Source organism: Mesorhizobium loti CJ3sym, assembly GCF_000472785.1.
Lineage (GTDB): Bacteria > Pseudomonadota > Alphaproteobacteria > Rhizobiales > Rhizobiaceae > Mesorhizobium > Mesorhizobium loti_E.
In genome coordinates this window covers 391,743-448,299 of the sequence record NZ_AXAL01000002.1, presented here as the reverse complement: position 1 = coordinate 448,299, position 56,557 = coordinate 391,743, and the positions used below count along the sequence as shown (strand labels likewise).

At 63.7% G+C, this 56,557-nt stretch carries 54 protein-coding genes, 1 tRNA gene, 1 pseudogene and 1 riboswitch (2 of these 57 only partly in view); of the genes and pseudogenes, 24 read left to right on the top strand and 32 right to left on the bottom strand.

The genetic code is table 11. The annotated features are described in order from the left end of the window. The 16 genes from nuoN to A3A9_RS0106690 all read right to left on the bottom strand — a co-directional run. On the bottom strand, positions 1–340 hold the 5' portion of the coding sequence (nuoN, locus tag A3A9_RS0106765) for an NADH-quinone oxidoreductase subunit NuoN (protein WP_027058099.1). 1,097 nt of this gene lie to the left of the window's left edge; only the first 340 of its 1,437 coding nucleotides appear in the window; it begins with the start codon at positions 338–340; its stop codon lies beyond the left edge, outside the window. A gap of 18 nt (positions 341–358) precedes the next feature. Beyond that, complete coding sequence (locus A3A9_RS0106760) at positions 359–1,864, bottom strand: NADH-quinone oxidoreductase subunit M (protein WP_027058098.1); 1,506 nt, start codon at positions 1,862–1,864, stop codon at positions 359–361. Then, positions 1,864–3,837, bottom strand: coding sequence for an NADH-quinone oxidoreductase subunit L (nuoL, locus tag A3A9_RS0106755; protein WP_027058097.1), 1,974 nt, complete (start codon positions 3,835–3,837; stop codon positions 1,864–1,866). Before nuoL ends, A3A9_RS0106760 begins: the two co-directional genes overlap by 1 nt. Positions 3,838–3,847: 10 nt before the next feature. Next, the gene (nuoK, locus tag A3A9_RS0106750) at positions 3,848–4,156 is read right to left on the bottom strand and encodes an NADH-quinone oxidoreductase subunit NuoK (protein ID WP_019858930.1); all 309 of its coding nucleotides are present in this window, start codon (positions 4,154–4,156) and stop codon (positions 3,848–3,850) included. A gap of 1 nt (position 4,157) precedes the next feature. Beyond that, complete coding sequence (locus tag A3A9_RS0106745; protein ID WP_027058096.1) at positions 4,158–4,778, bottom strand: NADH-quinone oxidoreductase subunit J; 621 nt, start codon at positions 4,776–4,778, stop codon at positions 4,158–4,160. 130 nt (positions 4,779–4,908) lie between these two features. After that, complete coding sequence (gene nuoI, locus A3A9_RS0106740; RefSeq protein ID WP_027058095.1) at positions 4,909–5,400, bottom strand: NADH-quinone oxidoreductase subunit NuoI; 492 nt, start codon at positions 5,398–5,400, stop codon at positions 4,909–4,911. Beyond that, a complete protein-coding gene (gene nuoH / locus A3A9_RS0106735) occupies positions 5,400–6,443 on the bottom strand; it encodes an NADH-quinone oxidoreductase subunit NuoH (protein ID WP_027058094.1) in 1,044 nt (347 codons plus the stop codon). Before nuoH ends, nuoI begins: the two co-directional genes overlap by 1 nt. A gap of 2 nt (positions 6,444–6,445) precedes the next feature. After that, positions 6,446–8,527 carry an NADH-quinone oxidoreductase subunit NuoG gene (gene nuoG / locus A3A9_RS0106730; protein WP_027058093.1) on the bottom strand — a complete coding sequence of 694 codons (2,082 nt, stop codon included), beginning with the start codon at positions 8,525–8,527 and terminating at the stop codon, positions 6,446–6,448. A gap of 73 nt (positions 8,528–8,600) precedes the next feature. Then, complete coding sequence (locus tag A3A9_RS0106725) at positions 8,601–9,296, bottom strand: NADH-ubiquinone dehydrogenase (protein ID WP_027058092.1); 696 nt, start codon at positions 9,294–9,296, stop codon at positions 8,601–8,603. 78 nt (positions 9,297–9,374) lie between these two features. After that, positions 9,375–10,679 carry an NADH-quinone oxidoreductase subunit NuoF gene (gene nuoF / locus A3A9_RS0106720; protein WP_027058091.1) on the bottom strand — a complete coding sequence of 435 codons (1,305 nt, stop codon included), beginning with the start codon at positions 10,677–10,679 and terminating at the stop codon, positions 9,375–9,377. A 10-nt stretch (positions 10,680–10,689) separates the two neighbouring features. Further along, positions 10,690–12,012, bottom strand: coding sequence for an NADH-quinone oxidoreductase subunit E (locus tag A3A9_RS0106715; protein ID WP_027058090.1), 1,323 nt, complete (start codon positions 12,010–12,012; stop codon positions 10,690–10,692). A 10-nt stretch (positions 12,013–12,022) separates the two neighbouring features. After that, on the bottom strand, positions 12,023–12,259 hold the full coding sequence (locus A3A9_RS0106710; protein WP_027058089.1) for a hypothetical protein: 237 nt from the start codon (positions 12,257–12,259) through the stop codon (positions 12,023–12,025). Beyond that, on the bottom strand, positions 12,256–13,446 hold the full coding sequence (locus A3A9_RS0106705; RefSeq protein ID WP_027029569.1) for an NADH-quinone oxidoreductase subunit D: 1,191 nt from the start codon (positions 13,444–13,446) through the stop codon (positions 12,256–12,258). Before A3A9_RS0106705 ends, A3A9_RS0106710 begins: the two co-directional genes overlap by 4 nt. A 9-nt stretch (positions 13,447–13,455) precedes the next feature. Then, positions 13,456–14,061: an NADH-quinone oxidoreductase subunit C gene (locus A3A9_RS0106700; protein WP_027058088.1), complete on the bottom strand. Its 606-nt coding sequence runs from the start codon at positions 14,059–14,061 to the stop codon at positions 13,456–13,458. A 4-nt stretch (positions 14,062–14,065) separates the two neighbouring features. Further along, positions 14,066–14,647 (bottom strand): NuoB/complex I 20 kDa subunit family protein, encoded by a 582-nt coding sequence (locus tag A3A9_RS0106695; RefSeq protein ID WP_027029571.1) that lies wholly within the window; start codon positions 14,645–14,647, stop codon positions 14,066–14,068. After that, positions 14,638–15,003, bottom strand: a complete 366-nt coding sequence (locus A3A9_RS0106690; RefSeq protein WP_010910112.1) for an NADH-quinone oxidoreductase subunit A — start codon at positions 15,001–15,003, stop codon at positions 14,638–14,640. The genes A3A9_RS0106695 and A3A9_RS0106690 overlap by 10 nt, the downstream gene beginning before the upstream one ends. Positions 15,004–15,323: 320 nt before the next feature. Between A3A9_RS0106690 and A3A9_RS0106685 the strand changes: the two genes are divergently transcribed. From A3A9_RS0106685 to A3A9_RS0106650, 8 genes are all read left to right on the top strand, one after another. Further along, positions 15,324–16,523, top strand: coding sequence for a winged helix-turn-helix domain-containing protein (locus tag A3A9_RS0106685; RefSeq protein WP_027058087.1), 1,200 nt, complete (start codon positions 15,324–15,326; stop codon positions 16,521–16,523). 29 nt (positions 16,524–16,552) lie between these two features. After that, positions 16,553–16,758: riboswitch (cobalamin riboswitch) on the top strand. A gap of 40 nt (positions 16,759–16,798) precedes the next feature. Continuing rightward, entirely contained in the window at positions 16,799–17,233 is a 435-nt protein-coding gene (locus A3A9_RS0106680; protein ID WP_027058086.1) for a DUF1636 family protein, read from the top strand. Further along, positions 17,230–18,282, top strand: coding sequence for a cobalamin biosynthesis protein CobW (cobW, locus tag A3A9_RS0106675; protein WP_027058085.1), 1,053 nt, complete (start codon positions 17,230–17,232; stop codon positions 18,280–18,282). The genes A3A9_RS0106680 and cobW overlap by 4 nt, the downstream gene beginning before the upstream one ends. An 18-nt stretch (positions 18,283–18,300) precedes the next feature. Next, positions 18,301–21,834 carry a cobaltochelatase subunit CobN gene (locus A3A9_RS0106670; protein ID WP_027058084.1) on the top strand — a complete coding sequence of 1,178 codons (3,534 nt, stop codon included), beginning with the start codon at positions 18,301–18,303 and terminating at the stop codon, positions 21,832–21,834. Then, a complete protein-coding gene (gene cobG / locus A3A9_RS0106665) occupies positions 21,831–23,324 on the top strand; it encodes a precorrin-3B synthase (protein ID WP_027058083.1) in 1,494 nt (497 codons plus the stop codon). Before A3A9_RS0106670 ends, cobG begins: the two co-directional genes overlap by 4 nt. A 2-nt stretch (positions 23,325–23,326) precedes the next feature. Beyond that, positions 23,327–23,959: a precorrin-8X methylmutase gene (locus tag A3A9_RS0106660; protein ID WP_027058082.1), complete on the top strand. Its 633-nt coding sequence runs from the start codon at positions 23,327–23,329 to the stop codon at positions 23,957–23,959. Next, on the top strand, positions 23,956–24,714 hold the full coding sequence (locus A3A9_RS0106655) for a precorrin-2 C(20)-methyltransferase (protein ID WP_027058081.1): 759 nt from the start codon (positions 23,956–23,958) through the stop codon (positions 24,712–24,714). Before A3A9_RS0106660 ends, A3A9_RS0106655 begins: the two co-directional genes overlap by 4 nt. Then, complete coding sequence (locus A3A9_RS0106650; RefSeq protein WP_027058080.1) at positions 24,711–25,475, top strand: precorrin-3B C(17)-methyltransferase; 765 nt, start codon at positions 24,711–24,713, stop codon at positions 25,473–25,475. The genes A3A9_RS0106655 and A3A9_RS0106650 overlap by 4 nt, the downstream gene beginning before the upstream one ends. Here the strand turns inward: A3A9_RS0106650 and A3A9_RS0106645 are convergent. Beyond that, complete coding sequence (locus A3A9_RS0106645; protein WP_027058079.1) at positions 25,439–26,206, bottom strand: cobalt-precorrin-6A reductase; 768 nt, start codon at positions 26,204–26,206, stop codon at positions 25,439–25,441. The two genes, A3A9_RS0106650 and A3A9_RS0106645, sit on opposite strands and share 37 nt — an antisense overlap. 1 nt (position 26,207) lies before the next feature. Between A3A9_RS0106645 and A3A9_RS0106640 the strand changes: the two genes are divergently transcribed. From A3A9_RS0106640 to A3A9_RS43875, 8 genes are all read left to right on the top strand, one after another. Beyond that, entirely contained in the window at positions 26,208–27,443 is a 1,236-nt protein-coding gene (locus A3A9_RS0106640) for a bifunctional cobalt-precorrin-7 (C(5))-methyltransferase/cobalt-precorrin-6B (C(15))-methyltransferase (RefSeq protein ID WP_027058078.1), read from the top strand. After that, positions 27,440–27,826 (top strand): cobalamin biosynthesis protein, encoded by a 387-nt coding sequence (locus A3A9_RS0106635; RefSeq protein ID WP_027058077.1) that lies wholly within the window; start codon positions 27,440–27,442, stop codon positions 27,824–27,826. The genes A3A9_RS0106640 and A3A9_RS0106635 overlap by 4 nt, the downstream gene beginning before the upstream one ends. After that, the gene (gene cobM / locus A3A9_RS0106630; protein ID WP_027058076.1) at positions 27,823–28,587 is read left to right on the top strand and encodes a precorrin-4 C(11)-methyltransferase; all 765 of its coding nucleotides are present in this window, start codon (positions 27,823–27,825) and stop codon (positions 28,585–28,587) included. Before A3A9_RS0106635 ends, cobM begins: the two co-directional genes overlap by 4 nt. Next, on the top strand, positions 28,584–29,402 hold the full coding sequence (cobA, locus tag A3A9_RS0106625; protein ID WP_027058075.1) for a uroporphyrinogen-III C-methyltransferase: 819 nt from the start codon (positions 28,584–28,586) through the stop codon (positions 29,400–29,402). Before cobM ends, cobA begins: the two co-directional genes overlap by 4 nt. Further along, positions 29,399–30,712, top strand: coding sequence for a cobyrinate a,c-diamide synthase (locus tag A3A9_RS0106620; RefSeq protein WP_027058074.1), 1,314 nt, complete (start codon positions 29,399–29,401; stop codon positions 30,710–30,712). Before cobA ends, A3A9_RS0106620 begins: the two co-directional genes overlap by 4 nt. A 39-nt stretch (positions 30,713–30,751) precedes the next feature. Further along, complete coding sequence (gene cobS, locus A3A9_RS0106615; RefSeq protein ID WP_027058073.1) at positions 30,752–31,531, top strand: adenosylcobinamide-GDP ribazoletransferase; 780 nt, start codon at positions 30,752–30,754, stop codon at positions 31,529–31,531. Between the two features lie 49 nt (positions 31,532–31,580). Next, positions 31,581–32,591 (top strand): nicotinate-nucleotide--dimethylbenzimidazole phosphoribosyltransferase, encoded by a 1,011-nt coding sequence (gene cobT, locus A3A9_RS0106610; RefSeq protein ID WP_027058072.1) that lies wholly within the window; start codon positions 31,581–31,583, stop codon positions 32,589–32,591. Positions 32,592–32,853: 262 nt separating this feature from the next. Continuing rightward, positions 32,854–33,048, top strand: coding sequence for a hypothetical protein (locus A3A9_RS43875; RefSeq protein WP_152536074.1), 195 nt, complete (start codon positions 32,854–32,856; stop codon positions 33,046–33,048). Here the strand turns inward: A3A9_RS43875 and A3A9_RS0106600 are convergent. Then, a tRNA-Lys gene (locus A3A9_RS0106600) sits at positions 33,027–33,102 on the bottom strand. The genes A3A9_RS43875 and A3A9_RS0106600 overlap by 22 nt on opposite strands. A gap of 106 nt (positions 33,103–33,208) precedes the next feature. Then, the gene (locus tag A3A9_RS0106595) at positions 33,209–34,117 is read right to left on the bottom strand and encodes a PhzF family phenazine biosynthesis protein (protein ID WP_027058070.1); all 909 of its coding nucleotides are present in this window, start codon (positions 34,115–34,117) and stop codon (positions 33,209–33,211) included. A 101-nt stretch (positions 34,118–34,218) separates the two neighbouring features. Here A3A9_RS0106595 and A3A9_RS0106590 point away from each other — a divergent pair, with 101 nt between their 5' ends. Genes A3A9_RS0106590 through A3A9_RS0106580 form a run of 3 tightly spaced genes read left to right on the top strand, consistent with a single transcriptional unit; the run spans position 34,219 to position 37,428 of the window. Then, the gene (locus A3A9_RS0106590) at positions 34,219–35,502 is read left to right on the top strand and encodes an efflux RND transporter periplasmic adaptor subunit (protein ID WP_027058069.1); all 1,284 of its coding nucleotides are present in this window, start codon (positions 34,219–34,221) and stop codon (positions 35,500–35,502) included. Between the two features lie 4 nt (positions 35,503–35,506). After that, a complete protein-coding gene (locus A3A9_RS0106585) occupies positions 35,507–36,214 on the top strand; it encodes an ABC transporter ATP-binding protein (RefSeq protein WP_027058068.1) in 708 nt (235 codons plus the stop codon). After that, positions 36,211–37,428 (top strand): ABC transporter permease, encoded by a 1,218-nt coding sequence (locus tag A3A9_RS0106580; protein WP_027058067.1) that lies wholly within the window; start codon positions 36,211–36,213, stop codon positions 37,426–37,428. The genes A3A9_RS0106585 and A3A9_RS0106580 overlap by 4 nt, the downstream gene beginning before the upstream one ends. A 52-nt stretch (positions 37,429–37,480) precedes the next feature. Here the strand turns inward: A3A9_RS0106580 and A3A9_RS0106575 are convergent, their stop codons facing one another. Both A3A9_RS0106575 and A3A9_RS38385 read right to left on the bottom strand, forming a co-directional pair. After that, entirely contained in the window at positions 37,481–38,761 is a 1,281-nt protein-coding gene (locus tag A3A9_RS0106575; RefSeq protein ID WP_027058066.1) for a hypothetical protein, read from the bottom strand. 148 nt (positions 38,762–38,909) lie between these two features. Further along, positions 38,910–39,434 carry a hypothetical protein gene (locus A3A9_RS38385; RefSeq protein WP_027058065.1) on the bottom strand — a complete coding sequence of 175 codons (525 nt, stop codon included), beginning with the start codon at positions 39,432–39,434 and terminating at the stop codon, positions 38,910–38,912. Between the two features lie 164 nt (positions 39,435–39,598). Between A3A9_RS38385 and A3A9_RS0106565 the strand changes: the two genes are divergently transcribed. Further along, positions 39,599–39,841: a hypothetical protein gene (locus tag A3A9_RS0106565; protein ID WP_027058064.1), complete on the top strand. Its 243-nt coding sequence runs from the start codon at positions 39,599–39,601 to the stop codon at positions 39,839–39,841. On the opposite strand, the gene A3A9_RS0106560 is transcribed toward A3A9_RS0106565, so the two are convergent. Both A3A9_RS0106560 and A3A9_RS41095 read right to left on the bottom strand, forming a co-directional pair. Continuing rightward, complete coding sequence (locus A3A9_RS0106560; protein ID WP_027058063.1) at positions 39,838–40,554, bottom strand: hypothetical protein; 717 nt, start codon at positions 40,552–40,554, stop codon at positions 39,838–39,840. The genes A3A9_RS0106565 and A3A9_RS0106560 overlap by 4 nt on opposite strands. A gap of 5 nt (positions 40,555–40,559) precedes the next feature. Beyond that, positions 40,560–41,682 (bottom strand): annotated as a pseudogene (locus A3A9_RS41095) (endonuclease/exonuclease/phosphatase family protein). A gap of 188 nt (positions 41,683–41,870) precedes the next feature. Between A3A9_RS41095 and A3A9_RS0106550 the strand changes: the two are divergent. Next, positions 41,871–42,425 carry a BA14K family protein gene (locus A3A9_RS0106550; protein WP_027058062.1) on the top strand — a complete coding sequence of 185 codons (555 nt, stop codon included), beginning with the start codon at positions 41,871–41,873 and terminating at the stop codon, positions 42,423–42,425. A 79-nt stretch (positions 42,426–42,504) separates the two neighbouring features. Here the strand turns inward: A3A9_RS0106550 and ilvC are convergent, their stop codons facing one another. From ilvC to A3A9_RS0106535, 3 genes are all read right to left on the bottom strand, one after another. After that, positions 42,505–43,524 (bottom strand): ketol-acid reductoisomerase, encoded by a 1,020-nt coding sequence (gene ilvC, locus A3A9_RS0106545; RefSeq protein ID WP_013531065.1) that lies wholly within the window; start codon positions 43,522–43,524, stop codon positions 42,505–42,507. An 18-nt stretch (positions 43,525–43,542) separates the two neighbouring features. Beyond that, on the bottom strand, positions 43,543–44,199 hold the full coding sequence (locus A3A9_RS0106540; RefSeq protein ID WP_430515877.1) for a TetR/AcrR family transcriptional regulator: 657 nt from the start codon (positions 44,197–44,199) through the stop codon (positions 43,543–43,545). A 166-nt stretch (positions 44,200–44,365) separates the two neighbouring features. Further along, a complete protein-coding gene (locus tag A3A9_RS0106535; RefSeq protein WP_027058060.1) occupies positions 44,366–44,824 on the bottom strand; it encodes a MarR family winged helix-turn-helix transcriptional regulator in 459 nt (152 codons plus the stop codon). A gap of 99 nt (positions 44,825–44,923) precedes the next feature. On the opposite strand from A3A9_RS0106535, the gene A3A9_RS0106530 reads away from it, so the two are divergent. Next, positions 44,924–45,229 (top strand): Rieske (2Fe-2S) protein, encoded by a 306-nt coding sequence (locus A3A9_RS0106530; RefSeq protein WP_027058059.1) that lies wholly within the window; start codon positions 44,924–44,926, stop codon positions 45,227–45,229. Between the two features lies 1 nt (position 45,230). Beyond that, the gene (locus A3A9_RS0106525) at positions 45,231–45,962 is read left to right on the top strand and encodes a glutathione S-transferase family protein (protein WP_033838364.1); all 732 of its coding nucleotides are present in this window, start codon (positions 45,231–45,233) and stop codon (positions 45,960–45,962) included. A gap of 37 nt (positions 45,963–45,999) precedes the next feature. Here the strand turns inward: A3A9_RS0106525 and A3A9_RS0106520 are convergent, their stop codons facing one another. From A3A9_RS0106520 to A3A9_RS0106510, 3 genes are all read right to left on the bottom strand, one after another. After that, positions 46,000–48,777, bottom strand: coding sequence for a CHAT domain-containing protein (locus tag A3A9_RS0106520; RefSeq protein WP_161634482.1), 2,778 nt, complete (start codon positions 48,775–48,777; stop codon positions 46,000–46,002). 64 nt (positions 48,778–48,841) lie between these two features. Beyond that, positions 48,842–50,101, bottom strand: a complete 1,260-nt coding sequence (locus A3A9_RS38375) for an FAD-dependent oxidoreductase (protein ID WP_033838363.1) — start codon at positions 50,099–50,101, stop codon at positions 48,842–48,844. Between the two features lie 77 nt (positions 50,102–50,178). Then, positions 50,179–50,589, bottom strand: a complete 411-nt coding sequence (locus A3A9_RS0106510; RefSeq protein WP_027058056.1) for a winged helix-turn-helix transcriptional regulator — start codon at positions 50,587–50,589, stop codon at positions 50,179–50,181. Positions 50,590–50,722: 133 nt separating this feature from the next. Here A3A9_RS0106510 and A3A9_RS0106505 point away from each other — a divergent pair, with 133 nt between their 5' ends. Beyond that, complete coding sequence (locus A3A9_RS0106505) at positions 50,723–51,613, top strand: SDR family oxidoreductase (protein WP_027058055.1); 891 nt, start codon at positions 50,723–50,725, stop codon at positions 51,611–51,613. A gap of 34 nt (positions 51,614–51,647) precedes the next feature. Here the strand turns inward: A3A9_RS0106505 and A3A9_RS0106500 are convergent, their stop codons facing one another. From A3A9_RS0106500 to A3A9_RS0106490, 3 genes are all read right to left on the bottom strand, one after another. Then, entirely contained in the window at positions 51,648–52,676 is a 1,029-nt protein-coding gene (locus A3A9_RS0106500) for an SDR family oxidoreductase (protein ID WP_027058054.1), read from the bottom strand. A gap of 35 nt (positions 52,677–52,711) precedes the next feature. Next, positions 52,712–54,631: a potassium transporter Kup gene (locus tag A3A9_RS0106495; protein ID WP_027058053.1), complete on the bottom strand. Its 1,920-nt coding sequence runs from the start codon at positions 54,629–54,631 to the stop codon at positions 52,712–52,714. A gap of 186 nt (positions 54,632–54,817) precedes the next feature. Then, positions 54,818–56,557 carry the 3' portion of a potassium transporter Kup gene (locus A3A9_RS0106490; protein WP_027058052.1) on the bottom strand. The gene runs 174 nt beyond the window's last position, so the window shows 1,740 of its 1,914 coding nt (coding positions 175–1,914); its start codon lies off the right edge, out of view; it ends in the stop codon at positions 54,818–54,820.

Sequence of the window (56,557 nt, the reverse complement as noted above, 5' to 3'; positions counted from 1 at the left end):
AAAGCAGGATCAGCACCGGATATTCGAACTTGTCGAAATGCTCCGCCTTGGCGAAGCGCCCCGACATGATCAGCGTCACCGCCGAGCCGACCAGTGCCAGCACCTTCATGAAGCGGGAAAACGAATCCTGGACGAAGGCGTGCCCATAGGCGTTGCCGTCCCCGGTCCGGAAGATCAGCCAGGCACCAGCGATGACCAGCACGGCCACGGCAAGGCCGGTCACCAGTGTGCTGGTGTTGGCGCGCGAATAGGCGCCGACCATGAGCAGCGCCAGCGCGCCGATGGCAAGGATCAGCTCGGGCGTCGAGAGCGACAGGCTGGAGAGTAGGTCCGGCGTCATGGTTCGCAAAACCTCTGGTCAGTTCGCCGCCGCGGTCTGCGCGGCGCCGATGGATGCGGTGACATTGGTGACGAGTGACTTGACCGATTGGGCCGTCGCGTCGAAGACGGGAGCGGGATAGACGCCGAAGAAGATGACCAGCACCACCAGCGGGTAGATGATGACCTTCTCGCGCGCCGAAAGATCGAGCAGCCCCTTCAGGCTGTCCTTGGTCAGCGCGCCGAAGATCACCCGGCGATAGAGCCAGAGCGCGTAGGCAGCTGACAGGATGACGCCGGTGGCGGCGAAGAATGCCACCCAGGTGTTGACCCGGAACACGCCGAGCATGGTCAGGAATTCGCCGATGAAACCTGATGTACCCGGAAGGCCGACATTGGCCATGGTGAAGATCAGGAACACGGTGGCGTATTTCGGCATGTTGTTGACCAGGCCACCATAGGCGTCGATCTCACGCGTGTGCATGCGGTCGTAGATGACGCCGACACACAGGAACAGCGCGCCCGAGACCAGACCGTGGCTGAGCATCTGGAAGATCGCGCCCTGTACGCCTTCCTGGTTCATGGCGAAGATGCCCATGGTGACGAAGCCCATATGGGCGACCGACGAATAGGCGATCAGCTTCTTCATGTCCTGCTGCATCAGCGCCACCAGCGAGGTGTAGATGATGGCGACGACCGAGAGCGTGAACACCAGCGGCGCGAACATTTCGGATGCCAGCGGGAACATCGGCAAGGAGAAGCGCAGGAAGCCGTACCCGCCCATCTTCAGGAGAATGCCGGCCAGGATGACCGAGCCGGCCGTTGGCGCTTCGACGTGAGCATCGGGGAGCCAGGTGTGCACCGGCCACATCGGCATCTTCACCGCGAAAGAGGCGAAGAAGGCGAGGAATAGCCAAGTCTGCATGTTGGCCGGGAAGCTGTGGGTCAACAGCGTCGGGATGTCGGTCGTGCCGGACTGATAGAACATCGCCATGATGGCAAGAAGCATCAGCACCGAGCCGGCGAGCGTATAGAGGAAGAACTTGAACGAGGCGTAGACGCGCCGCTTGCCGCCCCAGACGCCGATGATGATGAACATCGGGATCAGGCCGGCCTCGAAGAAGACGTAGAAGAGCACGATGTCCAGCGCGCAGAACACGCCGATCATCAGTGTCTCGAGCAGCAGGAAGGCGATCATGTAGGCCTTGACGCGCTTCTCGATCGATTCCCACGAAGCCAGGATGCAGAGCGGCATCAGGAAGGTCGTCAGGATGACGAACAGCATGGAAATGCCGTCGACGCCCATGTGGTAGGAGATGCCGGAGTCGAGCCAGGCGACCTTTTCGACGAACTGGAAGCCGGCCTGCGAATTGTCGAAGCCGGTCCAGATGAACAGCGAGATGATGAAGGTGAACGTCGTCGTTAGCAGCGCGATGGCGCGGATGTTACGGCGTGCGTTTTCGCTGTCATCGTTGATGAACAGGATCAGCAGCACACCAACCAGCGGCAGGAAGGTGACCAGCGAGAGGATTGGCCAGGCGGTCATCAGAGCATCATCCAGGTGACGAGTGCGGCAACGCCGATCAGCATGGCGAAGGCATAATGGTAGAGGTAGCCGGTCTGCAGCTTGACGACGCGGTTGGTGACGTCGACGACGCGCGCCGAAATGCCATCCGGTCCGAGCCCGTCGATGATGGTGCCATCACCGGTCTTCCACAGGAAGTAGCCGAGGCGCTTGGCCGGCCGCACGAACAGGAAGTCGTAGAGCTCGTCGAAATACCACTTGTTGAGCAGGAAGGCGTAGAGCCCGCGATTCTGCTTGGCCAGGTTCACCGGCATTTCCGGCGAGCGGATGTAGAATTTCCAGGCCAACGCAAATCCGATCAGCATGGCGATGAAGGGCGACAGCTCGACCCACAGCGGCAGTTCTTCGATCTGGTGCAGAATGTGGTTGTCCGGCAGCGTGAACAGCGATGCCTTCCAGAACTCGGCATAGCCTTCGCCGATGAAGGAGCTGTGGAAGATGATGCCGGCAAACAGCGCGCCGGCGGCCAGGATGAACAGCGGCACCAGCATAACCGGTGGCGATTCATGGACGTGGTGCATCACCTCATGGCTCGCCCGCGGCTTGCCGTGGAAGGTCATGAAGATCAGGCGCCACGAGTAGAAGGAGGTGAAGCAGGCGGCGATGACCAAAAGCACGAAGGCTAGGCCAGCGACCGAATTGTGCCCGGCAAAGGCGCTCTCGATGATGGCATCCTTGGAGAAGAAGCCGGCGGTGCCGATGACGGTCACGGGAATGCCGACGCCGGTCAGCGCCAGCGTGCCGATCACCATCATCCAGTAGGTGGTCGGGATCAGCTTCCGCAGGCCGCCCATCTTGCGCATATCCTGCTCGTCGGAAACGGCATGGATGACCGAGCCAGAACCGAGGAACAGCAGCGCCTTGAAGAAGGCGTGCGTGAACAGATGGAAGATCGCCGCGCCATAGGCGCCGACGCCGAGCGCGACGAACATGTAGCCGAGCTGCGAGCAGGTAGAATAGGCGATGACGCGCTTGATGTCGTTCTGCACGAGACCGACGGTCGCCGCGAAGAAGGCGGTGAAGGCGCCGATGAAGGTGACCACCGTCAGCGCCGAATGCGACAGTTCGAACAGCGGCGAAAGCCGTGCCAGCATGAACACGCCGGCCGTCACCATGGTGGCGGCATGGATGAGTGCCGAGACAGGCGTCGGGCCTTCCATGGCATCCGGCAGCCAGGTGTGCAGCGGCACCTGCGCCGACTTGCCCATGGCGCCCATGAAGAGCAGCAGGCAGACGATGGTCATCGCCGACTGCTTGTCCAGCGCATGACCGAGGAAGGTCAGCACGGCCGCACCTTGCGGCGCGCCTTCAGCCGGAATGAACGTTGCTGCGTTGGTGAAGATGGTGCCGAGATTGACCGAGCCGAACAGCACGAACAAGCCGAAGATGCCGAGTGCGAAGCCGAAATCGCCGACGCGGTTGACGACGAAGGCCTTGATGGCCGCGGCATTGGCCGACGGCTTCTTGTACCAGAAGCCGATCAGCAGGTAGGACGCGAGGCCCACCCCTTCCCAGCCAAAGAACATCTGCACCAGATTGTCGGCCGTCACCAGCATCAGCATGGCGAAGGTGAACAGCGACAGATAGGCGAAGAAACGCGGCCGGTTCGGATCGTGGTGCATGTAGCCGATCGAATAGATGTGAACCAGCGCCGACACGGTGTTGACCACCACCAGCATCACCACCGTCAGCGTATCGATGCGCAGCGCCCAGGAGACGTCGAGGCCACCCGACTGGATCCAGTGCAGCACCGGCACGACGAACACCTCGCCATGGCCGAAGCCGACGCTGAAGAAGGCAACCCACGACAGAACAGCCGAAATCACCAGGAAACCTGAGGTGATGTATTCGGATGCCTTGGCTCCAAGCGAATTGCCGAACAGGCCGACGATCAGGAAGCCGAGCAGTGGAAGGAAGACGATGGCCTGATACATGGTGGTTCCGTCAACCCTTCATCATGTTCACGTCTTCGACCGCGATCGAGCCGCGGTTGCGGAAGAAGACGACGAGAATGGCAAGTCCGATGGCAGCCTCGGCCGCCGCGACCGTCAGCACGAACAGCGCGAACACCTGGCCGACCAGATCGCCAAGTGCGGCCGAAAAGGCGACGAAATTGATGTTGACCGCCAGCAGGATCAGCTCGACCGACATCAGGATGACGATGACGTTCTTGCGATTCAGGAAGATGCCGAACACGCCGAGCGTGAACAGGATTGCCGATACGGTCAGATAATGTGCGATGCCGACGACCATCTCAGACTCCTTCGCCCGACTTGACCTTGCGTATTTCCATGCCTGTCGCCGGCGTGCGGCCGACCTGGGCTGCGATCGACTGCCGCTTGACCCCTTCCTTGTGGCGCAGCGTCAAAACGATGGCGCCGATCATGGCAACCAGCAGGATGAGGCCCGAAATCTGGAAGTAGTAGAGGTAGTCGGTATAGAGGATGTCGCCGAGGGCGGCCGTGTTGGAGCGCGTCGCGAGATCGGGAATAGGCTTCGAGACCGTCGCGGCCAGTTTCGGCGCGAAAGTATAGCCGCCCAGCACGACGATCAGCTCCGCCGCCAGGATCAGCCCGACCAGCGCGCCGATCGGCGCATATTGCAGGGCGCCACTCTTCAGTTCGGCGAAATCGACGTCGAGCATCATGACGACGAACAGGAACAGCACCATGACCGCGCCGACATAGACGACGAGCAGGATCATCGCCAGGAACTCGGCGCCGGTCAGCATGAACAGGCCGGCGGCGTTGAAGAAGGTCAGGATCAGGAACAGCACCGAATGCACGGGGTTGCGCGACGAAATGACCATGAACGCCGACGCCACCGCGACAAAGGCGAAGAGGTAGAAAAAGGCCGCCTCTAGTCCACTCAACATTGGGGATCCCCCGGGTTCCTGTCCGGACACGACGCCTGCGTCTTGCCCGATCTTGCTTGCCACCGCCTCCGGTCGGCAAGTTTCGTTGTGTCCTTAGACGAGGCCCCTCGCCCCGTCCATGCGTCAAATATCAGCGGTAGGGCGAGTCCAGCGAGATGTTGCGCGCCAGTTCGCGCTCCCACCGGTCGCCATTCGCCAACAGCCTGTCCTTGTCGTAGTAGAGTTCCTCGCGCGTCTCCGTCGCGAACTCGAAATTCGGCCCCTCGACGATGGCATCGACCGGGCAGGCTTCCTGGCAGAAGCCGCAATAGATGCACTTCACCATGTCGATGTCATAACGCACCGTGCGGCGCGTGCCGTCATTGCGGCGCGGGCCGGCCTCGATGGTGATCGCCTGCGCCGGGCAGATCGCCTCGCACAGTTTGCAGGCGATGCAGCGTTCCTCGCCATTGGGATAGCGGCGCAGCGCGTGCTCGCCACGGAAGCGCGGGCTGGTCGGCCCCTTCTCGTGCGGATAGTTGATCGTCTCCTTCGGCGCGAAGAACTGGCGCATCGACAGGAGGAAGGCACTGACGAAATCCTGCAGCAGCAGCGATTTTGCGGCTTGGCCAAGAGCGGACATCACGCAAACCCCGTGATCTTGAGGAAGGCCGCGGTGGCGACGACCATGAAAAGCGAGATCGGCAGGAACACTTTCCAGCCAAGCCGCATCAGCTGGTCGTAGCGATAGCGCGGCACGAAGGCCTTCACCATGGAGATGCCGAAGAACACTAAGCAGACCTTCAGCACGAACCAGATGACGCCCGGCACCCAGGTGAAGGGGGCGAAGTCGAAGGGTGGCAGCCAGCCGCCGAGGAACAGGATAGTGGCCAGCGCGCACATCAGCACGATGGCGACATACTCGCCGAGGAAGAACAAAAGGAACGGCGTCGACGAATATTCGACCATGTGGCCGGCGACCAGTTCCGATTCGGCCTCGACCAGGTCGAAGGGTGGACGGTTAGTCTCGGCCAGCGCCGAGATGAAGAAGATGATGAACATCGGGAACAGGCACAGCCAGTTCCAGTCGAGGAAGGTGTTGGGCAGGCCAAGCCGCGTGCCAATCCCGTCATGCTGCGACAGCACGATGTCGGTCAGGTTGAGCGACCCAGCGGTGAGCAGCACCGTGACGATGACGAAACCGATCGAGACTTCGTAGGACACCATCTGCGCCGCCGAACGCAATGCGCCGAGGAACGGATATTTCGAGTTGGACGCCCAGCCGCCCATGATCACGCCATAGACCTCGAGCGAGGAGATGGCGAAGACATAGAGGATGCCGACATTGACGTTGGCGACGGCCCAGCCCTCATTGACCGGAATGACCGCCCAGGCCGAGATCGCCAGCACGGCCGACACCAGCGGCGCCAAAAGGAACACGCCCTTGTTGGCGCCTGACGGGATCACCGGCTCCTTGAAGACGAACTTCAATAGATCGGCGAAGGCCTGCAGCGTGCCCCACGGGCCGACCACGTTCGGGCCACGGCGCAACTGCACCGCCGCCCAGATCTTGCGGTCGGCATAGAGGATATAGGCCACGAAAATCAGCAGGATAACGATCAGCACGACCGATTTCAGCAGAATGATCAGCGCCGGCAGCACGTAGAAGGAGAAGAAGGTTTCCATGCTTATTCCGCCGCCTGCTTGAAGCCGCTCTTGGCCAGTGCCGAGCATTCCGCCATCACGGCGGACGCCCGCGCGATCGGGTTGGTCAGGTAGAAATCGTGAACCGGCGAGGTGAAGGTGCCTTTGTTGAGCTGCCCGCCGAGCTTCGCCACATTGGCGATATCCTCGGCATTGCCCGGCTCGACGTGGTCGATGCGGGCCAGATGCGGGTATTCGCCATAGAGTTTGGCACGCAGTTGCGGCAGCGAGTCGAACGGCAGCTTCTTGCCCAGCACGTCGGACAGCGCCCGCAGGATCGCCCAGTCTTCGCGGGCATCGCCCGGCGCGAAGCCGGCGCGGTTGGTCTGCTGCACGCGGCCTTCGGTGTTGACATAGGTGGCCGACTTTTCGGTGTAGGCGGCCGCCGGCAGGATGACATTGGCGCGGTGCGCGCCCTGGTCGCCATGGGTGCCGATATAGACGACGAAGGCGCCGCCGGTCTTGCCCATGTCGATCTCGTCGGCGCCGAGCAGGAACAGCACGTCCGTCTCACCAAGCATGCCGGCAACATCCTTGCCGCCCTCGCCCGGCACGAAGCCGACATCGAGGCCACCGACGCGGCCGGCTGCAGTGTGCAACACCGCAAAACCGTTCCAGTCCGCACGGGAAGCATTGACGGCAGCCGCAAGCTTCGCCGCCTGGCCAAGCACGGCCGCGCCATCGGCCCGCGCCAGCGCGCCCTGGCCAACGATGATCAGCGGGTGCGTCGCGTTCTTGAGCACCTGGAAGAACTTGCCCTTGCCGTCGGCCAGATCCTTCAGTGAGTCCGGGCCGGCGCCCAGTTGTTCGTAGTCATAGCGCGTGTCGCCGACATCGCCGATGACACCGACCGGCAGATTGCCGACCCGCCAGCGCTTGCGGATGCGGGCGTTGAGCACCGAGGCCTCGTAGCGAGGATTGGCGCCGATGATCAGCACCGCGTCGGCCTGCTCGATACCTTCGATGGTCGGGTTGAAGATGTAGCTGGCGCGGCCGAGCGCCGGATCGAGAGCGGCACCGTCCTGGCGGCAGTCGGTGTTCTTCGAACCGAGTGACGCCATCAGCTGCTTCAGCGCGTAGATTTCCTCGACAGCGGCGAGATCGCCCGCAATGGCGCCGATCTTCTCGGGCGCCGCCTTCGACACCGCGTCCTTGATCGCGGCGAATGCTTCGGCCCAGCTTGCTGGAACCAGCTTGCCGTCCTTGCGCACATAGGGGCGATCGAGGCGCTGCGTGCGCAGGCCGTCCCAGATGAAGCGGGTCTTGTCGGAGATCCACTCCTCGTTCACCTGCTCGTTGACGCGCGGCAGGATGCGCATCACCTCGCGGCCACGGCTATCGACGCGGATCGCCGAGCCGACGGCGTCCATCACGTCGATCGATTCGGTCTTGGTCAGCTCCCACGGCCGTGCCTGGAAGGCGAAGGGCTTGGAGGTCAGCGCGCCGACCGGGCACAGGTCGATGACATTGCCCTGCAGCTCCGAGGTCATGGCGCTTTCGAGATAGGTGGTGATCTCGGCATCCTCGCCACGGCCGATCAGGCCGAGTTCGGAAATGCCGGCGACTTCCGTGGTGAAGCGGACGCAACGCGTGCAGTGGATGCAGCGGTTCATCACCGTCTTGACCAGCGGGCCGATATACTTGTCTTCGACGGCGCGCTTGTTCTCGTGATAGCGCGAGGAATCGACACCGAAGGCCATCGCCTGGTCCTGCAGGTCGCATTCACCGCCCTGGTCGCAGATCGGGCAGTCCAACGGATGGTTGATGAGCAGGAATTCCATCACGCCTTCCCGCGCCTTCTTGACCATCGGCGTGTTGGTGAAGATTTCCGGCGCCTCGCCATTGGGGCCCGGGCGAAGATCACGCACATTCATGGCGCAGGAGGCCTGCGGCTTGGGCGGTCCTCCCTTCACCTCGATCAGGCACATGCGGCAATTGCCGGCGATCGACAGCCGCTCATGGAAGCAGAAGCGCGGCACTTCCGCGCCCGCGTCTTCCGCCGCCTGCAGCAGCGTGTAGTGGTCGGGTACAGTGATCTCTTTCCCGTCGACCTTGAGCTTTGCCATTCGCCTCAAACCTCTGCGGATTTCCCGCAATCTCATTTCCCGGGCGCGACTTAAGCCGCGCCCGACATTTCATTCACGTCTTCGCGGCCAACGCCGTCGCCTGGGCAGTCCAGTCGTCACGGCCGATGCGGCCCTTGAACGACAGATAATCGTCGACCCAGGCGATCTCTTGCGGCGACCATGCGGAAATCTGGGCATAGGTCCAGATGCCCAGGCCGTTGAGAACCTTTTCCAGTTTCGGGCCGATACCCGATATCGCCTTGAGGTCGGACGGTTTCGCCGGCCTGTCCATCGCCTTGGGCTGCCTGAAGTCTTCGGGCAGCAGCACATCGGCCGCCTCGCTTGTTGCCGGGGCAGCATTTGCCGCCGGCACGATGGTGGCGGCTTCCCGGGCTGCAATATCGGTGACTTCCTGCGCAAAGGACTGCGCCTCGGCGATCATGGTTTTGGCTGTCGCCCGCGCCTTGGTGGCGGAGACGCTCGTGTCTCCGAAGGTCCCGACCCGCGCCTCGAAATCATCGACGATAGGCTGCATCAGCCGTTGCGAGGCCTCGGCCGCCCCCGAAAGCGCGCCAAGCCAGACGCCGAACGCATGGTTGGCGAGCCCGATGCCGAGCGCCGACATCGCCGCCGCACCCGCGACAGGGTGCACGAAAAGGTTGACGGCGCTGGCCATCTCCTTCGGCATCATCCTGGTCAGGTCCTGGTTCATCTTCTCGAGCTGGTCCAAATTGGGCATCATTGGGTAGGGTGTCGAATACGGCGCCATAGAGTTCTCCTGGTCGTTTCTTCGTTATCCCGCCCCGTTCTTCTCGCTTCGGGCTTTCGCCCGCATTCACAACTTCTTCTACTCCGCCGCCACCATCACCGGTTCGGCACGGTGCGCGTTGCGCGAAAATTCGTCGATGCGCCGCTCCACCTCGCCGCGGAAGTGCCGCATCAGGCCCTGGATCGGCCATGCCGCAGCATCGCCAAGCGCGCAGATCGTGTGGCCCTCGATCTGCTTGGTGACGTCGAGCAGCATGTCGATCTCGCGCTTCTGCGCCTCGCCGCGCACCAGCCGCTCCATCACCCGCCACATCCAGCCGGTGCCTTCGCGGCAGGGCGTGCACTGGCCGCAGCTCTCATGCTTGTAGAAATAAGACAGCCGCGCGATCGCCTTCACGACATCGGTCGACTTGTCCATGACGATGACTGCCGCCGTGCCGAGGCCCGACTTGAGATCGCGCAGCGCGTCGAAATCCATTGGTGCGTCGATGATCTGCTCAGCCGGTACCAGGGGCACCGAGGCGCCACCTGGAATGACCGCCAGCAGATTGTCCCAGCCGCCGCGAATACCGCCGCAATGCGTCTCGATCAGCTCGCGGAACGGGATCGACATCGCCTCTTCGACGGTGCACGGATTGTTGACGTGGCCGGAAATGCAAAACAGCTTGGTGCCGACATTGTTGGGCCGGCCGAAGGACGAGAACCAAGCCGCGCCCCGGCGCAGGATGGTCGGCGCCACCGCGATGGACTCGACATTGTTGACCGTTGTCGGACAACCGTACAAGCCGACATTGGCCGGGAATGGCGGCTTCAGCCTCGGCTGGCCCTTCTTGCCCTCCAGGCTTTCGAGCAGCGCGGTCTCCTCGCCACAAATATAGGCGCCGGCGCCGTGGTGCATGTAGACGTCGAAATCGTAGCCTGACGTGTTGCCCTTGCCGATCAGCTTGGCCTCATAGGCCTCCTCGATGGCCCGCTGCAGCGCCTCGCGCTCGCGGATGAACTCGCCGCGCACATAGATGTAGGCGGCAGTCGCGCCCATGGCGAAGCCGGCGAGCAGCGCGCCCTCGACCAGCGTGTGCGGGTCGTTGCGCAGGATGTCCCGGTCCTTGCAGGTGCCAGGCTCGGATTCGTCGGCGTTGATGACGAGGTAGCTCGGCCGGCCGTCGCTCTGCTTGGGCATGAACGACCATTTGAGACCGGTCGGGAAGCCGGCGCCGCCACGGCCGCGCAAGCCCGACGCCTTCATTTCGTTGACGATCCAGTCGCGCCCCTTGGCGACGAGGCCGGGCGTGTTGTCCCAGGCGCCGCGCGATATCGCGCCGGCCAGCGACTTGTCGAAGAGGCCGTAGATGTTGTTGAAGATGCGGTCTTTGTCCTGAAGCATTGTTCGTCCCTCAGACCGGCTTCTTGCCGAAAACGCGGATGTATTCGGCGACCCCGCCCTTGGCGAGCGCCTTGGCCTGCTTGACCCAGTCGTCGCGGTCGATGCGGCCGTGGAAGGAGAGATAGCCGTCCACCCACTCGCGCTCGGCCTTCTTCCACGAAGCGACCTGCGCGAAGGTGAAAATGCCCAGCGTGTGCAGGATGCCCTCGATCTTCGGGCCGACGCCGGAGATCAGCTTGAGATCGTCGACCGCAGCCGGCCTGTCGATACCGGCCGGACGGTTCTTGTCCTCCAGCGACGGTTTTGCCGGCTTTGCGGCTGGAGCCTTGGCTTCCGGCGCCCTGGCTTCCGGCGCCTTCACGGCAGCTGCCGGTTCGGCCTTGGCCGTCGGCCCATTGCGCTGCTTGGCGACCTTCTCGACCTCGGGCGCTGCCGTGTTGGCGTTGGCGGCCGAATGCAGCGGTGCCGAAACGCTCTCCGCCTTCTCCGCCGCCGGCGCCACTTTGGTCGCCGAAGGCGTCTTCAACGCCGGGCTGGTCTCCGGCGCGTCGGTCTTCGGCTTGCCGGCATTGGACGGCGCCACTGGTGCGGCCGCCGGCGCTTGCGCCGTAGGAGCGGCCGGCGCGGCTGCGACTGGCGCGGCCGCGGCCGCCGGCGCCGCATTCTGGGCGGCCTTGGTCGCCGCCTTGGCTTCCTTGTCGCGCGTGGTCTTGAGGATCGCCTTTTCGCTCTTCAGCGTCGTCAGGCCGGAGGCCGGCTCCGAGCCGGTGCGGCCATTCTGCGGTCCAGGCGCCACCGAAGCGCCCTTGCCGGCGTCATAGAGATCGATGATCTCGGCCAGCCGTTCCGGCGTCAAATCCTCGAACGTATCCTTGAAGACCATGACCATCGGCGCGTTGACGCAGGCGCCGAGGCACTCGACCTCTTCCCACGACAAGGTGCCCTTGTCGTTGGTGTGGAACTGGTCGTGGTGGATTTTCGACCGGCAGACATCCATCAGCGCTTCAGAGCCGCGCAGCATGCACGGCGTGGTGCCGCAGACCTGGATATGCGCACGGGTGCCGACCGGATTGAGCTGGTACTGTGTGTAGAAGGTCGCGACTTCGAGCCCGCGGATACGCGGCATGCCCAGCATGTCCGAAATCGTCTCGATCGCCGCCTTGGTGACCCAGCCTTCCTGCTCCTGCGCAATCATCAGAAGCGGGATAATCGCCGACTGCTCACGGCCTTTCGGGTATTTCTTGATCCATTGCTTCGCAGCTGCCGCGTTCGCCCGGCTGAAGGCGAAGGAGGCTGGCTGGACGCTGGCTTCTGCGAGACGGCGGACTGACATTCAGGACAACCTAGTGAACAGGCTTGCAATATTGCGTGGCGATATCGCCGGAGGTCTTGGTCTCCGCGACAAAGCACATGAACACGGCATCACCCTTTTGCAAGACAAGGCCCGGGCCGGCATTGCTTGGGATTGCGGCCTTCACCTCAAAACCCTGCTTGAGCAAGGCATCGACGGTGGTGCCCTCGGCGTGGGCTGACGAAAGGGCTGAAACCGTAAGCAGGGCTGCGATTGCAATGCGTTTCATCGATCGACCTCCCCAAACACGATGTCGAGGGAGCCGAGAACGGCGGTGACGTCGGCCAGCATGTGGCCGCGGCAGAGGAAATCCATCGCCTGCAGATGCGCGAAGCCGGGCGCCCGGAGCTTGCAGCGATAGGGCTTGTTGGAGCCGTCGGAGACGAGATAGACGCCGAACTCGCCCTTCGGCGCCTCGACGGCGGCATAGACCTCTCCGGCCGGCACGCGGTAGCCTTCGGTGTAGAGCTTGAAGTGATGGATCAGCGCTTCCATCGAGCGCTTCATCGCCTGGCGCTTCGGCGGCACGATTTTGCCGTCGAGGTTCGACACCGGGCCGGTGCTTTCCTTGCCGAGCAGCAGATCGATGCACTGGCGCATGATCCGCGCCGACTGGCGCATTTCTTCCATGCGCACGAGGTAACGGTCGTAGCAGTCGCCGTTCTTGCCGATCGGAATGTCGAAATCCATTTCCGAATAGCATTCATAGGGCTGCGACTTGCGCAGGTCCCACGGCGCGCCCGAACCGCGCACCATGACGCCGGAAAAACCCCAGGCCCAGGCATCGGCCAGCGAAACAATGCCGATATCGACATTGCGCTGCTTGAAGATGCGGTTGCCGGTCAGCAGGCGATCGAGGTCATCGATCGACTTCAGGAACGGGTCGATCCACTTGCCGATGTCCTCGACCAGCTGGCGCGGCAGGTCCTGGTGGACGCCGCCGGGGCGGAAATAGGCGGCATGCATGCGCGAACCGGAGGCACGCTCATAGAACACCATCAGCTTTTCGCGTTCGACGAAGCCCCACAGCGGCGGCGTCAGCGCGCCGACGTCCATGGCCTGCGTAGTCACATTGAGGATGTGCGACATGATACGGCCGATCTCGCAATAAAGCACGCGGATCAGCTGGCCGCGCCTCGGCACCTCGATGCCGAGCAGCCGCTCGACAGCCAGCGCAAAGGCGTGTTCCTGATTCATCGGCGCGCAATAGTCGAGCCGGTCGAGATAAGGCACAGCCTGCAGATAGGTTTTTGCCTCGATCAGCTTTTCCGTGCCGCGATGCAAAAGCCCGATATGCGGATCGACACGATCGACAACCTCGCCGTCCAGCTCCAGCACGAGGCGCAAAACACCATGCGCCGCAGGGTGCTGCGGCCCGAAATTGATGTTGAAATTGCGGACGGAGGTTTCAGCCATTGTGGCGCCTCAATTCGTCTTGGCTTTTTCGTCCCCGGGCAGCACGTAGTCAGTGCCTTCCCAAGGGGAAAGAAAATCGAAATTGCGGAATTCCTGCTTCAATTCCACCGGCTCGTAGATGACACGCTTGGCTTCGTCGTCGTAGCGCACCTCGACAAAGCCGGTCAGCGGGAAATCCTTACGCAGCGGATGGCCTTCGAAACCGTAATCGGTCAGCAGGCGGCGCAGATCGGGATGGCCCGAAAACAGCACGCCATAGAGATCGTAGGTCTCGCGCTCGAACCAGTCGGCGCCGGGGAACACGCCGGTGATGGACGGCACCATCGTCTCCTCGTCGGCCAGAACCTTGACGCGGATGCGCACATTCTGTTTCGGCGAAAGCAGGTGATAGACGACGTCGAAGCGCTTGGCCCGTGACGGATAGTCGGCGCCGCAGACATCGATGATCGAAATGAACTGGCAACGCGCATCGTCGCGCAGGAAGGTCACCACTTCGATGAGGTCGCGCGGCTCGACATGGATGGTGAGCTCGCCAAAGGCGATCGCCGCGTCGTTGACGCGGCCGATCAGCTTCTCGCCGAGATAGGTCGACAGTTCGCTAAGGGATGCGGCCATGGCTTTACCGTTCGATCGTGCCGGTGCGGCGGATCTTCTTCTGCAAGAGAAGAATGCCGTAGAGCAGGGCTTCGGCGCTCGGCGGGCAGCCGGGCACATAGATATCGACCGGCACCACACGGTCGCAACCGCGCACCACCGAATAGGAATAGTGGTAGTAGCCGCCGCCATTGGCGCACGAGCCCATCGAGATGACGTAGCGCGGCTCCGGCATCTGGTCGTAGACCTTGCGCAGCGCTGGCGCCATCTTGTTGGTCAGCGTGCCGGCGACAATCATGATGTCGGACTGGCGCGGAGACGCGCGCGGCGCGACACCGAACCGCTCCGAATCGTAGCGCGGCATCGAGGTGTGGATCATCTCGACCGCGCAGCAGGCCAGACCAAAGGTCATGAACATCAGCGAGCCGCTGCGTGCCCAGGTGATCAGCGCTTCCGTCGAGGTGACGAGAAAGCCCTTGTCGGCAAGCTCATTGTTGATTTCGAGGAAGAAGGGATCGTCCTCCCCCACCGGCCGGCCGGTGTTGGGATCGATGAGGCCCTTGGGCTTCGGCGCGACGAGGGTACCTGAACTGTCGTTCAATCCCATTCCAGCGCTCCTTTTTTCCATTCATAGGCAAAGCCGATGGTCAGCACTGCCAAAAACACCATCATCGACCAGAAGCCAAGCATACCGATCTTCGAGAAGGACACGGCCCAGGGAAACAGGAAGGCCACTTCCAGATCGAAGATGATGAACAGGATCGACACCAGATAGAAGCGGATGTCGAATTTCATGCGGGCGTCGTCGAACGAGTTGAAACCGCACTCGTAGGCGGAAAGCTTTTCGGGATCGGGGTTGCGGTACGCCACCAGAAAGGGTGCGGCCAGCAGCGCCAGGCCAACGACCAGCGCCACGCCGATGAACAGGACGATGGGCAGGTACGAACTGAGAAGTGCGTTCATGCTCGGCTTTCCGTTGGAGCCAATCCACTTTGATTACAGCACCGGACCTTAATGCGGAAGCGTGACAGTTTAACCGCTGAACCGTTTTAGGAGCCTATGCTGCAACGCGGCGAGGGTTAGCGCAGCACTTCCAGCGAAGCAAGTCAAACCTTGTTCAAAACAGCAGCCTGGACGGCATGTCGCGTCAAACTGGTCCGATCGGCTCCTGTTTGATTTCCTTCGCTTTTTACTCCACTTTTGTCTCCTGACATGGTTGCCGCCAAAACCCTGCTAGCATGGCCTGGAATCACCCATCAGAACCTCCCTAGAGTCGCATCCGAATGAAGGAAAAGATCTCGCTCCCCATGGCCCGGCGCATCGCGCTCGCCGCTCAAGGGTTTCTCGATCCCCGCCCCGCCAGCACGCCCGATCGACGCCACTTCGCCCGGGTGCTCTCGCGCACCGGCCTGCTGCAGATCGATTCCGTCAGCGCTGTGGTGCGCGCACATTACATGCCGCTCTATTCGCGGCTTGGCCCCTACCCGCTCGCTCTGCTCGACAATGCCGCCGTCACCCGCAAGCGCACGGTCTTTGAATATTGGGCGCATGAGGCTTCGTTCCTGCCGGTCGAGACCTACCCGCTGATGCGCTGGCGCATGCAGCGCGCCGAACAAGGCGATGAAATGTATCTCGGCCTGGCCAAATGGGGTCGCGAGCACACCGCCTATATAGAAGAGATCTATCGCGAGGTCGTCGCACGCGGCCCGATTGCCGCTTCGGCGCTGGAAGGCCAGAAGGGTTCGGGCGGCTGGTGGGGCTGGAGCCACGCCAAGCACGCCTTCGAATGGCTGTTCTGGGCCGGTCGCATCACCACCGCGCACCGTCGTGGCTTCGAGCGCTTCTATGACCTGCCCGAGCGCGTGCTGCCGCAGGCGATCCTCGATCTGCCGGTGCCGGCTGCCGAGGACGCGCATCGCGAATTGCTGCGCATCTCGGCCCGTGCCCACGGCATCGCGACATCAGGCGATCTGCGCGACTATTTCCGCCTGTCGCCGGCCGACATGAAAGGCCGGCTGGAGGAACTTGTCGAGTCGGGCGAGCTGCTCCCGGTGCGTGTCGAGGGCTGGGACAAGCCGGCTTACCTTCACAAAGACGCCCGCCTGCCCCGGAAAATCGAGGCCCGTGCGTTGCTGGTGCCCTTTGACCCGGTCGTCTTCGAACGGTCGCGGTCGGAACGGCTCTTCAAGTTCCACTACCGCATCGAAATCTACACCCCCGCCGAAAAGCGCCAATATGGCTATTACGTCCTGCCCTTCCTGCTCGGCGACAAGATCGTGGCGCGCGTCGACCTGAGGGCCGACCGGCCGGCAAGCGTCCTGCGCGTCCATGCCGCTTACCCCGAACCCGGCGCACCGCCTGAAACGGCGGCTCAGCTCTTCGAGGAATTGAAGCAGATGCAGGGCTGGCTCGGCCTTGAACGCATGGAAGTGACGCCTGCCGGTGGTTTGGGTCCGGCGCTGGCCGACATCGCGGTGTCGTGACCCCGCGTTGACACCGCCACCCGCAAAAGCCTAAATCCGGTCCAGACGGTCCCCTGCCCACAACGGCAAGGGCTAAGAGGGAATGCGGTGCGGGATTTCGATCTCAAATCCGCGGCTGTCCCCGCAACTGTAAGCGAAGAGCCAAGGCCGAAAGCCACTGGGAGGTTCCCGGGAAGGCGGCTATCCAAGGCGATGACCCGCGAGCCAGGAGACCTGCCGTCTGCGACAGAAGAATCCGATCGCCCGGCGGGTTTCCGGGCAAGGAGCCCGGTTTTTTGGACCAGAACAGCAGTTTTTCGGCTGGCACAGCGGACAATGCGTCTGAGGACCGCGATGCCTTGGCCGGCGTCACCGTGATCGTCTGCGCCTCCTGCCGCAATGAGGCCGGCTCCGACGCGCATCCCCGCGCCGGCGAACTTTTGGCCGAAGATACGCGCCGCGCCGCAGCGGCCGACAATATCCGCGTCCGCACGGTCGAATGTCTCGGCAATTGCAAGCGCCGCCTCAGCGCCGCGATCCTGCGCGACGGCTGCTGGAGCTATGTCTTCGGCGACCTGACCTTGACCAGCGGCCCCGACCTCATCACCGGCGCAAAACTCTTCGCCACCTCGACCGATGGCCTCATTCCATGGCGCGGCCGGCCGGATTCCCTCAAGCGCGGCCTCGTGGCGCGTATTCCACCTCTCGACATGCTGAAGGACCAACCATGAGCGCTCCAAATCCGGCCGGCAATCTCTCCCGTGTACCCTGCACCGTTGTCACCGGCTTCCTCGGCGCCGGCAAGACGACGCTGGTCCGCCATCTCCTCGAAAACGCCGGCGGCAAGCGCATTGCGATCATCGTCAACGAGTTTGGCGACATCGGCATTGACGGCGAAATCCTCAAAGGCTGCGGCATCGACACCTGTCCGGAGGAAAACATCGTCGAACTGGCCAATGGCTGCATCTGCTGCACCGTGGCCGACGATTTCGTGCCGGCGCTGGACAAGATCCTGTCGCTGACGCCGAAAGTCGACCACATCCTGATCGAAACCTCGGGCCTCGCTTTGCCCAAGCCGCTGGTCCAGGCTTTCCAGTGGCCAAGCGTGAAGAGCCGCGTGACCGTCGACGGCGTCATCGCCGTGGTCGACGGCCCGGCGCTGGCCGAAGGCCGCGTCGCCAACGACATGGACGCCCTGCAGGCGCAGAGGACTGCCGACGACTCACTCGACCATGACGACCCGGTCGAAGAGGTGTTTGAAGACCAGATCGCCTGTGCCGACCTGATCATCCTCTCGAAGAGCGACCTGATGGACGCCGCCGGTTCGGCCCGCGCCAACGCCATTATCAATGAACATTCCGCACGCGCAGTAAAAATCGTGCCGACGTCGCATGGCAAGGTCGATCCCTCCGTGCTGCTCGGGCTCGGGCTCGCCGTCGAGGACGACATCGAGAACCGCAAGTCCCACCATGACGGCGCCTTCGACCACGAGCATGACGACTTCGACACCTTCATCGTCGACATTCCCTCGATCGCTAATCCCGATGATCTGGCAAAGCGCGTCGCCACCGCCGCCGAACAGGAAAACGTGCTGCGTGTGAAGGGTTTCGTCGAAGTCGGCGGCAAGCCGATGCGGCTTTTGCTGCAGGCCGTCGGGCCGCGCGTCAATCATTATTATGACCGCGCCTGGACGGCCGAGGACGATCGCCGCTCGCGTCTCGTCGTCATTGGCCTCAAGGGGCTGAACCGGCCGGCAATCGAAGCTATACTCGCCGGCTGAAGCCAACCACGAGCCGCAATGCACATACTCGCCACCACGTCCGCCTCGCTCGACGATCTCGCCGAGCCGGTCGATCTGCGGCAGACGCCGGCGGATATCGTGGCCCTGTCCTTTACCGACAGCGACCTCGCCGGCCTTGCGGCCGCATGGAAGGCGGATGCCGCCCGCCTGCCCTCGATGCGGCTGTCGGCATTGCGCGACCTGCGCCATCCCATGTCGGTCGACCTCTGGATCGACAGTGTGGCGCGCCACGCCAAAATCATAATGGTCCGCATCCTCGGCGGCTATGACTGGTGGCGCTACGGCTGCGACCAGCTTGCCTCGGTCGCCCGTGAACGCGGCATAAAGCTGGCGCTGCTGCCCGGCGAATGCCGCGACGAGGATCTCCGCCTGATCGAAGCCTCGACGCTGCCGCGCGAGGAATTGGACGGCCTGCTCGGCTATTTCCGCCAGGGCGGCCCGGCGAATATGAGCGCGCTGGTGCAGAGACTGGCCGGGTTGTCGGGGTCCGACGGAGCGGCGACCGAGCCGGTCAGCGTGCCAAAAGCAGGCTACTACGAGCCCACACGCGGCGGCGTCGCCCTTCCCCTCGAGGGGGAAGGAAAGGTTGTGCCAATCCTGTTCTATCGTTCCATGCTGCTCGCCGCCGATGTCGCCCCCATCGACGCGCTCGTTGAAGCAATGAAGCTGCGCGGCATGCTTCCGGTCCCCATCTTCGTCTCCAGCCTCAAGGACCCAACCTCGCTGGCCTTCGTCGAGACCGCGCTGGCCGCGCTCAACCCCGCCGCCATCATCACCGCGACCGCTTTCGCCTCCGGTGCCGAACCGGGCGTCGAAACCCTGTTCGACCGCGCCGGCGTGCCCGTCTTCCAGGTCATCGTCGCCACCACCCGCCGCGACGTCTGGGAAAACAACCAGCGCGGCCTGGCGCCCGCCGACCTCGCCATGCATGTCGTGCTGCCCGAACTCGACGGCCGCATCCTCGCCGGCGCCATTTCCTTCAAGGGTGAAAGCGAGGTTGATCCGGCGCTTGGCCACCGCGCTTTCGCCAACCGGCCGGAACCGGATCGCGTGGCGCAGGTGGCGGATCGTTTGGCGGCGTTCATCAAGCTGCAGGAGACCCACCGCACCGAGCGGAAACTAGCCATCCTGATCCCGGATTATCCGAGCGCGCCTGGCCGCACCGGCTATGCGGTCGGCCTCGATGTGCCGTCCAGCGTGCTGGCGATGCTGCATGACCTGAAGGAACAGGGCTATGGCGTTGAGGGGATTCCGCAATCGCCGCGTGCGCTACTGGATTTGCTGGAGCGGAGCGATAGTGGACTGACTTTAGACAACTATATTGCCTTCTCGACAGAGTTGCCGACTGCGGCAGTCGCTGTGGTCGAAGCAGCTTGGGGCAAGGCAGAAGACGAGACAGGGTTGCGCGAGGCGCCCCCCTCTGTCCTGCCGGACATCTCCCCCACAGGTGGGGAGATTGGCAGCTTCAGCGCTTCGCCCCCTCTCGCATCGTTGGAGATTGGCGAAAGCGGAGATAAGGGCGCAATCTCCCCCCTTGTGGGGGAGATGTCCGGCAGGACAGAGGGGCGCGCCTCGCGCCAGCCTTCGCTATCAAGCAAAAGGCACTTCCCCTTCCGCGCCGCCACCTTCGGCAACATTACCGTCGCCCTCGCCCCCGACCGTGGCCGCTCCGCCGATCGCCGCGCCGACTACCACGATCCGACGCTCCCCCCGCGCCACGCCCTGCTCGCCTTTGGCCTGTGGTTGCGCAAATCGCTCGGCATCCACGCCCTGGTCCATGTCGGCGCCCACGGCACGCTGGAATGGCTGCCCGGCAAGACGGTTGCACTCTCGCAAAACTGCTTTCCCGAGATCGTCACCGGTGGATTACCCGTCATCTATCCCTTCATCGTCTCCAACCCCGGCGAGGCCGCGCAGGCCAAGCGGCGCATCGCCGCCGTTACGCTTGGCCATCTGCCGCCGCCGCTGACCGGCGCTGGGCTCGACGAAAACCAGCACAGACTTGAACGCCTGGTCGACGAATACGCCCAGGCCGACGGCCTCGACCGCCGTCGCCGCGACCGTCTGGCGAAACTGATTGTCGAGACTGCGCAAAAGACGGGCCTCGCTTCTGAAGCCGGCGTCGCCAGGACCGACGCACCCGACGAGGCGCTGCGCCGCATCGACGCCTGGCTCTGCGACCTCAAGGATTTCGCCATCAAGGACGGGCTGCACATCTATGGCCGCGCGCCCGAGGGCGAACCCGACGCCATGCGCGTCCAAAGCGCCGAGGCCGAAAAGACCGCGCTGCTGGCCGCGCTCGATGGACGTCACGTCAAGGCCGGTCCGGCAGGCGCCCCGGCACGTGGCCGCTCCGATGTCCTGCCCACCGGCCGCAACTTGTTCACCTCGGACCCGCGCACCATGCCGACGCCCACCGCCTATGATCTGGGCAAGGCAGCGGCGGAAGAAGTGGTGCGCGGCTATATGCAATCGCATGGCGACTGGCCACGCTCGCTGGTCATCGACCTCTGGGGCTCGGCCTCGCTGCGCACCGGCGGCGAGGAGATCGCTCAAGGCCTGGCGCTGATGGGATGCCGGCCGCAATGGGATGCCGCCACCGGCCGCATCACCGGCATCGAGGTGCTGCCGCCGGCCACCCTCGGCCGCCCGCGCATTGACGTCACCTGGCGCATATCGGGCCTGTTCCGCGACATGTTCCCGACCCAGATCGCGCTGATCGATGCCGCCGCCAACGCCGTTTCCGCACGCGACGAAGAGGATTCGGAAAACCCGCTCGCCGCCAAAACCCGCGCGGACGGCAAGATCAGCCCGCGCATTTTCGGCACCTCGCCCGGCACCTATGGCGCCGGCGTCGAGGATCTGTTGTCGAGCGGCGACTGGGGCGCGCGCGAAGAGATCGGCCGCACCTATCTCGACGCCACCTCGCATGCCTATGGCGGCGCCGAGGGCGAAGGCATCGCCTCCCCCGGCGCCTTTGAAACCCGCATCGCCGAGGCCGACCTTCTCGTCCACACCGGCGACGATCCTGGCCGCGATATCCTGGAAGGCTCTGCCGACGTCGCTTTCATCGGCGGCTTTTCGGCCGCTCTTGCGGCGCTGGGCCGGAATGCCGACGTCATCGTGCTCGACACGACGGATCCGCAAAAGCCCAAGCCCCGTTCGGTCGGCGAAGCCGTATCGCGGGTGGTGCGGGCGCGCGCGGTCAATGCCCGATTCATCGCTGGCCAGATGCGCCACGGCCCGCGCGGCGCCTCCGAATTCGCCGAGACGGTCGACCGGCTGGTCGGCTTCGCCGAAACCACCCATGCCATATCGGGTTCACTGATCGAGGCCGTGCACGACGCCTATGTCGGCGATCCCTTGGTCCGCGCTTTCATCCTGCGCGAGAATCCTGCAGCCGCGAAAATCATTGCCGAGCGTTTCCTGTCGGCGCGCCGACGCGGCCTCTGGCATCCCCTGCGCAATTCCATCGACGACGATCTTGCAGCGCTGATTGTCGAGGCCGAGGCGCTCGGGGTCGCGGCATGAACGCCTTCTCGCGACGCGGCGCCTGCCCGGCTTTGTCGGCGCCGATGCAGACCGGCGATGGCCTGTTGGTGCGGCTGAACCCGGTCGCTGGGGGGCTGTCGCCGAAGCTGTTGATCGGGCTGGCCGAATCCGCCTTGCGGCATGGCAACGGCATCATGGAAGTCACGGCGCGCGGCAGCCTGCAGATACGCGGACTGACGGCGGAAAGCGCTGCACTGCTGGCGGCGGAGGTCGATGCGTTGGGCATTGCCGTGCGCACCGGCGTGCTGGTCGAGACCGGTCCACTGGCGGGCATCGACCCGCAGGAGATCGCCGATCCCCGGCCGCTGGCTGAGCGGATCAGGGTGGCGATCGAGGAAGCCGGGCTGACACAGCGGCTCGGGCCGAAGGTTTCGTTGGTTGTCGATGGTGGCGGGCAACTGACGCTGGATGCGGTGACGGCGGATGTGCGGCTGGAGGCGATGCGAGCCGACAACGGCATCGTTTGGAGCGTATCGGTTGCCGGCGACGGCCCAAACGCGAAGGTACTGGCAAAGGTAGACGCGGATGCCGCGAGAGACATTGCCGTCGCCGCACTCAGGATGGTTGCTGAAAAAGGCCGTGAGGCACATGCGAGGGATTTGTCGGAGCGGCAGTTGGTTTCTCTGGCAGGTTGGCTGTGCTTGACGAGCCTGCCCCAGGCGCCCCCCTCTGTCCTGCCGGACATCTCCCCCTCAAGGGGGGAGATTACGCTGTCCCTAACGGTCTCGCCAATCTCCGATGTTGTTAGGGGAAAGCCGGCGTCGAAGCTGCCGATCTCCCCCCTTGAGGGGGAGATGTCCGGCAGGACAGAGGGGGGCGCCTCCCGCAAACCTATCGGCCTTTTCTCCTTAGCCGGCGACATTTTCACCCTCGGCATCGGCCTCCCTTACGGCAGCATGCCGGCCGACAACATCATCGCCCTCGCCCAAAGCGCCCTCGCCCTCGGCACGACCGAAATCCGCCTCGCACCAAGCCGCGCCCTGCTTTTCCTCGGCCAGCCGGCGGACACAAACCAGCCCCTCCAGCACACCGCCGCCACCCTCGGCTTCGTCACCGACCCTGCCGACCCGCGCACGCGCATCGCGGCCTGCCCCGGCGCTCCGGCCTGCGCCTCCGGCCACATCGCCACGCGCGACATCGCCGAGACGATTGCAGCCGAAAACGCCGACATTCTCGACTTCACCCTGCACATTTCCGGCTGTGCCAAGGGCTGCGCGCATCCAGGCCCGGCGGCGCTGACGATCGTCGGCGGCGAAAATGGAGCCGGACTTGTCGTGAACGCGACGGCAAAGGCCCTTCCTGCCGGCTACAGGCCGGGCTATGACGCCGCGCGCGGTGTCAGTCGCGTCGCGGCAGTGATCCGCAACGCACGATATCAAGGCGAGACCGCCGCCCACTGCCTGACAAGGCTCGGGCCGGCGGCAATCGCCGAGGCTTACCGACAGGCCCAAACTGAAAAACGGAAATGAGCATGGCCGCCTACGACTATATCCACGACGGCACGGCGATCTACGAGCGCTCCTTCGCCATCATCCGCGCCGAGGCTGATCTCACGCGCTTCTCGGAAGCCGAGGCCGATGTCGCCATCCGCATGATCCACGCCTGCGGCCAGGTCGAAGCATCAAGCCATTTCGCCTTCTCCCCCGATTTCGTTGCCGCCGCCCGCGCCGCTCTGGCGGCCGGTGCGCCGATCTTCTGCGATGCGGAAATGGTCTCGCATGGCGTCACCCGCGCCCGCCTGCCGGCAGGCAACGAGGTGATCTGCACCTTGCGCGACCCGCGCACGCATGACATCGCCAGGGAGATCGGAAATACCCGGTCGGCTGCCGCGATCGACCTGTGGGGCGAGCGCATGGCCGGCTCCGTCGTCGCCATCGGCAATGCACCGACCGCGCTGTTCTATCTCCTGGAAAAATTGCGCGACGGCGCGCCGAAGCCGGCGGCCATCATCGGCATGCCGGTCGGCTTCGTCGGCGCTGCCGAATCCAAGGATGCGCTGGCCGAGAATTCTTATGGCGTGCCCTATGCCATCGTGCGCGGCCGGCTCGGCGGCAGCGCCATGACCGCCGCCGCGCTCAATTCGCTGGCGAGGCCGGGCCTGTGAACGCGCTCCCGAAAGGCCGTCTCGTCGGCGTCGGCACTGGTCCGGGCGACCCCGAACTGTTGACACTGAAGGCCGCGCGGGCCTTGGCAGAGGCCGATGTCGTTGCCTATTTCGCCAAGCGCGGCAACAACAGCAATGCGCGCGCCATCGTCGAAGCGCGCTTCCGCCCAGACATGCTGGAGTTGCCACTGCTCTATCCCGTCACCACCGAAATCGCTAGGGATCACGACGACTACCGCTCGCAGATCACCGGTTTCTATGAAGAGTCGGCCGAAAAGGTCGCCGAACACCTCGAAGCCGGCAGGATGGTTGCCGTCCTGTCCGAAGGCGATCCGCTGTTCTACGGCTCCTACATGCATCTGCATGTGCGTCTCGCGCATCGCTTTCCGACCGAGGTCATTCCCGGAGTCACCGCCATGTCTGGCTGCTGGTCGCAGACCGGGGTGCCGATCGTCCAGGGCGACGACGTGCTGACGGTTTTGCCCGGCACGATGAGCGAATTCGAACTGACGCGTCGCCTCGCAGATACCGATGCTGCCGTCATCATGAAGGTCGGCCGCAACCTGCCCAAGATCAGGCGGGCGCTGGAAGCCACCGGCAAGCTGGCGCGCGCTGTCTACGTCGAGCGCGGCACCATGGCCGGCAGCGTCTCGATGAAGCTCGCCGACAAGCAGGACGACAAGGCGCCCTACTTCGCCATCGTGCTGGTCGCCGGCTGGTCCGGCCGCCCCGGCGCTCTTGGAGCGCAGGCATGAGCGGCCGTCTCACAGTCATCGGCCTCGGGCCCGGCAATACCGATCAGGTCACACCGGAAGCCAGCCGCGCCGTGTCGGAAGCCAAATTCTTCTATGGCTACAAGCCCTATCTCGACCGGCTGGAGCTGCGCCCGGATCAAACCCGTGTCGCCTCCGATAACCGAGAAGAGCTCGCCCGCTCCAAGGATGCCTTGATCAAGGCAGCCGAGGGCTATGACGTCGCCGTGGTCTCCGGTGGCGATCCCGGTGTCTTTGCCATGGCAGCCGCCGTCTGCGAGGCGATCGAGGCCGGTCCGGCTGAATGGCGCGCGGTCGATGTCGCCGTGGTGCCCGGCATCACCGCCATGCTGGCGGTCGCCGCCCGCATCGGCGCCCCGCTCGGCCATGATTTCTGCGCCATCTCGCTGTCCGACAATCTGAAGCCCTGGGACCTGATCGAGTTGCGCCTGTTGGCAGCAGCCGGCGCCGGCTTCGTCATCGCGCTCTACAATCCGATCAGCAAGGCTCGCCCCTGGCAGCTCGGCCGCGCCTTCGAATGCCTGACCGCGATCCTGCCCGGCACAACGCCGGTCATCTTCGGCCGCGCCGCCGGCCGCCCGGACGAGCGCATCGAGGTCTATCTGCTGGCTGATGTCGAAGCTGAAAAGGCCGACATGGCGACCTGCATCATCATCGGCTCGCCGGAAACCCGGATCATCAAGCGCGGCGACAAACCGGCGCTGGTCTACACGCCACGCTCGGCGGCGGGTTCGACAAAATGATCGATCATCGCGGCCAACGCTTCGACGGTTTCAGCCGAGGTCACCTCCGGCAGGACGGGCCTGCGGACCATGATCACGTCGATGCCAAGCGCCCGCGCAGCGGCAATCTTGCCGTAGGTCGCCGCGCCGCCGCTGTTCTTGGACACGACGACATCGATGCGGTGGTTTTCGAGCAGCGTGCGTTCGTCGTCCTCGCGAAACGGCCCGCGCGACAGCAGATAGTCGGCATCGGGCACCGCCAGCTTCGGCTCGACAGGATCGACGCTGCGAATGAGATAATGGTGCTGGGGCGCTGCCTCGAACGCGGCGACCTCTTGCCGTCCCAGCGCCAGGAAAATGCGACGCGGCCTGGCGCTCAGCGCTTGCACAGCATCGCCAACCGTATCTACCTCCGACCAGCGATCCCCCTCTACAGGCTCCCAGCCGGGGCGCCGCAAGGCGAAAATCGGCGCACCAGCCATGCGTGCCGCTTGCGCGGCATTGGCCGAAATCCGCGCCGCATAGGGATGCGTGGCATCGATCAGCAGGTCGATCCGCATATCGTTGAGATAGGCCGCCAGCCCGCCAGCACCGCCAAAGCCGCCGACCCTTGTCGGCACATTTTGCGCGACCGGGTTTTCAGTGCGCCCCGCCAGCGACAGCGTGACGGAGAAATCCGCGCGGATAGCCAACCTGGCCGCCAGTTGCCGGGCTTCCGTGGTGCCGCCGAGGATCAGAATGCGGTGGGTCATCATGCCTGCTGAGGGTTCGCGCGGCGCCAACCAGAGATGGCTGACAGTCGTTGGCATCGGCGAGGACGGTTTAGCGGGTCTCGGCGACGAGGCCAAGCAGCGGATTGCCAGTGCGGCATTCATCTTCGGCGGCAAGCGGCACCTGGCGCTGGTCGCTTCCTTCGCCAAGGGCGAGGCCCGACCGTGGCCTGTTCCTTTCGACGCCGAGATGCGTGACGTGCTGGCGCTTGCCGGCAGCAAAGTCTGCGTGCTCGCCTCCGGCGATCCCTTCTTCCACGGCGTCGGCGCCACCCTCGCCCGCAAGGTCAAGCCGCGGGACATGCATGTCATCCCGGCACCATCAGCCGTTTCGCTGGCGGCCGCTCGCCTGGGCTGGGCGCTGCAGGACATCGAGACCGTCTCGCTGCATGGCCGGCCGCTTGACCTGATCCGGCCGCTGCTGCAGCCGAATGCGCGCATATTGGCGCTGACATCCGATGCCGAAGCGCCCGCGGCCATTGCCCGCCTGCTCACCGAACTCGATTTCGGCGCATCGCGGCTGACGATCCTTGAGGCTCTTGGCGGGACGAACGAAAACCAACGCTCCACCCGCGCCGATGCGTTCGATCTCGAAAACATCAATCCGCTCAACGTGCTGGCGATCGAGATTGATTCTAGCCCGCAGGCCCGCGTGATGCCGCTCACGGCTGGCTTGGCCGACCATCTCTTCGACCATGACGGCCAGATCACCAAGCGCGAGATTCGCGCTGTCACGCTGTCGGCGCTGGCGCCGAGGCGCGGCGAATTGCTGTGGGATATCGGCGCCGGCTCTGGCTCCATCGGCATCGAATGGATGCTCGCCCACCCCTCGATGCGCACCATCGCCATCGAAGCCGACCCGACCCGCGCTGTCCGCATTGGCCACAACGCGTCCGCCTGCGGGGTTCCCGGGCTTGTCGTGGTAGAAGGCAGCGCGCCCAAGGCGCTCGCCGGGCTTGATATGCCGGACGCGATTTTCATCGGCGGCGGCGGCAGCGACACCGGCGTGTTGAAGGCCGCCATCAAGGCGCTGCGCCCTGGTGGCCGGCTCGTCGCCAATGCGGTGACGCTGGAGATGGAAGCCCTGCTTCTCGCCCAGCACACAAAACTGGGCGGCGATCTCACCCGGATTAACATCTCCCGCGGCTCTCCAGTCGGCTCGATGCAGGCCTGGCGGCCGGCCATGCCGGTCACCCAATGGAGCTGGGTGAAGCCATGATGGTCGCGGGTATCGGCAGCCGAAAAGGTGTGAGCGTTGAAGATGTGCTCGCCGCGATAGAGACCGCTCTCGAAATGCATGGGCTTTCGATGACGGCTCTTTCGGCATTGGCGACCCCCGCGCTCAAGAAGGATGAAGACGCGATCGCTGCCGCTGGCCGCGCGCTCAACCTTCCGGTCATCATCGTCGATGACGCAGCGCTTCTGGCCGCCTCGCCGCGCACGCTCAGCAGCTCCAGCCTCTCACAGAAACTGGCAGGCACACCTTCGGTTTCCGAAGCATCCGCCCTTGCGGCTGCCGGCGCGGGTGCAAAACTGCTTGGCCCGCGCACCGTGCTCGGCCCGGTCACCTGCGCCATCGCCATCAGCGGAGATGCCGAATGACCGTCCATTTCATCGGCGCCGGTCCGGGCGCCGCCGACCTCATCACGCTGCGGGGCGCCAGGCTGCTGGCAAGCTGCCCGGTCTGCCTGCATGCCGGTTCGATCGTCGCGCCCGAATTGCTGCAGCACTGCGCGCCGGGAACAAAATTGATCGACACCGCGCCGATGTCGCTCGACGAGATCGAGGCGGCCTATCTGGACGCTCATAAGGCCGGCCATGACGTCGCGCGCCTGCATTCCGGCGACCTATCGGTGTGGAGCGCGGTTGCCGAGCAGATCCGCCGGCTGGAAAAGCACGGCATCCCTTACACGCTGACGCCCGGCGTCCCCTCCTTCGCCGCTGCAGCGGCCGCACTGCGCCGCGAACTGACCATTCCCGAAGTAGCGCAAAGCCTGGTGCTGACTCGCATCTCCGGCCGCGCCTCAAAAATGCCACCCGGCGAAACGCTGGCTGGCTTCGGCCGCACCGGCGCCACGCTTGCCATCCATTTGGCCATCCACGCCATCGATCGCGTCGTTGCCGAGCTGATGCCGCACTATGGCAGTGATTGCCCGGTGGCGATCGTCTTCCGCGCCTCCTGGCCGGATGAGCGCGTGCTGACCGGCACGCTGGCGACCATCGAAGCGCTGCTTGCCGCCGATCCGATGGAGCGCACGGCGATCATCTTCGTCGGCCGCTCGCTGGCGGCGGAAGGGTTTGGCGAGAGTTCATTGTACGACGCCCACTACCAAAGGCGTTTTCGCGGACGGGACGGATTGTGAGCGGCAGCACCAAAGACAAAGGCGAAAACGCCACGCTCGAACAGGCACTCGCCCGGCTGAACTTCAAGCCGCGCCCGCTTGAGCCCGGCCATGTCTGGCTGGCCGGCGCCGGCCCGGGTGACCCCGGCTGCCTGACGCTGGAAGTGCTGGCGGCGCTGACTGAGGCGGATGCGCTGGTCTACGACGCACTGGTCTCGACCGATGTCGTCGCCGTCGCCGCAAACGCCGAGCTGTTTTTCGCCGGCAAGCGCGGCGGAAGACCGTCGATGAAGCAGGACGACATCACCGCGCTGCTGGTGCGCCTGGCGCGCGACGGCCGCCGCATCGTCAGGCTGAAGGGCGGCGACCCCTATATTTTCGGCCGTGGCGGCGAAGAGGCATTGGCACTGGCGCGTGAAAATATCCCATTCCGCGTGCTGCCGGGCCTGACATCGGGCCTCAGCGCGCTCGCCGCGACCGGCATTCCGGCCACCATGCGCGGCATCAACAAGGCGGTGATCCTGGCGACTGGCCATGCCGCAGGTACCGATGACGATATCGACTGGGGCGCGATCGCCCGCACCGGTCAGCCCGTCGTGGTCTATATGGGCATGGCCAATCTGCCCCTTATTGCCACGGCCCTGCTTGATGGCGGCCTGGCGCCATCGACGCCAGCGGCGGTGATCGTTGCCGCGACCACGACACAGGAACGAATCGTTGTCGCCACGCTTGCCACTATTGCCGAGGAGGCCGCAGCAGCAGGCCTCGCCTCACCAGCACTGATCGTCATCGGCGGCATCGTCGCCATGCGCGCGGCATTGATTGGGCAAGCATGACGGCACGGGCCATCATCATCGGTGCACCGCGCTCCGGCTCGGGCAAGACCAGCGTCACCATCGGCATTTTGCGCGCACTGACCCGGCGCGGCCTGAAAGTGCGCGGCGCCAAATCCGGTCCCGACTATATCGACCCCGGCTTCCACACCGCTGCCACCGGCCTGTCCGGCGTCAACCTCGACAGCTGGGCGATGCCGCCATCGCTGCTCAACGCACTGGCCGCGCAACAGGCCGACGACACCGATTTCGTCATCCTCGAAAGCGCCATGGGCCTGTTCGACGGCATTCCGGCCGCGCCGGGACGCACAGGCTCCGCCGCCGATCTCGCCCGACTCTACGGGCTGCCGGTGCTTTTGGTGCTCGACGTTTCCGGCCAGTCAACCACGGCGGCCGCCGTCGCCAAGGGCTTTGCCACCTACGATCCTGAAGTCGGCATGGCCGGTGTCGTGCTCAACCGGCTGGGCAGCGAGCGCCATCGCAAACTGTGCAGCGAGGCCATCGAAGCGCTCGGCCTGCCCGTCGTCGGCGCCATCCTGCGTGACCCCACCCTGAACCTGCCCGAGCGCCATCTCGGCCTTGTCCAGGCCGGCGAATATGATGACCTCATGGCACATCTCGACCGGCTGGCCGACATGGCGGAAAAGTCGCTCGACCTCGATGCTATCATGGCGCTGGCGACGCCCCTTGGGCCTGCAGCAGGCGGCTTCGCCGATGCGCTGCGGCCGCCAGGCCAACGTATCGCGCTGGCCGAGGATGCCGCCTTCACCTTCCTCTACCCGCATGTCGCCGCTTACTGGCGCAAGGCCGGCGCGGAACTTGTCCCGTTCTCGCCGCTCGCCGACGAGGCGCCCGACCAGGATTGCGATGTCTGCTGGCTGCCCGGCGGCTATCCCGAGCTTCACGCCGGCAAGCTCGCAGCAGCAGAGACTTTCAAAGCTGGAATGGGGCATTTCGCGGCGAAGAAACCGATCCATGGCGAGTGCGGCGGCTTCATGGTGCTTGGCGAAGCGCTGGAAGAGGCCTCCGGCGAAACGCACCGCATGCTCGGCCTGCTTGGCCATTCCACCAGCTTTGCCAAGCGCAAGATGAATCTCGGCTATCGCGAGGCACGGCTGCGCGCCGACTGCCCGCTGGGCCTGCAGGGCGCGCTCATTCGCGGCCATGAATTCCACTATGCGCAGATGACGGCCACCGGCAATGACGAGCCTCTGGCCGACCTCGCCGATGGCCAGGGCAATCCGATTGGCGCTTCCGGCTACCGGCGCGGCCATGTTAGTGGCACTTTCTTCCACGCCATCGCGAGGGGCTAGAGCTAGATGCCGAAAACTGGCAATCGATTTTCGGAGATCATGCTCAAACTCCGGAGCTTGACCCTTTCGCCTCGCCAAATCCTCGACGATGTGGCGCTCTGCCTCGTGTTCTTCACAAGGCTGCCGCTCCCCGTCTTCGATTTTCGCGGCCGCAGCCTCGCCGCCGCGATCTGGGCCGCCCCCATTGCCGGCCTCGTCGTCGGCCTGATCGGCGCCATCGCCTTTGCCACGGCGGAACGGTTTGGCCTTGCCATGGCGCCGGCCGCCGCCCTTGCCCTTGTGGCAACCGTGCTCACCACCGGCTGCCTGCATGAGGACGGGTTGTCGGATGTCGCCGACGGTTTTGGCGGCGGCAAATCGCGTGGCCGCAAGCTGGACATCATGCGCGACAGCCGTATTGGCGCCTATGGCGCCATGGCGCTGGCGCTGTCGCTGCTGATCCGCTGGAGCGCGCTGTCGCAACTGGTCGACCCGACGCAAGCCCTTTTCGCTCTCGTAGCCGCCCACACGGCTTCGCGTGGCGTGCTCGGCGCCTTCATGCATCTATTGCCGCCGGCGCGCGACGACGGCCTCTCGGCCGGCGCCGGCACCGTCTTGCTTGAAACGGCAATCGCCGGCGCCGTGCTTGGCGCGATCCCGCTCCTCCTGCTTGGGCCCGGCGGCGCCATTGCCGCGCTCATCCTGCTTGGCCTGCTGTTTGCCGCCTTCCATGCCCTTTGCCTCAACCAGATCGGCGGCCAGACCGGCGACACGATCGGCGCCTTGCAGCAAGTGAGCGAAATCGCCGTGCTGCTCGTCGCTTCCGTTGCACTCTCTTGATTCCCTTTGGCCTGATTCCCCTTGATTCCCTTCCGGAGACCTTGCCCCCATGCCCTTCAAATCCCTTGATGAACTGCGCGCCGCGTGCCTCGATCTGCCCGCCGGCAGCGATACCGCTGCAAAGGCGGTTGCCGACCGCCAGGACACGTTGACCAAGCCGCAAGGCAGCCTCGGCCGGCTGGAAACCATTGCGGCCTGGCTGGCGCGCTGGCAGGGCCGCGACATGCCGAAACTCGACCGGGTGAAGGTTTTCGTCTTCGCCGGCAATCACGGCGTCACCGCGCAAGGCGTGTCGGCCTTCCCTTCGGAAGTGACCGTGCAGATGGTGGCGAATTTCGCCGGCGGCGGCGCCGCCATCAACCAGCTCGCACGCATCGCCGGCGCCGAACTCGACGTTATCCCGCTCGACCTCGACCATCCCACGGGCGACTTCACCCAAGTGCCGGCTATGGACGAGACGGCCTTCCTCGCCGCTGTCTCAGCCGGCTATGACGCGGTAACTGATGATCTCGACCTGATCTGCTTCGGCGAAATGGGCATCGGCAACACCACGCCGGCTGCGGCCATTTCAGCAGCGCTGTTTGGCGGTGGCGCGGAAAAATGGACCGGCCGCGGCACCGGTGTCGACGATGCCGGCCTGAAGCGCAAGGTGACGGCAATAGAAGCCGGCCTGAAGCGCCACGCCGCGGCCCTCGCCGATCCACTGGGCATTGCCGCTGCCCTCGGCGGCCGCGAACTCGCCGCCATCTTCGGCGCGACGCTCGCCGCCCGTCATCTTGGGATACCCGTGCTGCTCGACGGCTTCGTCTGCACCGCCGCCGCCGCACCGCTGGCCAAGCTGCACCCGACCGGCCTCGCCCACACCATCGCGGCCCATGTCTCCGCCGAATCGGGCCATCGCGGCCTGCTCGAAGCGCTCAACCTGCCGCCGCTGCTCGATCTCGGCATGCGGCTCGGCGAAGGCTCCGGCGCTTGTCTGGCCGTCAACATCGTCCGCTCGGCGCTGGAGTGCCATGCGGGCATGGCAAGCTTTGCTGAGGCAGGCGTGTCGGATAAGTAATCAGGGGACTTTCCGGCGGGTGCAGCGGGAAAGACTGCCCCGCAAAGACGACATCTTTCGTTCCCGGCGATTCTCCAATAGACTTGCGGGATGAGAAAGCTTCATCCAGTCGCTGCTGCTGCAAGTATCGCTACTATATGCGCCGGTGTACTCTGGCGTAGCGGCTACTCCGCCTACGGCCCGATCGACACCGGGATCCTGGTTCTGTTCTTGATTTTCTTCTGGTGGCTCATCAGCGATTTTTCAGGAGGAAAGGCCGGCGGTGACGTCGAAGGACGCGGCAGCGCAAACGGTGGTATCGCTTTTCGATTCGGCAGGTTTCTGGGCCGCGTTTTTGGGCGCGGCAATAGTCGCCTTTGAACGCCAATGGCTCACCTTCGATGAGCCACCTCGGTTTCCCTATCTCAGGGTCTTTCCACCAATTTTCGAAGAATTTGGTGGGTGCGCACAGGATTGAACTGTGGACCCGCTGATTAAGAGTCAGCTGCTCTACCAACTGAGCTACGCACCCACTCGGCCGGCAAAAACCGGCGTTGGCGGGCATATAGCCGCCACCATCCGTCATGTCCAGCCCTGCCGGAGTCATTTCCCGACAAATCGCTTTCAGCCCATCGCAATCAGACGAAAAGCCTGCCTTCCGCCACCTTGACCGCATGGCCGCCGATGCGCGCCGAGGCCAGTTTTCCGCCCTGCACGGTCAGTTCGAGGCGTATGCGCGAAGGCCGGCCCATCTCCAGGCCCTGTTCGATCCACAGTTGCGAAATGCCATCGGTCGGCGCGTCGAAATGCATGATGGCGCCGGCAAAGGCGGCCGCCGCCGAACCGGTCGCCGGGTCCTCGTAGGAAGGCGTGCCGGGCACGATCATGCGGACATGGAACGCGCTTTCGTGGTTCACCGTCTCGCGGCAATAGACATAGGGACTGGCGAAGGCCCATTCGCTCTTGCGCGGCGCCAGTTCCGACCACGCTTGGTTGTCCAGCCGGACCCGGCCCGCCGCCTCGAGGTTGGCGACCGGAATGGTCACATAGGGCACGCCCGCCGACCAGAACGAGACGCGGTGATTCTCGAAGCCGATTTCGTGTGGCGCTAGGCCAAGGGCTGCACCGATTGCCTGCGGATCGGCCTCCAGCTTCAGCGGCTCCGGCAGTTTCGCCAGATCGAACTCGGCGAAGGTGGCGCCATCGTGTTTGCTGACTGCGCAACGCACTGGCCCGATGTTTTCCTCCAGCACGAAGATGCCGGCGGCGCCCTCTCCCGCAAGCTCGGCCAATGCGATTGCCGCGCCGACAGTCGGATGGCCGGCGAACGGCATTTCATAGTCGGGCGTGAAGATGCGGATGCGGTTTTTATGCCTGGGATTGTCCGGCGGCAGCACAAAGACCGATTCGGACAGGTTGAATTCGCGCGCGATAGCCTGCATCGCGGTCGTGTCCAATCCATCGCAATCCAACACCACTGCCAGCGGGTTTCCGGCCAGTCGCTCGGTCGTAAACACATCGTAAAGCAAGTAATTCCGGGTTTTCATTCCTGCCTCAATCCCAACATGGGCGAAATTTAATTTGATATTCGAACCATCAAGCCTGATCTGTGCACAGATAGGGACGTTGCGCATCATAGGGGTCTGGCGTGGACCAGATTGTCAATCTGCCAAAGACGGAATCGGATTCCGCCATCGAGACGGCGCTCGGCGTTGATAAAAAGGGGCTGCGCAAGACACGCCGGCGTGGCTGGCTCTATGCATTACTGACCCTGATCGTGCTTGCCGCTGGCTTGGGCCTCTATCAGTGGTATGCGGGCACGCCGGCCAGGATCGACTACACCACAACGCCGGCCGCCAAGGCCGACCTCACCGTCCAGGTGTCGGCGACCGGCACGCTGCAGCCGCTCACCCAGGTCGACATATCAAGCGAACTGTCCGGCATCATCCGCTCGGTCTCCGCCGAGGAGAACCAGCAGGTCAAGAAGGGCGACGTGCTGGCGACGCTCGATACGGTGAAACTCGAGGTCCAGATCGAACGCGCCGAGGCATCCGCCAAGGGCGCCGCTGCCAATGTCGAAGACGCCACGGTGACGCTGGCCGAGAACGAAAGCGCGCTGGTACGCGCGGCGGCCTTGACCAAGCGCGGCATGGCGACTGACCAGTCGCTCGAAGCGGCGACCGCAACGCGTGACCGCGCCAAGGCGGCGCTCGACAGTGCGCAAGCCAATCTCGCCATCGCCCAGGCCGACCTCAAGGCGCAGCAGACCGACCTTGCCAAGAGCACGATCTATGCGCCGATCGACGGCATCGTTTTGACCCGCTCGGTCGATCCAGGCCAGACGGTCGCCTCCTCGCTGCAGGCGCCGGTGCTGTTCATCATCGCAGCGGATCTGCGGAACATGGAACTGGTGGCGGCGGTCGACGAGGCCGACATCGGCGCCGTCAAGGCTGGCCAGCACGCCCGCTTCACCGTCGACGCCTTCCCGGAGCGGCCGTTCGATGCCGAGATCCGCGACATCTCCTATGCCTCGGTCACGACAGACGGCGTCGTCACCTACAATGCGCGGCTGGAAGTCGACAACAACGAGCTCTTGCTGCGCCCCGGCATGACCGCTACGGTTTCCGTCGTCACGCGTGAGGCCAAGGGCGTGCTCACCGTGCCTTCCTCCGCTTTCCGCTACCGCCCTGCACAGCAGGCGGCCCGCGGCTGGAGCCTGAGCGATCTGTTCACCGGCCGCATGGGCCGTCCCAATCGCCAGCGCCCGGTCGCGCCGCCAACCGATGGCTCGCGCACGCTCTATGTGCTGGAGAACGGCCGGCCGCATCCGGTCAACGTCAAGATCGGCTCGACCGATGGCGAGCTGACCGAGATCACCTCCGGTCTCGACGAAGGCGCGCAGGTCATCACGGCCTCGCAGTTGCGGAGCTGAGGCCGTGGCCGCGGGCGCGCCTCTCATCACCTTCGACAAGGTCTGGAAGAGCTACGGTCAGGGCGAGGCCCGGGTTCATGCCCTGGCCGGTGTCGACCTTGCCATCAAGCGCGGCGAATTCGTCGCCATCATGGGCCCGTCCGGCTCGGGAAAATCGACGGCGATGAACATCATCGGCTGCCTCGACACGCCGACGGCCGGAACCTATTCCTTCATGGGCATCGATGCTGGCCGGCTCGACCGCAACCGTCGCGCCATGCTGCGCAATCTCTATGTCGGCTTTGTCTTCCAGGGCTACAATCTGCTGGCGCGCACCACGGCGGCCGAAAATGTCGAACTGCCGCTGATCTATCGTGGCGTGGCGAGCCGGGAGCGCCGCAACCTCGCCATGCAGGCGCTCGCCCAGGTCGGTCTTGTCGGCCGCGAGCATCATACGCCCGCAGAACTCTCCGGCGGCCAGCAGCAGCGCGTGGCGATTGCGCGCGCCATCGTCACCCGGCCGACGTTGCTGGTTGCCGACGAGCCGACCGGCAATCTCGACACTGCACGGACCCACGAGATCATGGAACTGCTGACGCAGCTCAACACCGAGCTTGGCCTGACCATCGCCATGGTCACGCACGAGGTCGACGTTGCCGGCTATGCCGAGCGCACCATCCGCTTCCTCGACGGCCATGTCGCCTCGGATATTATGAAGGTAGAGCTGGCATGATCTGGGAGACCGTACGCCTCTCGCTGCGCTCGATCCGCCGCAACGTGCTGCGTTCGTTCCTGACGCTGCTTGGCATCGTCATCGGCGTTGCCGCGGTCATTGCGATGCTCACCATCGGCTCCGGCACCACCGAGAAGGTCAAGGCCGACATCTCCAAGCTGGGCAGCAATTTGCTGGTCGTCCGCTCTGGTCGTCCGGCCGGTCCCGGCGGCCCGGGCGGGCTTGACCAGGTGGTGCGGCCGCTGGCCGAAAAGGATCTGGAAGCCCTGGTTGCGCATTTGAGCGGCGCACGCGCCATTTCGCCGGCCTCGCAAAAGCAGGTGCGTGTCATCTTCGGCACCGAGAGCCTGACCTCGGGCGTCACCGGCACCGATAGCGCCTATCTCGAGGCGCGCGACTGGAAGCTGGTGTCGGGCCGGCCATTCAGCGATTCCGAAACCCGCTCGGGCACCGGCGTCTGCCTGATCGGCGAGACGGTGCGCCAGCAGTTCTTCGGCGACGGCGATCCCGAAGGTGAGATCATCCGCGTCAACCGCACCTCGTGCAAGATCATCGGCCTGCTCGAAGCCAAGGGCTATACCGGCTTCGGTCAGGACCAGGACAATGTCGTCTTGATGCCGCTGCATGCCTATCAGCGCCGCATCGCCGGCAACCGCGACATCGACAACATCTACATCGCCGCCGACGACCGCACGCCGACCAGCGAATTGCAGCCGCGCGTCGAGGACATCTTGCGCGATGCACGCCGGATCACGCCCGACCGCGAAAGCGATTTCGCCATCCGCGACATGACCCAGATCGCCGACGCCATGGCCAGCGCCACCACCACCATGACCGGCATGCTGGGCGCCGTCGCCGGCGTCAGCCTTTTGGTCGGCGGCATCGGCATCATGAACATCATGCTTGTCTCGGTCACCGAGCGCACCCGCGAGATCGGCATCCGGCTCGCCATCGGCGCGCACGAGAAACATATCCTCATCCAGTTCCTGGTCGAGGCGACGGTGCTGTCGCTGCTCGGCGGCATCATCGGCATCCTGATCGGCCTGGCACTGGCCGGCCTCGCCTCGCTGACGCTGACGATACCTTTTGCGCCGAGCCCAGCCGTCATTCTGCTCGCGGTCGGCTTTTCGGCGCTGATCGGCATGGTGTTCGGCTTCTTCCCGGCAATGCGTGGCGCCAGGCTCAACCCGATCGACGCGCTACGGCACGAGTGATGCCAGCAAAGCTAGCGACTGGACAAACAGACGTGTGAGCTCACGTGATTGATCATACGTCACCCCTCGTGGACTCGAGATTGAAAAGAACCCGCTCGAGTACAAATTCATCGTTTTCGACGACGAAATTTGCGCTATCAGATCCAAAACCCCAGTGCTCTGGTGCGCCAGCTACCAACTCTTGGCCATCGACGGTCGTGAACGCCGGTAAAGCCCACACCGTGTCCCTCGGCATGCCTCTGAGAGCTTCGCCACTGTAGCAATAGGCGAAGCCGCGGTTTCGTCCGTAATCAATATCGATATTTGTTGTGTTTATTGACCGAAGAGCCTCATAGGCCGCCAGCCTCGCGGGCTGCTCCAACGGCCATTTGTCCTGCCTTAAAGACGTGTCCGCCGGATAGAACGCAGCGGCTTCCCGAATACTGCTTTTCAAACCCACCAATTGCACCCCGTCGCGACGCAAAGCGCCGAAATCCGGCTGCGAGAAGCCCTCATTCCACCCCAGCACCAAACCGTCGTCGCGCGTCTGCCCGTGCGCCTTTATCCGCGCTTCGCCGATTTCGTTCGCATAGGCGGCTTGGGTGGTCTCGTCCAGGAGAGTCTGGGAGATAGTCCAGTATCGGGCAGCGTTCGCTGGGCGGTATTTGCGCACAATCTCCCGCTCCGGCTCGGTCAGCTTCCAGCGGGAAAAAGCGTAACAGCTTCGTCCAAACGCCGGATAGGTCTTTGTGAGGCCAAGAAGTGCGAGCTGATGGTCATTCTGCACCGAATGATACTGGCTGCGCGTGATGATGTTCTGCGGACCAGTGGCACGGAAGGTGTCGAACTCGGCGCGCGTCGCTCGCTCGACCGTCGCTTTGTCGAAGCGCAGCACCGATTTCGGACTGCGATAGGCGTCGTCCGTCATATAGCCAATACCGAACGCCACGGTGTCGGCATTGTCATAAACAACCATCACCGGCAGGAAATCCGCGGGCACGCCTCCATTCTCCGTCGTGTCACCGCGGCAGGCGTCGGGCGCACGCACCACTACCGCCTTGCCGTCGTTCATACGCTGACCCCACACGGTGGGGATCAGGCCAGCTTCATAGGTTGAGGAACTGTCCTTGTAACGAATGTTGAGGACGTTGCAGCCGACGACGATGTCGTAGTGCTGTCGTTCACCCTTATAGGCAAAGTCTACCTTCAGCCGGAAATAGGTGCCCCGATCGACAATGACCTTGTCCGTGTTGGACGGGAGGCGACCGGTCAGAAGCTGACCACTCGTCGTCAAGGTCGCCCAGAGGACGCCAAGCACCACAAGACCACCAAAGACTAAGGCAAGCTTTCGCAACGCAACCCTCGCAACCGCCGCATGGTTCGCGATAGTTCGCCTCTTCTCGTTAATTCCCTGTGAGCAGCACTGCTAAAATGTGGCCGGCCGTATCTGTGGCAGTCATTCTGCAGGCCGTCGGATTATACGCGCTTTAATCCTGGCGGGATCAGGGACCCTTGCCACCGGCCCCGGCAGGGAAGGATTTGTCCGCCAGGCAAGCAGTCATCCACTCGGCATCGGCGACGGTTTCCGACGCCTCCGGGTCGAGTTTCAGCTCCGGCTTGCCCGGCGCTTCGCCTTTGGCGGCATCCTGCGTCATGTCCCAGCCTCCATCGGCGGCTGTCTTGTCGACGGTCTCGTCGGGGCATGTTTTGACCCCGTCATTGCCGAAGCCGCATTTCGCCCGCGTCTGCGCCCGGCCGTCGACAATATCGACAACAGTTCGCGTGGTCTGCGACGTGTAGGAGGCGAAATCATTGGCTTCGACACAGACCCTGTCGCCGTTCTGTCGGTTCATGCTGCCGAAGCAGTTATAGGTATAGTCGTTCGGATGCTGCCGGTCGGGAATGAAGGTGCAGCTGGTCGAGAACCCCGCCCATGGACCTGTCCCGCTGGCGCCGAGCGCCTTGCGCTGCGCGAGCGCGCCGGCAAGCATGATCGAGGCCCGCGCCAGCCCCGGTTTGACGTCCATTGTTGGTCCATTCTCTTTTGCGGGAATTCATTCGGACGCCCTGCTCGTGCATCAATTCCAGGGCAGCCGAACTCCGGAAGAGCCACTCACAGAATGCCACTCGACCAGCGGCCTGAGATGGGCGATGAGGGCAGTTCCGTTATGGCCGAAGCAAGGACAGTGAGATGAGCCGCAAAGCGCGCGTATTGATCGTGTTGGTGATCATCGAGGCCTTCCTGGCAGGCATCTGGTGGTATCTCGCCCGTTACGGAATGGCCAATCCAGATCGCGTCACATCGGATTTCCAGTCCGTTGTCGGCCAGACGATGGGAATGGCGATGGGTGGGCTGCTGGGCATCGGCATCGTGCTGGTCCTCGTCGCCGCCCGCAATGATCGCAAGGCGGCACAGGACAAGACACGCGCTTAGTCGCTGCCGGCAAAATGCCACTCGACCAGCGGCTTCATATGCGGCGCCAGACCGTCCGGCAGGTCGGTGGCATGGCGGATGATCACCGGTCCCTCGATCTCCGGGTTTGCTTCGGTCGCAACGAAGTCGGTGATGCGTTGCGCAATCTCGTCAGCCGTTCCATCGACATGGTAGCGGCGGAAGATGACGGTACCACTCGTGGTCGAGAGCGCATGCCAGTGCGGGCCACGCCTGGCATCCGACAGGTCAAGGCCGGTTTCCTCGCGCACTTCGCGGATCATGTTGAAATCGACGTCGACAAGGCCGTCGCGGAAATCGATCGGTTCGAAGGAGCCGGCGGCGAAATAGACACTGCCGGCACCCACCGTGTGCGAGCCCATGCGGATCGCCACCAGCGCGTTGTCACCAGCCACAAGCATGGCATGGCCATAAGCGTGCTCGGCGCCTGAATTTGCGCGCTGCTTACGCCATAGCATGAACGTCGAATAGCTGACGGCGTGACAGCGGCCAACCAGGCGCCGGTCGCGCCAGGCAAGCGCGGACAACAGCACCACGGTACCGTCAAACAGCGCCGGATTGGCTGCGATCTCCTGCCGCCAGTTCTCGGCGATCGCCTCCGCATTATCCAGCGCGAAAGGATGCGGGCCGGGATCGAGCCAGACGTCGATGGCATCGACCGGCAGGATGACATTGCGCGGCAGGTCGAAGCTCATGCGCGTCAAGCCATGTCCAGCGTGATCGCCACCGGGCAATGGTCGGATGCCTTCGGCCGGTCCCAGCCGGCGCGCGGGAAACGCTCGACCTCCTGGCCCGGCGGAAAGATCGTTCGCCAGGGCTGGCCGTTGCGGATGATGTCGGGAACGGCGGTGGCATTCCTGGCCGCCAGCCCCTTGGACAACAGGATGTAGTCGAGCTGGCACAGATGCCGCTCTTGCGGCCCGCGCGTGTGATAAAAACTCCAGCGGTTCATTTCCGGCCGCCGCTCGACGACGTTTTCGCAGAAGCCGCCCGCCGTCAGCACGTTGATGCAGGACTGGACTTCGTCGACGACCTCGAAACGGTAACCGTCGAATTCGTCGCCGGCGACCTTCACGCGCTGCCGGTAATCGTTCATGTCGCCGCAGATCGCCCAGCGCTTGTCGGCGGCCACGTCCTTGTCAGCAGCTTCCCCCCCGAAGCGCTCCTCGATGATGCGGCGCACGGCCTGCGCCTCGGCGTTGCGGACCGGCATCGTCGCCTCGCGTCCGTCGAGCCCGTTGCGCGGCGAGCCCATCGACTTGAAATGCACGAGGTAAAGCGTCAGCGGCACGCCGCCGACGGTGATGTCGACTTCCAGGCAGTCGCGCCGGAAGATGCGTTCATTGGCCTGGTTGCCGAGCGCCGCCAGTTCCGGCGTGTGCAGCCCGAACTGTTCATAGGTGACGTAGGCGTGGCTGGTCATGCGCACGAATTCGATCGGCTGGCCCTGCGCGGTCTCATTGCGCATCATCACGGCGACATCGATGCCGCGCGAATCATTGCCTGACGTATTTCTGCCGGTAGCCCTGCCCCACCATCTTGAACAGATAGCCATATTCGAAGGCCTTCAGGGCCTCGATGTTATCGACCTCCTGCATGCAGATGATGTCGGCCCGGGTGGCGGCGATCGCCAGCGCCGTCAGTTGCCGCGTGTCGTCGGACTGGGCAATGGCACGGGCCTGCTCCAGCATCTTGTATTCGGCCTCGCTCTGGATATCGAACAGCGCCAGCGTGCGATCCTCGTTGAGCTGGTTGCGATAGCCGGAAAAATCGAACCTGTTCATCAGGTTCTCGACATTGAAGGTGGCAAGGCGCAGCGACATGTCCTGACCTTTGCCCGCAAGCGCTGGAGAACACAAGATCGCAGGACCACACGCTGGGATCAATTGGTCCTGGCGGTCTTCACGCCATGGTTGACGGAACCTTTCCGTTCATCCGTCGTTCAGATGCAACCCCCCACAGTAGGCCCATTCCAGGGTAGGCGTGGGGCCGGTAACTCTTGGAGAGTGCAATGAACTCGCTCCTTTCTTCCACGATCAAATCCGGGCTGATAGCGCTCGGCATTGTCTCCGGCATCACGGCGCCGTCCGCCGCCGGGCCGATCATGCAGCCGAACCTGTCGATTCCGACCAGCACTGCCGCTCCGACAGTCACAGACGTGCGCGACAGTTGGGCCGGCGGCAACAACAATGGCGATAATTTCAGATGGCGCCGGTCGGGCAACTGGAACGGGCATCACTGGAATGGTGGTGGCCGTTGGAACGGTGACCGCCACTGGAATCGCGGCGGTTGGCGCCATCGCGGCGGGGGTTATTATGATGATGACGCGGGTGCCGCAATCCTCGGCTTGGGCCTCGGACTTGGCCTCGGCAGCATGTACAACAACAATAACTACTATAACGACGGCTACTATGCGCCGCCGCCGCGCCGCTATTATCGCGCCGGCCGGCTTTCTAACGCCCATGTCCAGTGGTGCTACAACCGCTACCGTTCGTACCGGTCCTGGGACAACACGTTCCAGCCCTATGGCGGCCCGCGCCAGCAGTGCTATTCGCCCTATAGCTGAGTTGTAGCTGATTGATCGGAATGAAAACGGCGCCACGTGGCGCCGTTTTTTATTGCTGGTTGTCGAGAGTTGATTTCGCTCAGTTCTTGGCCTTGTCGACCAGCTTGTTCTTCGAAATCCAGGGCATCATCGCACGCAGCTTGGCGCCGACTTCCTCAATCTGGTGGCTGTCATTGTTGCGGCGGATGCCCTTGAAGCGCGACATGCCGGCGCGATATTCCTGCATCCATTCCGACGTGAACTTGCCCGTCTGGATGTCCTTCAGCACGCGCTTCATCTCGGCCTTGGTCTCGGCGGTGATGATGCGCGGGCCCGAGACATACTCACCCCATTCCGCGGTGTTCGAGATCGAGTAGTTCATGTTGGCGATGCCGCCTTCATAGATCAGGTCGACGATCAGCTTGACCTCGTGAAGGCACTCGAAATAGGCCATTTCGGGCGCGTAGCCGGCCTCCACCAGCGTCTCGAAACCGGCGCGGATCAGTTCGACCAGGCCGCCGCACAAAACGACCTGCTCGCCGAACAGGTCGGTCTCGCATTCCTCACGGAAATTGGTCTCGATGATGCCCGAACGACCGCCGCCGACGCCGCAGGCGTAGGAGAGCGCCAGGTCGAGCGCATTGCCCGAGGCGTCCTGGTTGACGGCGACCAGGCACGGCACGCCGCCGCCCTTCTGGTATTCGCCGCGCACCGTGTGGCCGGGGCCCTTCGGCGCAATCATGACGACGTCGACCGTCGACTTCGGCTCGATCAGGCCGAAATGCACGTTGAGGCCGTGCGCGAAGGCAATCGCTGCACCATCGCGAATGTTCGGCGCGATTTCATTCTTGTAGATGTCGGCCTGCAATTCGTCGGGCGTCGCCATCATCATCAGGTCGGCCCATTTGGCGGCATCCGCCACGCTCATCACCTTGAGGCCGTCGGCCTCGACCTTCTTGGCGGTCGCCGAGCCGGCCTTGAGACCGATGGCGATCTCCTTGGCGCCGGAATCCTTGAGGTTGAGCGCATGCGCCCTGCCCTGGCTGCCATAGCCGATGATAGCGACCTTCTTGCCCTTGATCAGGTTGAGATCGGCATCACGATCGTAATAGACGCGCATTTTTACTTCCTTCCCGTTTTATGAATCAGAGGCCTTGCGGCCGGTTTTTGCTCCGTAAAGAGCGAGAAACTGCTGCGTCGCGCGGACGGCATCGCCGCCGATCGTCGCCTCAGTCAATTCCAGCCGGTCGCCCAACAGCAGACGAATCTGCACGTCGCGGGCGACCAGCCCGAAAAAGCTACGGAACGCCGTCTCGGCATCCGTGAATTCCAGGAGCCCGGCATGACGCCCGGCCTCGAGCACCGGCTTCAGCCGCCTCGCCAGCGCGAAACGGCCATTCTCCAGCACAACGGCGCCGAGATTGTCCTTGCCCGATCCCGCATGGCTGATCGCCACCCGGTTCAGCGCGATCGAAGTGTCGCTCGAAATCACCTTGAGCCAGTCGGAAGCGAAACCTTCAAGGCTTGCCGTCAGCCAGGCGAGATCAAGGCCCTTGCCGTCGACAGGCACCACGCGCACCTTGGAGGCTTGCCACTGCACCGTGGCCGTCAGCAACCCGTCACGGTCGCCGAACCATTTGTAAAGCGTTTCCTTCGAGCAGCTGGCCCGACGCGCCACGGCGGTCATGGTCAGCTGATCGCCCTCCTCGACCAGCAGCCGCAGCACTGCATCCAGAACGGCCTTCTGCCGCTCCGTCAGCGCTTCGCTGTTGTCGATATCGGCGTTGGCCTGCAACACGCTCGGTTCCTGTTCGATGGATAAAGTCGCCGTCCATTGGAAGCGTACCGTACGTTACGGTTCGGCATATTGCGCAATCCACCGCCCTACGCAAGGGGAAAGGTAGAAATATTTGGCGGCAAAAGGCGACGGGTGCGCAACAGCCGCTCAGTGCCGGTCAGCCTCACTCGCCCAGAGGCGGATGGCGCAGCTGGCCGAGCAGCGCCGACACCGTGTTCAACTCATCCGGCGAAAGCCTGGCCCCGACCAGTTCGGCGATCGAGCGTCCATAGACGGCCCACATCTGGCGGCGCGTCTCACGTCCTTTGGCCGAGATTCGGATGGTCTGGCCACGACCGTCATCGGCCACCGGCAGTTTTTCGACCAGCCCGTCTGCTTCGAGCCGGGCCAGCAGCCGCGAGATGTTGTACTGCGCAAACAAGGTACGTTCGGTCAGCTGGAACGGCCGCAAGCCGCCCTCACCCGCCTCGGCAAGCTCGTGCAGCACATCGTACCAGGCAAGCGGCGGCAGGCCGCCCCCCTTCAATGCCTCTTCGGCACTCTCCACCATTTGGCGCGACACGCGCATCAGGCGGGCCCAGGCCATGATGGCTTCCGGCGAAGGCGTGGCTTTTTCGGTCATGGCTTATCCTAGGCGATAGATGCAAATGCATCAAGCTTGACGATCAATGCACATGCATCTACATAGATGCAATTGCATCAATACTCGGAAGGCAAAACCATGAAACATGAAATCTGCAAGGTTGCCGATATCCCGCAAACGGGCAGCCTGATCGCCCCGTTCTTCGGCCGTGAAGTCCATGTCTACCGCAGTGGCGAGCGCATCCGGGCCGCCGCCAATGTCTGCCTGCATTTCGGTGGGCCGCTCGACTGCAAGGACGGCAAACTGGTCTGCCAATGGCATGGCGCCTCGTTCGACATGGAAAATGGCGATAGGCTCGACGGTCCAGCGCCCAAAAATGCTCGCCTGATGTTCCTGTCGACGCGCGTCGAGAACGGGGCGCTGAACTATGTCTGGGGAGAGTGAGATGACCGACAAGCTCATCCTCGTCAGCCATCCCCTCTGCCCCTATGTCCAGCGCGCGGCGATCTCCCTGACCGAGAAAGGCGTGCCGTTCGAGCGCGTCGACATCGACCTCGCCAACAAGCCTGTGTGGTTTAAGGCCATTTCGCCGCTTGGCAAGGTGCCGCTGCTGCGCGTGCAGCGAAATGGCGAGGAAACGACGATCTTTGAATCCGCAGTCATCCTCGAATTCCTTGAAGAAACACAGGCCAATCCGCTCCATCCTGCCGATCCCTATGCCCGTGCCCGGCATCGCGCCTGGATAGAGTTCGGCTCGGCCACCCTCAACGTCATCGGCCGCTTCTATTCAGCGTCGTCGGAGGCAGCCTTCCTCGCCGAGTCCAGCACGCTGGCGGACATGTTTGGCCGCCTTGAGGCTCAACTGGCGGACGATGCCCTGCCGGGCGGTCCATGGTTCGGCGGCGACAGCTTCTCGCTCGTCGATGCGGTGTTCGGGCCTGTTTTCAGATATCTCGACGCCTTCGACAAGATCGGCGATTTCTCCATCCTGGACGGCAAGCCGCGCGTCCAGGCCTGGCGGAAGGCGCTGCGTGATCGTGCGTCGATCAGGGATGCCGTGGCTCCCGATTATCCGCAGCGCCTGCATGCTTTCCTGCAAGCGAAGGGATCATTTCTGTCGAGCCTCATCCGCCGAAGCGATCAAGCCGGACCACTTGCGTTAGCACGATCAGCTTGAACGACAGATAACGGGCAAGCACCCGCTTTGAGCGGTCTCAGTTCTCGAACATGACAAAGGCGGCCCAGACCCGCGGATCCTGGGCGCCTGATATCTTGCCGTCGCGGGCCTCGCGGCGGGTCTGGCGCAACGCCTCCGGATAGGTCTGGCCGGCGGCAAGACGGCGGTAGAAGCCGACCATGAAGGCTGCGGTTCCGGCGTCGTCCACCGGCCACAATGTCAGCAACGAGCGCTTCGCGCCGGCAATGTCGATCGCGGTCGGCAGGCCGCGCAAGCCGCCGACGAATGTTTCCTGGCCCCGGGCCGTCTCGCAAGCCGACAGGACAAGCAGGTCGAGGCCCGACAGATCCCAATTCATCAATTCCATGCCGTAGAGCCGGCCGTCATCATCGTCGCGTTTCATCGACTGCCGGTCTCCCGACTGCGACAGCACGACCTGGCTCTGCCAAAGCGCATTCACGGCCCCCACGCCGCCCTCTTTCTCATCACGGTAGGCGCCATGGGTGGCCAGATGCGCAATCGTCGCCTGCTCCATATCCTTGCGAAGCGTGTGCTCGCTGGCCGCCTTTCCGGTCAGCATTTCGACCGAATAGTCATCGCCGCGCAGGATCGAGGCGATCGCGTCGACCTCCTTGGCTGTGCCCGGCAGTGGCTCCGCCCCCTTTTCCGAACCTCGCGCATAGTCCAGACCGCCGGCCAGCAGGGCTTTGCCGGTCTTGGGGAAACTCTGATCGACGCCGGCGTTCAACAGGGATTCCGGCCGTGTCAGCATGCGCACGACGAAACGGTCATCGAGCGTCGCTCCCTTGCCGTCCCGCAACAGGGAAAACGGCACGGAGAACAGTTTGCCATCCGGCACCACGAAAAGCGTATCAGCGCCACCAAGCGACGATTCCAACGGCGCAATCAGGCCGGCATAAAGCCCGGAGAATGTGGCGTTCAGATCGATCAACGTCACAGCGCCGCGTTCCTGCGCGGAACGCGTCGACCTCAGATTTGCCATTCGTGTTTCGTGAGCAGCCGGAATGAGCCGGCGCGGATCGCCGAGATCGTGGAGGCGCGGCTCCTGGTCCTTGCGTGTGACGATCGCATAGAGCCGTTCGTCTTCCAGCGGATCGTCACTCTCGCGGTCCGCCCGCCATTTGCGGGTGATGAAGTAGTCGATCAGCGCCTCGTTGGGCTTCAGCAGCATGTCGGCGGATGGCAGCGGCTTGTCCATCGCGCTCTTGTCGAAGCTGTACCTCCCCGACAGCATTCTGTTGAGCCGGCCGTCCATTGCGCGAAGCTGCTCGGTCAACGCAGTCCCTGTCTGTTCAATATCGTCACCGCTGGACGTGACCTCCTGAAGAGCAAAGGAAAGCCGCATGGAGGTCTTGATCAGATGCCGCGTCTCGACATCATTCGCGTCGATCATGCGCAAGAGCTTGCGAAGTGTATCCCGCTTGCCGTCTTCGAGCGTCGGCCAGCGACGCACGGCTTCTGCAAAGGCTGGAACCGCTGCTGCATTGTTTTGCGAGAAACGCGCGTAGTCGTAGAGCATATCGTCCGCAAGCGCGCGGCTGGCTTCGGCGACGACACGGTTGCCAGACGTGCTCACCTGCGTGGAATTCCATTGCCGCATGTCATTGTCGAGTGCGGCAAAATCGGCGGCAGCGGCTGCGGGATCCGACTTCGCCTTTAGATTTGCCATCGCCTGACGCACCTCGAAGGTCAGCGGGTGCGCCAGACCGAAATTTGAGCCGGCAATCTGATAGGCCTGGTCAAGCTGCCGCTTGCTGCTTGTTGCGTCCCCAATCGTAGCGAAATGCATGGCCAACAGCTGGGCGATCCTGATTGCCAGTATGTCCGGATAGCTCTCGTCAACCGTTAGCGGTTGCAGATAGGCGATCGTCTGCTCGTCCAGCGGCTGCACACCCCCCACAACCTTTGTGTACAGCATCCAAGCATCCGCCTGCTCGACCAGATTGCCTTGGAGAGCCAATGCGATCGCGATATTTCGATCCTGCTCGAAGTACCGCAGCGCCTCGTTGTAGTTGCCGAGGTCGAGATAGTCCTGTGCCACGTGGTTGGCGCTGACCAGAACGTCAAAATGATTGGGCCCATAGTGCCCACTTCGATTCTTGATCGCGGCTAGGTCGTACTGCAAGGCGCCAGTCGGGGTCCCCATCTGGCGCAACACGTCCGCCAGATCGTTCTGCAGCGACCAAGTGAGTGGATCGTCTTTGCCAAGCACCCGTTCGGCGGTCTGCAGGTTGCCCTGCTCCAAATTGACCGCTGAAGCGATGCTGCCGGTGGCTGCAAGTCCCGTCGCCAGCACATCTGTGGCAAGAACAACCTGCCGGGATTCCTTGCCATGATAGTGGGTGTAGAGATCGATTGCGGTGACGGCCATGGAAACGAAGCCGCGGTTGTCCTTCTCAGCCTGCTTCAGCATCGCGTAGTTGAGATAGAAATCGCCGCGCTTCTCGACATCCTGCTGCATCGCCCGGGTTTTCAGGCCTTCGGCAAAAATCTCCTCGGCGTTGTCGAGGATCTGGTTGTTGAGAAATGTCGCGCCAGCGCTCGAGTAGCTCTCCACGGTAAACTCGTACAAGTCGCTTCTGGCGGCATCGAGCAGCGTTGCCCGCAACTGCGCGTAGCCTTCGTCGAAGCGTCCTGCGTCCATCATCAGCTTGTAGGCCGCGTCGATGCGGGCTTGCAGCACCTCTTCACTGTCTGCCCCCAGCTGACTGGCCTGGCCAGGTGCCTGGGCTCCTGCCGGAGGTACAGGCAACGCCATGACCAGCATCCCCAGGACAGCTGCAAGGATGCGCATCAGACCTTGCGATTTTCGCGCTCTGAACATGACATGCATGCGGATCGGCCCGGACGAAAAACCTTTATGATGGGGTCGTATCATGACCTTGATTTTGTCCGAAATCCCACCGCGCTTCCTTTAGCCCTGCCCGCTTGAACGGATCGATCACCGTGCCGGCGACCATCGAGGCGAGAAACTGCGGCGCTGGCGGAATTTTTGCGATGGTCGCCACCAGCCTGTCGCGCATGAAGGGCAGTGCCACCGAATCCGACTGATAGAACGGCGTGAACGCCAGCGATAGCGCCTGGAAGACACGCACGTGCCAGCGCCGCGCCTTGGCATAGGCCTCAAGCGCTGCCTCGACACTTTGCGTACGCGCCAGCGCATGGCTGAGCGCCGCGGCGTCGAGCAGCGCCATATTCGCCCCTTGCCCGAGCTGCGGGCTGGTCGAATGCGCGGCATCGCCGATGACGGCCAGTCTCCGGCCAACCGGAAGTTTCATCGTATGGTGACCGTAACGCGCCAGCGAAAGCTGGTCGAAACTGTCGATCTGGTTGGCGAACGCCGCGCTTTGCGGCCACAGCCTGATAACGCGCGCCTTCCAGGCGTCGATGCCTTGGGCGCGAACCTGATCGGCATCATCCGGCTTCAGGCTCCAGAAGAAGGCCGCCATTTTCTCGGCGCCGGGTTCCGGCCGGCCGATCGGCAGCACGCCGATCATCACGCTGGCCTTATCGTAGCGCTGCGAAAGCGCGTGCTCGTCAAAACCCTCGCCGCGCCAATCGAGCGATGCCCAGAACGCGCCATAGGTGAGCGGGCGCGGTGCACCAGCGCCGACCACACACTGCCGCAGTTTCGAGCGCGAACCGCTGGCGTCGACGACCAGATCGAACGGCCCTGCCCTTCGGCCGTTGCCCCAGATCAGCGTCGCGCGCTCGCCGGCCTCCAGCGTCTCGATCTCGACGCCGGTCTCGATGGCGATCGCCTCACGTTGCGCGGCGCGAAAGAGCACACCGAACAAAGCCGCCCGGTGCACCGCCAGGCCGAAACGGCCGCCGTGCTGCGCATCATAGCGAACGTCAAGCACGGTGCGGCCGGTCGAGGCATCGGCCCCATGCAGGCGATCGATGCGGGCGCCCAGCGCCAGTATGTCGGCGAGCAGGCCGAGATCGGCCAGCACCGTCAGCCCGGTCGGCTGCAGGATCAGCCCGGAGCCGACCGGCTTCGGCTCCTCGAAACGTTCGAAGACGGTGACGTTGTGCCCGGCGCGCTTGAGATAAAGCGCCATGGCGAGCCCCGCCGGGCCGGCGCCGGCAATCGCGATGTCGTAGGAAATGCGCATGCCCCCAAAGCCGAACTGGCCGGGACAATCCTTCAGCACTGGGACAAAATCAAGCCGTGGCCATAGCCGCGTCCGGCCTATGCCTGCCCGGCGTCAAAAGTGGCTCTCGCGCCGCGCACCGCGTCGTGGTTGTTCTCCGCCCATTGCAGGAGATGCTGCAAGGCTTCGAACATCGACCGCCCGAGATCGGTCAGGCTGTATTCGACGCTCGGCGGCTTGGTCGGGAACACTTCGCGATGCACATAGCCGTCGCGCTGCAGATCGTAGAGGGTCTGGGTCAGCATGCGCTGCGAGATGTCGGGTACCAGTCGCCGCAATTCGCCGAAACGGTAGGGCTGCTCGGCCAGCGCCGCCATCAGCAGCGAACTCCATTTGCCGCTCAGGCCCTGGATGACATCCCGGACCGGACAATCGGAAAGGTTGCCGCCATCGGTCATGGCTTTGTAGACCTCAAGCTTGGATCTCAGTTTGACGATCGAGCTGTCCATGACTGGTTCCCTGCCTGTGCCTACCTCCCGAAAAACTGCCTCCTTTACGATACCGGGTCAATTCCTATTTTAGTGCTGGTCTCTTTTTGAGACCAACACCCGAACCGCCTTCCCCGCAACGTCAGGATCTTCCATGACCGCAACTCTTCTCGTCACCGGTGCATCCGGCCAGCTCGGCCGCAGCGTCATCAACCACTTGCTGGACACATTCAAAGTGCCGGCCGCGAAGATCATCGCCACCACCCGCACACCGGCGAATTTGGCCGACCTCGCCGCACGCGGCGTCACCATCCGCGAAGCCAATTTCGACGATCAGGCTTCGCTAGCCAAGGCCTTCGCCGGTGCCGAGCGGGTGCTCATCATCTCGACCAACGAACTTGCGATCCAGGGCAAACGGCGCGAGCAGCAACTCGCGGCGGTCACCGCCGCCAAGCAGGCGGGCGTTGGCCATCTCCACTACACCTCTATGCCCAACACCGAGCCGGGTTCCGCGGTTGCCTTCGCTCCCGACCACTACGACACCGAACAGGCGATCAAGGCGAGCGGCATCCCCTACACGATCTTCCGCAATGGCTGGTACGACGAGAACCTGTTCATGGCAGCGCCGCAGATCCTCGCATCGGGCCATTGGTACACGTCGGCGGGCGATGGCGCCATTTCCTACGGCGCGCGTGACGACTACGCTGCCGCGATAGCCGCGGGGCTGACCTCGGACGCCAGCGAAAGCAAGACCTACACGTTGACTGGCCCCAAGGCCTACACGACAGCCGAAGTCGCGGCACTCATCACCGAGGTCACCGGCAAGCCGATCCAGATCGTTCAGCTTTCCGACGAAGCTCTGACTGAAGGGATCAAGGCAGCCGGGCTTCCCGAGCCGATCGCCAAGGTTCTGGTCTCCTTCGACGCCGCAACGCGCGCCGGCGATCTCGGCATGGTGACGGACTCTGTCGAAAAGCTTTCCGGCCGCAAGTCGGTGCCGTTGAAGCAGTTCCTCGAAACCAATAAGGCGGCCCTGCTGGGCTGAAATCCGCGCGGCGGGCAGTCTTCTTCCCGCCGCGCTACTTCTTGAGCAGACCGAGCCTGACCAGGCTCTCGCCCGTGGCAGCCAGCGCATCTTCGCGCGAGCGCGGCGCCCAGCCGAGCATGCGCACCGCCTTGGCGTTGGTGGCGTTCTTGACCTTGCCCAGTTCCGGCACGAGCTGCGCGGCTTCCGGGTTGAACAATCCGACGATCCGCACCAGCCAATCGGGAAGCTGCCGCGTCTTGACGTGCGCCGCCGCATCGCCGAGCCGCGTTTTCAAGGTCTGCGCGATCTCCCGCACGGTCATGAAATCGCCTGACACCGCCAGGAAGCGCTCGCCTTTTGCCGCGGGGTTGGTCATTGCGCGCACATGCAGGTCGGCCACATCGCGTGCATCGACGACCCCGAAGGACAGGCGCGGCAGCCCCGGCATGGCGCCATTCATCATGCGCTGGACGAATTCGGTGGAGGTCGAATGGTCGGACCCGAGCACCGGCCCGAAAATGCCGACCGGATTGACGACCGCCAACTCGAGCCTACCGCCCTCGGCTGCGAGGAAATCCCAGGCGGCGCGCTCGGCAAGCGTCTTCGACTTGACATAGGCGCTGACCCTGGCCGTCGGATCGGTCCAGCTCTCCTCGGTGAACGGCCCGGGCGGCATCTTGCCATAGCCGATGGCCGCGAAGGACGAGGTCAGCACGACGCGTTTGACATTGGCATCTCGTGCGGCCCGCAGCACCCGCAACGCGCCCTCGCGGGCCGGGACGATCAGATCATCCTCGTGCTTGGGCACGCCAGGCGGAAATGGCGAGGCGACATGCAGGACATAGTCACAGCCGGCGACCGCTTGCGGCCAGCCGGTGTCGCTCATAAGGTCGGCGATGGCAAAGGACAGCCTGTCGCCAGGCTCGGCGCCGCCGGCCTTGAGCATGGCCAGGACATCGGCTTCACGCTTGGCCGAGCGCACCGTCGTGCGCACGCGGAAACCCGCCTTCAGGAGTTCAAGGATACAGTGAGCGCCGAGGAAGCCCGATCCGCCGGTGACAAGCACCAATTCGCCGCTCATATCAGCCTCCCGCTAAGTCGTAGCGATCAAGCCGATCAGATCGCCACCTGCGTGCCGATTTCTACCACACGTCCGGTCGGAATCTGGAAATATTCGGTCGCGTCCGACGCGGTGCGCGCCAAACCGATGAACAGCTTGTCCTGCCACACTGGCATGCCTGAATTGGGCGATGCCTTGAGCGAGCGCCGCGACAGGAAGAACGATGTCGTCATGATGTCGAACTTCCAGCCCTGCTTGCGGCAGATCGCCAGCGCACGCGGTATGTTGGGTTGTTCCATGTAGCCGAAGGTCAGCGTCACCCGCAGGAACAGCTCGTTGACCGTCTCCATCTTGACCCGTTCGCTGTCCGGCACCACCGGCTGCGGCGCCGTAACCACGGAGAGGATGACGTTCTGCTCATGCAGGACCTTGTAGTGCTTCAGGCTGTGCATCAGAGCGGTTGGCGCGCTGAGCGGATCGCTGGTCAGGAACACCGCGGTGCCGGACACCAGCTGCGGCTTCTTCTTCAACAGATTGGCAGCGAGGAAATCGAGCGGGATCTCGTTGCGGCGGGTCTTGTCGAACAGGTAGCGGCTGCCGCGCACCCAGGTCCACATGCCCAGCACGATGGTGAAGGCCACCGCCAGCGACGCCCAGCCACCTTCGAACACCTTGACGATGTTGGAGGCGAAGAAGCCGATGTCGATGAACGTGAACAGTGCGGTCAGCGGGATCGCCACCGACAGCTTCCATTTCCAGATGCGTGTCATGACGACATAGAGCAGCACCGTGGTCACCAGCATGTTGCCGGTCACCGAGATGCCATAGGCGGAAGCGAGCTTGCTGGACTCGCCGAAGCCGACCACCAGCATCATCACCACCAGCGCCAGCAAAAGGTTGACGCGCGGCATATAGATCTGGCCGGACTGCCTTTCCGACGTGTGCAGGATTTCCAGCCGCGGCAGCATGTTGAGCTGCACCGCCTGGCGGGTCAGCGAAAAGGCACCCGAGATCACCGCCTGGCTGGCGATGACGGTCGCCGCGGTCGCAAGCACGACCATCGGGATCAGCGCCCAGCCCTCGTTCATCTCGAAGAATGGATGGCCGACCACGCCGTTCTTCGCCAGCACGAAGGCACCTTGCCCGGCATAGTTCAAAAGCAGACAAGGAAACACGATCGACAGCCAGGCCAGCACGATCGGCTTGCGGCCGAAATGGCCGAGGTCGGCGTAGAGCGCCTCCGCGCCGGTCACTGCAAGGAAGATGGCGCCGATGGTGACGAAGGCGACGTCGGGCGAATGGATCAGGAATGCAACGATATAGTGCGGGCTGATCGCCCACAGGATTTCCGGATCGGCGATGATGTGCTTGAGACCGGACAGGCCGATGGCCAGGAACCAGATCGCGGTCACCGGACCGAAGACCAGCCCCACCCCGCCCGTGCCGAAGCGCTGCACCGCAAACACCATGGCGAGAATGACCAGAGTCAGCGGCACGACATAAGGCTGGAAGGCAGGAGTGACGACATTCATGCCCTCGACCGCCGACAAAACCGAAATCGCCGGCGTGATGACCGCATCGCCGAAAAACAGCGAGGCGCCGACGATGCCGATGCCCAGGATGATCGCTGATCGCTTCGGGAAACTGCCGCGCGCCAGCGCCATCAGCGACAGCACGCCGCCCTCGCCGCGGTTGTCGGCGCGCAGCACGAACATGATGTATTTGATAGTGACGATGATCGTCAGCGACCAGATGATCAGCGACAGCACGCCGAGGATATCGCCGCGATCAGCGACGGTGCCATGGGACGACGCCACCAACGCCTCGCGAAAGGCATAGATCGGGCTGGTGCCGATATCCCCATAGACCACGCCGAGCGCGCCCAGCATCAGCACCTTGGTGCTATGCTGCTCGATCTCCGGATGGCTCGACTGTTCGACGGGTTCTGCCTCACTACCAGTATTGGCAAGGGCCATGGACGACACTCCGATAAGCGCGCGGTGCTCTACGCTTGCTGCAATGCAATATCAAGTGCCGTCGCGTGATGGCTCCCATGCCGGCAACGCTAGGCTCCTTGGAAAATGCCTGTAGTCCAACAGTTGCGGGGCTGAATTAACCGCCACGGCAGCATGCCGAACGCCCGCGAGACTGCCTTATGCCCCTTAAATAGCAACTTGCGTGCCGATTTCCACGACACGTCCGGTCGGGATCTGGAAATATTCGGTGGCGTCGGCCGCCGTGCGCGCCAGGCCGATGAACAGCTTGTCCTGCCACACCGGCATGCCCGAATTGGGCGAGGCCTTGAGCGAGCGCCGCGACAGGAAGAACGATGTCGTCATGATGTCGAACTTCCAGCCCTGCTTGCGGCAGATGGCCAGCGCACGCGGGATGTTGGGCTGTTCCATGTAGCCGAAGGTCAGGGTCACCCGCATGAACAGTTCGTTGACCGTCTCCATCTTGACCCGCTCGCTGTCCGGCACCACCGGCTGCGGCGCCGTCACCACCGAAAGGATGACATTCTGCTCATGCAGCACCTTGTAGTGCTTCAGGCTGTGCATCAGCGCGGTTGGCGCGCTGAGAGGGTCGCTGGTCAGGAACACCGCAGTGCCCGACACCAGGTGTGGCTTCTTCTTCAGCAGATTGGCGGCGAGGAAATCGAGCGGGATCTCGTTGCGGCGGGTCTTGTCGAAGAGATAACGGGTGCCGCGTATCCAGGTCCCCATGATCAGCCCCATCAGGCAGGCAACCGTGATCGACACCCAGCCGCCTTCGAATATCTTCACGATGTTTGCCAGGAAGAAGCCGCTGTCGATGACGCCGAACAGCAAGGTCAGCGGCAAGGCGAGCGCCAATGTCCATTTCCACAGCTTGCGCATGACAACGAACAGCAGGATCGTCGTCATCAGCATCTCGCCCGTCACCGAGATGCCGTAGGCGGACGCCAGCGAACTCGAGCTGCCGAAACCGACCACCAGCAGCATCACCCCGAGCGCGATGAGCAGATTGACGCGCGGCATGTAGATCTGGCCGAGTTGCATTTCGGACGTATGCTGCACCTCTATGCGAGGCAGAAGGTTCAGTTGCACCGCCTGGCGGGTCAGCGAAAAAGCACCCGAGATGACCGCCTGGCTGGCGATGACGGTCGCGGCCGTTGCCAGTCCCACCATCGGCATCAGCGCCCAGTCAGGCAGCATCTGGAAGAATGGATTGGTTGGCCTGCCGCCATTGGCGAGCACAAACGCGCCCTGCCCGAAATAGTTGAGCAGCAGGCAGGGGAACACCACGGAAAACCAGGCCAGCACGATCGGCTTGCGTCCAAAATGGCCGAGATCGACATAGAGCGCCTCAGCCCCAGTGACGGCCAGAAACACCGCGCCGACAGTGACAAAGGCGGCCGTGGGTGTGCTGACGAGATAGGCGACCGCGTAATAGGGATTGATGGCCAGCAGGATCGATGGATCGTCCATCAGGTGATAGAGCCCCGCGACGCCGATAGCCAGGAACCACAGCGCGGTCACCGGCCCGAACACCGCCGCCACCTTTCCCGTGCCGAAGCGTTGCACTGAAAACAGGATGGCCAGGATGACCAAGGTGATCGGCACGACATAGGCGCCCAATGTCGGGGTCACCACCTTGAGGCCTTCGACCGCCGACAGCACCGAGATGGCCGGCGTTATGATCGAATCGCCGAAAAACAGGGCCGCGCCGCAAAGGCCGATCGCCAGGATGAGGCGCGCGCCTCTGGGATAGGCGCTGCGTGCCAGCGACATCAGTGACAGCGTACCGCCTTCGCCCTTGTTGTCGGCACGAAGCACGAAGGCCACATATTTTACGGTCACGATGATCGTCAGCGCCCAGACGATCAGCGACAGCACGCCAAGCACGTGAATGCGCGTATCGAT

Coding starts and splice junctions, on each gene's coding strand:
- A3A9_RS0106660 (WP_027058082.1), top strand. CDS start 23,327: ATGGCCGCCTACGACTATATCCACGACGGCACGGCGATCTACGAGCGC.
- A3A9_RS0106640 (WP_027058078.1), top strand. CDS start 26,208: ATGCCTGCTGAGGGTTCGCGCGGCGCCAACCAGAGATGGCTGACAGTC.
- nuoH (WP_027058094.1), bottom strand. CDS start 6,443: ATGGAAACCTTCTTCTCCTTCTACGTGCTGCCGGCGCTGATCATTCTG.
- A3A9_RS0106530 (WP_027058059.1), top strand. CDS start 44,924: ATGAAACATGAAATCTGCAAGGTTGCCGATATCCCGCAAACGGGCAGC.
- A3A9_RS38375 (WP_033838363.1), bottom strand. CDS start 50,101: ATGCGCATTTCCTACGACATCGCGATTGCCGGCGCCGGCCCGGCGGGG.
- A3A9_RS0106645 (WP_027058079.1), bottom strand. CDS start 26,206: ATGACCCACCGCATTCTGATCCTCGGCGGCACCACGGAAGCCCGGCAA.
- A3A9_RS0106635 (WP_027058077.1), top strand. CDS start 27,440: ATGATGGTCGCGGGTATCGGCAGCCGAAAAGGTGTGAGCGTTGAAGAT.
- A3A9_RS0106700 (WP_027058088.1), bottom strand. CDS start 14,061: ATGGCCGCATCCCTTAGCGAACTGTCGACCTATCTCGGCGAGAAGCTG.
- ilvC (WP_013531065.1), bottom strand. CDS start 43,524: ATGCGCGTCTATTACGATCGTGATGCCGATCTCAACCTGATCAAGGGC.
- A3A9_RS0106565 (WP_027058064.1), top strand. CDS start 39,599: ATGAGCCGCAAAGCGCGCGTATTGATCGTGTTGGTGATCATCGAGGCC.
- A3A9_RS0106715 (WP_027058090.1), bottom strand. CDS start 12,012: ATGTCAGTCCGCCGTCTCGCAGAAGCCAGCGTCCAGCCAGCCTCCTTC.
- nuoG (WP_027058093.1), bottom strand. CDS start 8,527: ATGGCAAAGCTCAAGGTCGACGGGAAAGAGATCACTGTACCCGACCAC.
- A3A9_RS0106710 (WP_027058089.1), bottom strand. CDS start 12,259: ATGAAACGCATTGCAATCGCAGCCCTGCTTACGGTTTCAGCCCTTTCG.
- A3A9_RS0106695 (WP_027029571.1), bottom strand. CDS start 14,647: ATGGGATTGAACGACAGTTCAGGTACCCTCGTCGCGCCGAAGCCCAAG.
- A3A9_RS0106525 (WP_033838364.1), top strand. CDS start 45,231: ATGACCGACAAGCTCATCCTCGTCAGCCATCCCCTCTGCCCCTATGTC.
- A3A9_RS0106670 (WP_027058084.1), top strand. CDS start 18,301: ATGCACATACTCGCCACCACGTCCGCCTCGCTCGACGATCTCGCCGAG.
- cobG (WP_027058083.1), top strand. CDS start 21,831: ATGAACGCCTTCTCGCGACGCGGCGCCTGCCCGGCTTTGTCGGCGCCG.
- A3A9_RS0106595 (WP_027058070.1), bottom strand. CDS start 34,117: ATGAAAACCCGGAATTACTTGCTTTACGATGTGTTTACGACCGAGCGA.
- nuoL (WP_027058097.1), bottom strand. CDS start 3,837: ATGTATCAGGCCATCGTCTTCCTTCCACTGCTCGGCTTCCTGATCGTC.
- cobM (WP_027058076.1), top strand. CDS start 27,823: ATGACCGTCCATTTCATCGGCGCCGGTCCGGGCGCCGCCGACCTCATC.
- nuoI (WP_027058095.1), bottom strand. CDS start 5,400: ATGTCCGCTCTTGGCCAAGCCGCAAAATCGCTGCTGCTGCAGGATTTC.
- nuoF (WP_027058091.1), bottom strand. CDS start 10,679: ATGCTTCAGGACAAAGACCGCATCTTCAACAACATCTACGGCCTCTTC.
- A3A9_RS0106705 (WP_027029569.1), bottom strand. CDS start 13,446: ATGGCTGAAACCTCCGTCCGCAATTTCAACATCAATTTCGGGCCGCAG.
- A3A9_RS0106760 (WP_027058098.1), bottom strand. CDS start 1,864: ATGACCGCCTGGCCAATCCTCTCGCTGGTCACCTTCCTGCCGCTGGTT.
- A3A9_RS0106725 (WP_027058092.1), bottom strand. CDS start 9,296: ATGGCGCCGTATTCGACACCCTACCCAATGATGCCCAATTTGGACCAG.
- A3A9_RS0106745 (WP_027058096.1), bottom strand. CDS start 4,778: ATGTTGAGTGGACTAGAGGCGGCCTTTTTCTACCTCTTCGCCTTTGTC.
- A3A9_RS0106690 (WP_010910112.1), bottom strand. CDS start 15,003: ATGAACGCACTTCTCAGTTCGTACCTGCCCATCGTCCTGTTCATCGGC.
- A3A9_RS0106500 (WP_027058054.1), bottom strand. CDS start 52,676: ATGAGCGGCGAATTGGTGCTTGTCACCGGCGGATCGGGCTTCCTCGGC.
- A3A9_RS38385 (WP_027058065.1), bottom strand. CDS start 39,434: ATGGACGTCAAACCGGGGCTGGCGCGGGCCTCGATCATGCTTGCCGGC.
- A3A9_RS0106550 (WP_027058062.1), top strand. CDS start 41,871: ATGAACTCGCTCCTTTCTTCCACGATCAAATCCGGGCTGATAGCGCTC.
- A3A9_RS0106520 (WP_161634482.1), bottom strand. CDS start 48,777: ATGCGCATCCTTGCAGCTGTCCTGGGGATGCTGGTCATGGCGTTGCCT.
- cobW (WP_027058085.1), top strand. CDS start 17,230: ATGAGCGCTCCAAATCCGGCCGGCAATCTCTCCCGTGTACCCTGCACC.
- A3A9_RS0106510 (WP_027058056.1), bottom strand. CDS start 50,589: ATGGACAGCTCGATCGTCAAACTGAGATCCAAGCTTGAGGTCTACAAA.
- A3A9_RS0106650 (WP_027058080.1), top strand. CDS start 24,711: ATGAGCGGCCGTCTCACAGTCATCGGCCTCGGGCCCGGCAATACCGAT.
- cobS (WP_027058073.1), top strand. CDS start 30,752: ATGCTCAAACTCCGGAGCTTGACCCTTTCGCCTCGCCAAATCCTCGAC.
- A3A9_RS0106560 (WP_027058063.1), bottom strand. CDS start 40,554: ATGAGCTTCGACCTGCCGCGCAATGTCATCCTGCCGGTCGATGCCATC.
- A3A9_RS0106620 (WP_027058074.1), top strand. CDS start 29,399: ATGACGGCACGGGCCATCATCATCGGTGCACCGCGCTCCGGCTCGGGC.
- A3A9_RS0106580 (WP_027058067.1), top strand. CDS start 36,211: ATGATCTGGGAGACCGTACGCCTCTCGCTGCGCTCGATCCGCCGCAAC.
- A3A9_RS0106685 (WP_027058087.1), top strand. CDS start 15,324: ATGAAGGAAAAGATCTCGCTCCCCATGGCCCGGCGCATCGCGCTCGCC.
- nuoK (WP_019858930.1), bottom strand. CDS start 4,156: ATGGTCGTCGGCATCGCACATTATCTGACCGTATCGGCAATCCTGTTC.
- cobT (WP_027058072.1), top strand. CDS start 31,581: ATGCCCTTCAAATCCCTTGATGAACTGCGCGCCGCGTGCCTCGATCTG.
- A3A9_RS0106505 (WP_027058055.1), top strand. CDS start 50,723: ATGACCGCAACTCTTCTCGTCACCGGTGCATCCGGCCAGCTCGGCCGC.
- A3A9_RS0106495 (WP_027058053.1), bottom strand. CDS start 54,631: ATGGCCCTTGCCAATACTGGTAGTGAGGCAGAACCCGTCGAACAGTCG.
- A3A9_RS0106535 (WP_027058060.1), bottom strand. CDS start 44,824: ATGACCGAAAAAGCCACGCCTTCGCCGGAAGCCATCATGGCCTGGGCC.